Here is a 47,015-nt window from a genome sequence, read left to right as displayed (position 1 = left end):
GCACTGGCAATGGACCACCACCGTCCCCGCCGTCTGGTGATCAAGATGACAAGAGCCGGATGAATCGAGAGGTTCACGTCCGGATCTGTGGGAGCCGGAGGGTGCAATCCCCTCCGGCCACCCGACCGCCGAGTGTGCCGTCGTGGCGGGCTGCCGTCGATATTTCCGCCCTGTATACACGCTCGAAGCCGGCACCGCACACTCGATACGACGGAATTACAGCCGCCTCGGTGAGCACGTGAGACATCCCCGAACACCTGCCATTACAAGAGGTTTGAGCGGAGATGTGGCGAGTCGAAACAGACACCGAGGTACGTGGGCATCCAAGGCTGCGCAAGAGGACATCGTTGAGGCAGCAGCATCCGTAGTCACCTTGAATTCTCGAGTGAGGCGGGAAGATCTGCCCATACCGAGCCGCCGAAACTCTTGTGGCACCGATGAAGACACCACCCGGCAATGTCAGGCCACGTCGATGACCACCTTGCCCAGGACCTTGCGATCGGCCACATAGCGCAGGGCCGCGGCGGTGTCGGCCAACGGAAACCGCGCGCCGATGTGGGGCCGGATCCTGCCGGCGGCGAACAGCTGCGCCAACTCGCCGAGGTCACGGTTGGCCTCGGCGGGGTGGTCACTGGCAAAGGTGCGAATCTCCATGCCGCGCACGGTGATGCCCTTGAGCAGAACGAGATTCAGCGGAATCGCCGGGATGGCGCCGGCCGCGTAGCCGAGGGTGATGAACGTCCCGCCGCGGGCCAGGCCGCGCAATGCCGGTTCTGAGTACCGGCCGCCGACGGGGTCGATCACCACGCGCGCTCGGTCGTCGGTGAGCTCCCGGATGCGGGCTTTCAGGTCCTCGCGGTCGTAGTCGACGGTCGCCCGCGCGCCGCGTCGGGCGCACAGCTCCAGCTTTTCCGGGCTAGAGGCCGCCGCCAGCACGCGGGCGCCCATGGCGACCGCCAGATCAACGGCGGCCAGACCCACGCCCCCGGCGGCGCCCAATACCACCACCCAATCCCCTTCTGACACTTGCCCAACCGAGTGCAACGCGTGATACGCGGTTCGATAAGTGACCCCGAAGGCGGCGGCCGAAGCCAGATCGGCGTCGTCGGGAACGAGCGTTGCCGACGCCGCATCCAGGAGCGCCCGCTCGGCGAATGCCCCGACGGCCGTGGCCCCGAACACCCGCTGCCCGGCAGCAAAGGGCGCCCCCTCGCCGGCGGTCAGCACCTCGCCGGCGAACTCGCTGCCCGGCGTGAACGGCACCGGAATCCGGATCTGGTATTTGCCGGCGATCAGCAGCACGTCGGGAAAGTTCACGGCCGCGGCGTACACCTGCACCAGGAGTTCGCCGGGCCCGGGGACGGGCTCGGGAACCTCAGCGATAACCAGGTCCTCGGGCGGACCGTACGCACGGCAGACGACCGCACGCATCAACGGGCCGCGGTCACGACGAAGAGGGTAGGGCCGGAACGTGATCCACGAGGTCGCCATACTTGGCGCGGGCAGCCTCACGGCGGACGTCCAGCATTTCGCTGGGCCGCTCGGCGTCTTCGGCGTCGTAGTTCTTCAGCAGCAGTCGGGCCAGGTTGACCTTGTGTGCTTCGGTGGGCCCGTCGGCCAGGCCGAGGGCCACCCCACCGAGCAACACGTTGACCAGCGGCAGCTGATCGGTGGTGCCCAACGCGCCGTGTACCTGGATAGCGCGCAGCCCAATCGATTTGAGCACTTGCGACGCGAGGATCTTGCAGGCACCGATCTCGGCTCGCGCCGCATGCTCGCCGGCGGTGTCGATCAGCCAGGCCGCATGCAGCACCGCCAGCCGAAACGGCATCAGCTCGGTGTAAGAGTCGGCGATAAACGCCTGGACCAGTTGCTTGTCGGCCAACGAACTACCCTGTGTGAAGCGGCTTTTCGCGCGGCGTGCCATCATCTCGATGGCGCGTTGCGCCATCCCGAGCGAGCGCATCGCGTGATGCAACCGGCCACCGGCGAGCCGGGTCTGCAGGATCATGAAGCCCTGTCCGGGTTCGCCCAGCAGCGCGTCTGGTCCCACCCGCACGCCGTCGTATCGCACCAGGGAATGTCCGGGCTCGTGCGGTAACGCGCCCACCAGGTGATGGTTGGCCTCGATGGTCAGCCCTGCGGTTCCGGCCGGGACCAGGAATGTCGAGGCGCCGCGATGCACGGGCACGTCGGGATCGGTGATGGCGACTACGATGAAGAAGGACGCGACGGATGCGTTGGACGAGAAGTACTTTCGCCCGGTGATCACCCAGCCGTCACCATCGCGGACGGCACGGGTGGTGAACACCCGCGGGTCGGCGCCGCCTTGGGGTTCGGTCATGGAGAAGCAGGAGAAGATCTCACCGGAAAGCAGGCCCTGCAGGTAGCGGTCCTTCTGCTCCTGGGTGCCGAAGCGCGCGATGATTTCGGCGTTGCCGGTGTCGGGTGCCTGGGTACCGAACACTATCGGCGCCCACGGGCTGCGGCCCAGGATCTCGTTGATCAGCGTCAGCTTCACCGCGCCGAAGCCCTGCCCACCCAGTTCTGGACTCAAATGCGGCGCCCACAGGCCCTGGTCGCGAACCTGCTGCTTGAGCGGATCGACGATCCGGCGGCGTTGGTCGTCGAGTGGCAGGAACTCGCAGCCCGGGAACAGCACTTCGAGAGGTTCCACCTCGTCGCGCACGAAGCCGCGGATCCAGTCGAGCTTCTTCTCGAATTCCGGTTCGGTGGAGAAGTCCCAAGGCACGCGAATGCTCCTATCTCTCAGGGGATTCCACCGTCGGCCCGGACAATCGAGCCGGTGGTGAAACTGGACGCGTCGGACGCGAGAAACAGTGCGGCGCCGACGATCTCGGGTGGATTTCCGGCCCTACGCAACGAAAGATGCCCGAACGGATTCTGCGTTGCCTGCTCCAGATTCCAGGCCTTACTGATGTCGGTGAGAAACGGTCCGGCCATCAGTGTGTTGACCCGCACCGAAGGCCCGAACGCCCGCGCGAATCCTTCGGTCATCGCATTGAGTCCCGCCTTGGCCGCGGCGTAGGGGATGATGTCTGCGCCCGGCCGCAGCGAACCGGTGGAGCTGACGTTGATGATCGACCCGCGCCCGGCCGCCACCATTCGCTCGCCGACCAGTGCCGACAACCGGAACGGCCCTTTGAGGTTGAGATTGACGACGGCGTCGAACAGCTTCTCGGTGACATCGGTGAGCTTGTCGTACAGCGGTGACATGCCCGCATTGTTGATCAGCGTGTCGACCTTGCCGAACCGGTCGTAGGCCGCCGCGACCAGCCCGTCGAGCTGGTCCCAGCGTCCTACGTGCACTTGGTAAGCCATCGCGGTGCGACCGGTCTCGGCTTCGATCTCGGTGGCGGTGGCCACGCAGTTGTCCAGGTTGCGGCTAGCGATCACCACGTCGGCACCGCAGCGGGCGACGGCGAAGGCCATTTCGCGGCCCAATCCGCGGCTGCCGCCGGTGATCAGCACCACCTGGCCGGTGAGGTCGAAAAGCCGTTCCGCATAACCCATTTCAGCGGGCCTTGGCGAGTTCGGCCGCGGTGGCGATGAGCTGGGGGACCATCGTCGCGAAAGTTTCGGTGATCTTGGGGTCCACGGTGCGGGGTCCCGGCCGAACCGCGGCTGCGTACGTCTTCTCCAGCACGATCCCGAGTTTCCAGTTGGCCAGCACCAGGTAGTAGTCGATGTGCTCGGTGGACAGCCCGCTGATCGCCTCGTAGTGCGCCAGCAGCTCGCCGCGCCTGGGCATGCCGCGCACGTCGAGATAGAATCCGTCGGCGCGCGGTTCCTCGCCGTCATAGCCCAGTAGCGCCCAGGCCAGGTCCAGCAGCGGATCGCCCACCGTCGTCATCTCCCAGTCCACGATCGCGGCCAGCCGGGCCGGCGCCCCGTGCGCGAACATGACGTTGGCGAATTGATAGTCGCCGTGCATGATGCCCGGCGTGTAGTGCGCGGGGCGGTTGCGGCGCAGCCAGTCGGCGGCCTCCTGCAGGCCTGGTAATTCGCGCACCTGATAGGCGGCCAGGAAGCGCAGCCAGCGATCGACCTGCCGTTCATGGAAACCCTCCGGACGGCCGAACCCGTCGAGACCCTGCGCGCGCCAATCCACCCGGCCCAGCTTGGCGGCACCCTCGACGAGCTGGAACGCCAGCCCACGCCGGGCATCCAGGTCGGTGTCGAACGGCGCCTGCCACCCGCCGTCCATCGGGCTCCACCCGTCGATGGCGCGCATCACGTAGAACGGCATGCCCAGCACCGAAGCGGTCTCGTCGGCGCCGATCAACTCGGCATGCGGCACGTCGGTGCCCGACAACGCCCGCACCAGCCGGATTTCCCGCAGCAACCCGTCGACCCGGGCCGCGTCCGCCCGGGGGCCGGGCATCCGCAGCACCATGCGTTGATCGCCGCGCCGAATCAGGTACAGCGTGTTCTGGGATCCGCCGCTCAGCTGCTCGAGTTCCGGCTCCGCGCCGCCGCCCGGTGCGCCGTTCGCATCGAGCCAACGACCGATGACGCCGGCGTCCAGCTGCGTTCCGCTGGCAGTCGTCATGGGCTGCACACCCGCTCTCGGCTCGGAGAATTACATTCTCAAGCGGCATGGTAGCGCCGGGCAAGCCGCATGTAAGGCTTGGCCCATGCAACTGCTTCTGGTCCGGCATGCTTTGCCGCTGCGCAGCGAACACGGCGAAGGTTCGGATCCGGACCTGTCGGACACCGGCATAGCCCAGGTGGCGCGGCTACCCGAGGCGCTGGCCAGGTTCCCCATCTCGCGGGTGGTGAGCAGCCCGCAGCGCCGCGCCATCCAGACCGCCGTACCGGTTGCGGCGGCGCTTGACCTGTCGGTCGACGTCGACGACCGATTCGCCGAATATGACCGCGACCTTCCGGTGTACATCCCGGTCGAGCAGATCCGTGAAGAAAACCCGCAGGAATGGGCGCGGATGGCTCAGGGGCAGCTGCCCAGTGCCGTCGACGAGGATGCCTTCCGCGCGCGGGTCCGCGCGGCCGTCGACGACGTCGTCAGCTCTGCCGATCCGGACGAGACCGTCGCGGCGTTCAGCCACGGCGGGGTGATCAACGTGGTGCTGCAGGAGATCCTGGGAACGGCACGCCTGTTGTCATTCCCCATCGACTACGCCTCGGTGACTCGGCTGTTGTTCTCCAGGTCCGGTCAGGCGACGGTGGTGACGGTCAATGCGACCGAACATGTGTGGGACCTATTGCCCCGGAACCGGCGCCTGCTCGGCGACGACGCGGGCCGTCGCACAGGCTGAAAGGGAGCCGGGCCGCCGACGGTGGTAAACAAGTTCGGTGACTTCGGTTCACCGACTCGACGGCCTCGACCTGGCCGCACTGGACGGATATCTGCGTTCGCTCGGCGTCGAGCGCGACGGTGAGTTACGCGGTGAGCTGATCTCCGGCGGCCGCTCCAACCTCACCTTCCGGGTCTACGACGACGCGACGAGTTGGCTGGTGCGGCGCCCACCGCTACACGGGCTGACGCCGTCGGCCCACGATATGGCCCGCGAGTACCGGGTTGTCGCCGCACTGCAGGACACACCGGTGCCGGTGGCGCGCACCCTCGCCCTGTGCGAGGACGACTCGGTGCTGGGCGCCCCCTTCCAGATCGTCGAATTCGTTGCCGGACAGGTGGTGCGCCGTCGCGCTCAACTCGAAGCGTTCGGCAGTCGGGTCATCGACCGCTGCGTTGACGCACTGATTCGGGTGCTGGTCGACTTGCACAGCGTCGACCCGAACGCCGTCGGCCTCGGCGATTTCGGTAGACCCGACGGCTACCTGGAACGGCAGGTGCGCCGCTGGGGTTCGCAGTGGGACCTGGTGCGGCTGCCCGACGACCGCCGCGACAACGACGTCGCCAGGCTGCATTCGGCTCTGCAGCAAGCGATTCCGAAGCAAAGCCGAACCTCGATCGTGCACGGTGACTACCGGATCGACAACACCATTCTGGATGCCGACGACCCGACGACGGTGCGTGCGGTGGTGGACTGGGAGCTGTCGACGCTGGGGGACCCGCTGTCCGACGCGGCCCTGATGTGCGTCTACCGCGACCCCGCGCTGGATCTGATCGTCAACGCGCAGGCGGCCTGGACGTCGCCGCTGCTGCCGACCGCCGACGAACTGGCCGACCGGTATTCGCTGGTTTCCGGGATGTCGCTGGGGCATTGGGAGTTCTACATGGCGCTGGGCTACTTCAAGCTGGCCATCATCGCGGCCGGCATCGATTTCCGCAGGCGCATGTCCGAGCTCGCCGACGGCCCAGCCGATTCCATCGACGACGCGCCCGACGTCGTGTCGCCGCTGATCTCGCGCGGCCTGGCCGAGATCACCAAGCCGATGTCCTGACCGGTCGGGTCGAGTGTGCGGCGGTGACTTCGGCTGTGACCCGACGGAGGGAAGGTCACGCGATCGCGCCGGCAGGCATTGCACACTCAAAGCCCAGGACGCACGGTCAACGGGGCAGCGGGCCGGCGGAGCGCAATGCCTGCGTGTGGGATTTCTTGGCGACACGACGCAGCTGAATGATCCGCGCGGTGCCGACCGCCACGGTCAGCAACCCACCCCCGACGGCCGCCAACAGGATGGCCACCCCCAGCGGCAGGTTCCAGTGCCAGCCCAAGAAGGTGAACGGGGTGGAGGCGGTGTTCTGCGCGATGAAGACCAGCAACAGGATCAGGATCAAAAACCCGGCGATCAACGACGACCACAGGGCGCCGGCCCGGGTCAGTGTGGACGCCGGGTCCTTGGCGGTCACACGAGGTCTGGGAGCCGAGGGCGGCTGTTCACGCGGGCCCGAGGGGTTGCTGGTCATAATGTCATTTTGTTCCCATCCCGCCCGGAATGAAACCAAGCTACGCGGGAAACGCGCATGAGGCGGGATTGCGGCGCCCCGATCGTCGTCAAGATAGTGTCACCGGCATGGGGATGCTGCGGCGCGCGCGTCGCGCGACACTTGCCGGGGCGGTCTGCTTGGTAACGGCATGTCCGGTGGCGGCGTGTGGCAACGCCGACCCGTTCGGGTCGTCAAATGGCACCATCAAGTCGATCGTCGTCGGCTCCGGCGACTTCCCGGAGTCGGAGATCGTTGCGGAAATCTATGCGCAGGCGTTGCAGGCCAACGGTTTCAACGTCGGGCGGCGACTGGGTGTCGGCAGCCGCGAGACCTACATACCGGCGCTCAAAGACCATTCCATCGATCTGGTGCCGGAGTACATCGGCAACCTGCTGCTGTACTTTCAGCCAGACTCAACGGTGACCACGCTGGATGCGGTCGAATTGGAGCTTTACAAGCGGTTGCCCGGCGACCTGTCGATCTTGACGCCGTCACCGGCCTCCGATACCGACACCGTCACCGTCACCAAGGCGACCGCCACCAACTGGAACCTGACGACCATCGCCGATCTCGCGGCGCATTCTGCCGAGGTGAAGTTCGCGGCGCCGTCGGTATTCCAGACCCGGCCGGCCGGGCTGCCCGGCCTGCGCCAGAAGTACGGACTCGACATCGCGCCAGCCAATTTCACGACGATCAACGACGGCGGCGGCGCGGTGACCGTGCGGGCGCTGGTCGACGGGACCGTCACCGCAGCCAACATCTTCAGCACCTCGCCGGCGATCCGGCGCAACAACCTGGTGGTCCTGGCGGACCCGGAACACAACTTTTTGGTCGGCAACATTGTGCCGCTGGTCAATTCGCAGAAGAAGTCGGATCGCCTCAAGGATGTCCTGGACGCGGTCTCGGCGAAGCTGACGACCGAAGGCGTGGCCGAACTCAATGCCGCGGTGTCGGGCAACGACGGCGTAGATCCCGACCAGGCGGCTCGGAAATGGCTGCGCGACAACGGCTTCGACCATCCCATCCAGCCATGATCAGCTTCGACAAAGTCGCCAAGGTGTACGCCGACGGCACCACCGCCCTGGACCGGTTGAGCCTCGAAGCCCCTCAAGGCAGGCTTACCGTCTTCGTCGGCCCCTCCGGTTGTGGCAAGACCACCGCACTGCGGATGATCAACCGGATGGTCGAGCCGACCTCGGGCACCGTCACCGTCAACGGCACCGACGTGGCGGGCGTCAACCCGGTGCGGTTGCGGCTCGGCATCGGCTACGTCATTCAGAGTGCGGGATTGATGCCGCACCAACGGGTGATCGACAACGTCGCGACGGTGCCCGTGCTCAAAGGGCAGTCGCGCCGGGCCGCCCGCAAAGCCGCCTACCAGGTGCTCGAGCGGGTCGGGCTGAGTCCCAAGGTCGCCACCCGTTACCCGGCGCAACTCTCCGGCGGCGAGCAACAGCGCGTCGGAGTGGCCCGCGCGCTCGCGGCCGACCCGCCGATCCTGTTGATGGACGAGCCGTTCTCGGCCGTCGATCCCGTGGTCCGCCACGACCTGCAGAATGAAATCCTGCGCCTGCAAAGCGAATTACATAAGACCGTCGTCTTCGTCACGCACGACATCGACGAGGCGTTCAAACTCGGCGACACGGTGGCGGTGTTCGCGCCCGGCGGCCGGCTACAGCAATGCGACGTGCCGGCCAAGCTACTTTCGCGCCCGGCCAACGATTTCGTGTCGAAATTCATCGGGCTGGGCCGCGGCTATCGGTTGCTGCAGCTCATCGACGGCGCCGGACTTCCGTTGCACGACATTACCCGCGTGACCGCAAACACCCTGCACGACAAGCCGCTCCCGGATGGCTGGGTGCTGGTGGTCGACGACGGCCACGCGCCGTTGGGCTGGATTGACGCCGACGGCGTGCGCCGCCACCGAAACGGCGCCGCGTTGGCGGACACCGTGACCGTCGTCGGCTCGGTGTTCCGCCCCAACGGCAACCTCAGCCAGGCGCTCGATGCGGCGCTGTCGTCGCCCTCGTCGATGGGTGTCGCCGTCGACGGCGGCGGCAAAGTGATCGGCGCAGTACTGGCCGACGACGTGCTGGCCGCGGTGACACGTCGACGGCAGGGCTGAGGCGTGCGTTATCTGCTGACCCACCTCGACACCGCCTGGGTGCTGACCGTGATCCATCTGCGGCTGTCGCTGATTCCGGTGCTGATCGGGATGGCGATCGCGGTGCCGCTGGGCTTGGCGGTGCAGCACGCGCCGGTGCTGCGGCGATTGACCACGGCAACGGCCAGCATCGTGTTCACCATCCCGTCGCTGGCGCTGTTCGTGGTGTTGCCGCTGATCATCAAGACGCGCATCCTCGACGAGGCCAACGTCATTGTCGCACTGACCGCCTATACGACGGCGCTGTTGGTGCGGGCCGTGCTCGAGGCGCTGGATGCGGTGCCGGCACCGGTGCGGGACGCGGCCGTCGCGGTCGGCTACTCGCCGATCCGCCGGATGATCAAAGTCGAACTGCCGCTGTCGATCCCGGTACTGGTAGCGGGGCTGCGGGTGGTCGTCGTGACCAACATCGCGATGGTTTCGGTGGGCTCGGTGATCGGCATCGGCGGCCTGGGCACCTGGTTCACGGCGGGATACCAGACCGACAAGAGCGACCAGATCGTGGCCGGCATCATCGCGATGTTCACCCTGGCCGTTGTCATCGACATGCTGCTCAGCCTGGCCGGCCGGCTGGCCACACCCTGGGAGCGCGCGTCACCCAGCCGTCGCCGGATCAGATCCACCATCGTCGGCGGTAGCCGATGAAAGCGACGAACTTCCTCGAGCAAACCTGGTCCTACTTCTCGACGGCGGCTAATTGGACCGGACCCGCCGGGCTGGCCGCCCGCACGGTGGAGCACCTGGAATACACCGCGCTGGCCGTGGCCGCTGCGGTGGTGATCGCCGTCCCGATCGGAATGCTCATCGGGCACACCGGCCGCGGCCAAGTGCTGGTGGTCGCCGTGGTCAACGGGCTGCGTGCGTTGCCGACGCTGGGTGTGCTGCTGCTGGGCGTGCTGGTGTTCGGGCTGGGGATCGGGCCGCCGATCGGGGCCCTGATGCTGCTGGGCATTCCGTCGCTGCTGGCCGGCACGTATGCGGGCATCGCCGGTGTCGACCCGCTGGTCGTCGATGCCGCCCGGGCGATGGGGATGACGGAATCGCGGGTGCTGCTGCGGGTCGAGCTGCCCAATGCAATGCCGCTGCTGCTCGGCGGGCTGCGCGGCGCGACGCTGCAGGTGGTTGCCACCGCGACGGTGGCCGCCTACGCCAGTCTGGGCGGGCTGGGCCGCTACCTGATCGACGGGATCAAGGAGCGCCAGTTCCACATCGCCCTGGTCGGTGCGGTGATGGTGGCCGCGCTGGCGCTGATCCTGGACGCGGTGCTGGCGTTGGCGGTATGGGTGTCGGCGCCGGGCACCGGCCGCCTGAGAAAGCCCGCCAGGAGGCCAAATCGCGAAATTGACGTCACAGTTAGCTCCAATTTCGCCACGGCCGGCGGACACGTCCTACGGTAGGAGTGTGAACTCCGCTCCCTCTGATCCGGCCCGGCGCGTCTGGTCAGCAATGTTGACTTGGCGTGCACAGGACGTCTCACGCATGGAATCGGTACGAATCCAGGTGTCCGGCAAGCGAATCAGGGCCAACGGCCGCATCGTGGCGGCGGCCACCGCAACAAATCCGGCCTTCGGCGCCTACTACGACTTGCAGACCGACGAGTCCGGCGCCACCAAGCGGTTCGGGCTGACCGTCACGCTGGCCGAGCGGGAACGGCAGCTTGCTATCGCCCGTGACGAGGAGAACATGTGGCTGGTCACCGACCACCAGGGCGAGCGGCGTGCGGCCTACAACGGTGCGCTCGACGTCGACTTGGTGTTCAGTCCGTTCTTCAACGCCTTGCCGATCCGGCGCCTTGCAATCCACGAGAAGGCCGAGTCGCTGGCCTTGCCGATGGTCTATGTCAACGTCCCCGAGATGACCGTCGACGCGGCCACCGTCAGCTACACCAGCGAGGGACGTCTGGATGCGATCAAGCTCCGGTCACCGGTCGCCGACACCACCGTGACCGTCGACGCCGAGGGATTCATCGTGGACTATCCAGGATTGGCAGAGCGGATCTGATCACCCCACCCGCCCGGCCCGCGGCGGCCAGTTGCTCGCGCCATCTCTCGGCGCCGATCATCACCGTGATGATGTCGGAGCGCGGGAAGCTCTCGTAGCGGGTGCGTGCCGAGTGGCCGGCGTCGGCCAAGTCGGCGACCGAGCCGTGGCCGGCCAGCGAATCGCGGGCGCGGCCCAGCAACTCGATGACCCGGTCGGTGACCGGCACCAACTGGCCGGTGTTGGCTTCACACATCGCGCGCACCAGATCCGGGGCGGTGCCGGCGACTCGGGTGGCGTCCCGGAACGACCCCGCAGCCAGCGCGAAAGCCAGCGGCACCTCGGCGGCGGTGATCGCCAGCGCCTCGGCAAGCAGATGCGGTAAGTGGGAGATGGCGGCTGCGGCGGCATCATGCTCGTCGGATTTGGCGGGGACCACCACAGCCCCGCAGTCCAGTGCCAACGTCATCACCATCGACCACACCTGGGGATCGACGTGATCGTCCACGGCGATCACCCAGGGTGCTCGGGTGAACAGCCCCCCATGGCCGGCCGCCCAGCCCGAGTGGGCGGTGCCCGTCATCGGGTGACCGCCCACGAAGCGGGCCTGCAGACCGGCGGCGGCGACCTCGTCGAGCACCGCGCATTTGACGCTGGTGACGTCGGTCAGCGGACAGTTGGGGGCCGAGTCACGGATATGGGCGAGCATGTTGGGCAACGCCGGCATCGGAACCGCCAGCACGATCAACGCTTCGATGTCCGCGGCCCGAGTCAGCGTCTCAGAAAGATCGGTGCTGGCGTCAAATCCTTCGGCCCGGGCGCCGTGGGCACCCTCCACCGACCGGTTGTAGCCGAAAACCTCGCGGCCGGCCGCTGCCGTGGCTCGCATGATCGAGCCGCCGATCAGCCCCAGCCCGAGCACGCACACGGGTGTCGTCTGCACAGTCCCAGGTTGGCACACTTGTCCGGTCGGTGCGCGGTTCTAGGGCGCTGCCGGCCATCGGTGTCGGAACGAGCCGTCTGGTCACGGGCCTGGTCAGCGACTAGCGTAAGCGGCCATGGGAGCACAACGGGCCTCCGCGCCGGGCCCGTCCGCCGACGCGCCGGACGGTTTCGGCGTTGCCGTCGTGCGTGAAGAGGGCAAATGGCGCTGCGCGGCAATGGGTCGGAAAGCGCTGACCAGCCTGGCGGCCGCCGAGACGGAACTGCGTGAACTGCGCAGTTCCGGAGCGGTGTTCGGGCTGCTCGACATCGACGACGAGTTCTTCATCATCCTGCGCCCCGCACCCTCAGGGACGCGTCTGCTGCTGTCGGACGCGACGGCGGCGCTGGACTACGACATCGCCGCCGAGGCATTGGACAGCCTGGACGCCGAGATCGATCCCGACGACCTCGAGGATGCCGAGCCGTTCGAGGAGGGCGACCTCGGCCTGCTGGCCGACATCGGCCTGCCCGAGGCGGTGCTCGGAGTCATCCTCGATGAGACCGACCTCTACGCCGACGAGCAGCTCGGGCGCATCGCCCGGGAGATGGGCTTCGCCGAGCAACTGTCGGCGGTGATCGACCGCCTCGGCCGGTGACCGCTGGCCGCGTCGGTGACCGCTGACGAAGAGCTGATCCGTGCGGCATTGGCGGTCGCCGCGACGGCGGGTCCGCGTGACGTGCCCATCGGCGCGGTCGTCGTCGGCGCCGACGGAACAGAACTGTCCCGCGCGGTGAATGCCCGTGAGGCGCTGGGTGATCCGACCGCGCACGCCGAGATCCTCGCCTTGCGTGCGGCGGCGGCCGTGCTCGGTGACGGCTGGCGGCTGGAGGGAACGACGCTGGCGGTCACCGTGGAACCGTGCACCATGTGCGCGGGTGCGCTGGTGCTGGCGCGGGTCGCTCGCCTGGTGTTCGGCGCCTGGGAACCCAAGACGGGAGCGGTCGGGTCGTTGTGGGACGTGGTCCGCGACCGTCGGCTCAACCATCGTCCGCAGGTGCGGGGCGGTGTGCTCGCCGCGGACTGTGCCGCACCGCTGGAGGAGTTCTTCGCCCGCCAGCGATTGGGGTGACCGGCCACCCGTTCGGTAAGCTGCTCGACGGTGGCGTGTCCGAGCGGCCTAAGGAGCACGCCTCGAAAGCGTGTGACGGCTAACACCGTCCGAGGGTTCAAATCCCTCCGCCACCGCCTTCGTATCGCGGATTATCCGTTCTATTCGCGCTGCTAGCTTCATCGACCTGAAAAGTGGCCGACGGACTGCCCGGTCGCTCGACTTTTCGTTTCTTTCGTTTTAACGTGGCTCTATGACAGCTGCCGTAGCCGTTGAAGAGCGGACCCTTCTACCACCTCAAGAACCGGAAGGCCTCGCGCCGCTGCTGGAAGCGCTCGGCTCTCCGGACGTTTCCGTGTGCGGCGGCAACGGGCGGGCGATTACCCTTCCCGATTCTGTGCGCGACGCGCTCTACAACGTGGTACTGGCGCTGTCACAAGGCAAGGGCATCTCACTCATTCCGCGCCAGCGCAAGCTCACCACGCAGGAGGCAGCCGACCTGCTGAACATCTCCCGCCCGACGCTGGTGAAGCTTCTCGAAGACGGACGTATTCCGTTCGAAAAGCCTGGGCGGCACCGCAAGGTCAGCCTGGATGCTCTGCTGGAGTATCAGCGGCAGACACGGGCCAACCGGCGCGCAGCGCTAGACGAGCTGACCCAAGACTCCGCTGGCGAAATTGAGGCAATTCTGAAGGCGCAGTGAAGGATTAAACGAGCAATGTCGGCGTTCCCGGTGGTGTTGGACGCTTGCGTGCTCGTTCCCTATCCGCTGGTCGATTTTCTGCTGCGGCTGGCCGACGAAGGGATTTATCGGCCGCTGTGGTCTGAGGATATTCTCGATGAGACTCGACGCGCCCTGATCAACAAGCTCAACAGGACGCCCGAAGCGGTCGATAAGCGGCTAAAGGCGATGCGGGACAGCTTCATTGACGCCGAAGTAACCGGCTACCGCGATCTGATAAGCGCGATGCGCAACCACGAGGGGGACCGCCATGTCCTGGCCGCAGCCGTGCGAGAACGCGCCGAAGTGATAGTCACGACGAATCTCCCGCACTTCCCACCCGACGCCGTCGAGCCCTACCACATCGAAGTGCGGCACCCGGACGCCTTCCTGCTCGACCAGATCGACCTCTACGAGGACGCGACACGTAGCGCCCTCCTCGGGATCGTGGCCGCCTGGAGCAATCCTCCATATACGGCCCACCAGATCCTCGATGCGCTCGGCACGCAGGCGCCGAAGTTCGCCGCAGAGGCGCGGCGGCTGGTCCCGACCCGAGCGGCGGGCCTCGGCGATGCGATCCGCACGCGCTTTCAGCGCAGGCCGTAGTCACGTATGCGTCGTTACCGCTGCCACAGCTGCAACCGACGGGCGCGGTTTCAGGGGCGTTATGCGTGAAGCCGTGGCGCAAGCTCTCACCCATTGGACGTCGGCGTGGGGTATTCATTCGGCCACCGGCGCTGACCGCGCCAACGAGGCATCGCGACGACTGCACCACACAACATCAGCGGTACTGCACGATGCCGAGTCCATCGATGCGTCGGAATTCGGCGACGTTGGCGGTGACGATGGGGATGCCCAATTGCAAACTCGCGCAACCGATCCAGAGGTCATTGGTACCGATCAGCTCACCCCGGCGACGTAGCTCCCGCACCACCCTGGCGTAGACGAACGCGATCTGATCATCCACTGGGACCAGGGTGTGTCCCTCGCGCATGGCGGTAACCACGGGGTGGTCGGCCCGGTCGAATCCTTCGGCGAACTCGCCCAGCGCGATCGTCGAAAGGAACAATTCGGCATCCGGTGAGCGTTTGAGGAACCGGTGCGCGGCGCCGTCGTCGTCACCCGCGGACCGCTCGCGTTGCAGATCGATGAGAAACGTCGTGTCGACGCTCACCCGGAGCGCCACAAGTCCTCGGGCGGTGTGTCCGTGTGCTGTGCTTCATCGAGGCGCGTGAGAACATCGTCACGCACCGTCGGGAGTTCAGCGAGTGCATCCAGAAGCGCCGCGGCCGTGGGAGCCTCGTTGCGCCAGTGCGCACGCTTGATGACTTGAGAGAACGACTCGTTCGGCGAACGTCGGGCAGCCCGAAGACGTTCGTACGCCTCGAGATCAATCGAGATCGTCTTAGTGGCCATTATGCATGCATACATGCATGGCACTGTGTAGGCAAGGTCCGAAGGCCCTGACCGCCGCCACGGCCAGGCCACCGCGCTTAGCCGCTTACCAGCAGTGGCAGCGAGATTGCTCCGGCGCCGCCGGTTACCACGATCACCCAGCGGCCGTCGACCGGCAGCGTCACCTCGATGCCGAAGATCGCGAACCCGACCTCGGCGGCGGTGGCGGCTTCGGGCAGCTCGAAGGGCATGTGCAGCGGCTCGTCGTCGGTGGGGGGCCAGATCTCGACATCCACCCGCCGGTCCGGGTTTCCGGTCTCGGTCTGCGTCAGCACCACGAGCAGAAACTGCGCCAACCGGTCGGCGTCGAGGGTGTATCGGAACAAGACGCCGCCGGAGACGTTGAGTTTGTTGTCCACCGCCGACGCTGCTTCGGCCAGGAAGGCCCCCACGATCATCCCGCCGAACCTACCGCTATTCTCGTCAGCTCAGCCCGCGCCGTAGGGCTGGGGCTGGGGCTGCTGGGGCTGCGGCGCACCGCCGTAACCGAGCTGCGAGGCGGTGTAACGGGCGGCCTCGGTCACTGGCACGGCTTGCACCGCGGTGCCGTAGGCGCAGATCTCGGTCCACACGTCACCGAGTTCGGTGGTGTCGAATCGCATCCCGACGATCGCGTTACCGCCCTTGTTGCGCGCCTCGTTCATCAGCCGGACCATCGCCTCGTTGCGGCTCTCGGCCAGATTCTTGGTCATGCCCTGCAGCTCGCCACCGAACATCGATTTGAAGCCAGCACCTATCTGCGAGAGGGCATTTCGTGATCGCACGGTGAGCCCGAAGACTTCGCCGCAGACGCGTTGGATCTCCCAACCCGGAATGTCATTGGTAGTGACGACGAGCACCGCACAACCTTCCTGCCGAAACCAGCAATGGCCTGGCTCCCGGTGCAGGGTACCGCTCCGCCGCCGGCTGTGGCGTTGCGGCGCAGCTATTCGGCGCTAGTCGGTGGCCAAGCCGCCGGCGAACACCCGATCGAGAGGTGGTGTACCTGGCTTCACCGGGGCTTCGCACTCGCGGATACCGTCTGAGTCACATTCCGATCGACACGTGGGATGGGGGCTTCGGTGGACACTGCAGCTGGCGGCACCGGCGATATCGGTGACACCGACTTCGACGATCTGACGTCACCTACGCTGACCGACGTGCAGCGCCAGGTGTTGGACTTCACCGAGTCGCGACGCATCCGGCTCGACGTCGACCAGATGCTGGCCGAGGCGATCGACCGGGCAGGAGCCGCCGACCTGGACGACACCGACGGCTTCGGTGACCGGCTGGCCGCGCACGTGGCGGCCATCGACGGCGACACAGGGCTGACTCAGCTCACCCGCGGCACCTTGCGGCAACGCGTGGTTCGGTTGCTGCGCAACCGCTTGTCGCTGACCGACCTGGTCAAGCGGTATCCCGAGATCGAATCGATCCCGATCGAGAAGCCCTTCATCGTGGTCGGGATGCCGCGATCCGGTACCACACATCTGGTCAACCTGATCGCCGCGGATCCACGCCGGCGCGCGCTGCCCTACTGGGAAAGCCAGGAACCTATTCCGGCCCGCGGCCAAGGCCCCGACATCTTCGGAGTGGACCCTCGCTACACCCGGACCAAGCAAGAGCACGACGCGCTCATGGTGACCGCCCCGGTGGTGGCCGCCATGCACGACCGCTTCCCCGAGGCCATCGAGGAGGAGGTGGAACTCCTCGACCTGGACATGGCCTCCTATGTCCTGGAATGGCATGCGCGAGTGCCGGACTGGCGCGACTACTATCTGACGCTCGACCAACACCGCCACTACGCGTATCTGAAAAAAGTGTTGCGGGCGTTGACATTTCTGCGCGGCCCGCGCACCTGGGTCCTCAAGAGCCCACAGCATGGTGAGCAGCTCGGCCCCTTGATGGCGACCTTCCCCGATGCCACCGTGGTTTTCACCCACCGCGATCCCGTCGCGGTGATCCAGTCGGCGATCACCATGATGGCCTACTCCGACCGGCTGCGCCGCAACAGCATCGACGCCGCCTGGCTGCTGGACTACTGGAGCGATCGAGTGCAGCGGCTGCTGCGCGCCTGCGTGCGCGACCGCGCCCTGGTGCCACCCGAGCGCAGCATCGACGTCGGCTTCCACCGGCTGAACGGCAACGAAATGCCCTTGCTCGAAGAGCTCTACCGGCGCGGGGAAGTCGAATTGACCTCCGAGGTACGTGGGCGCTTTCAGCAGTATCTGGACGGCAATCCCCGCGGCAAGCACGGCCGAATCCGCTACGACCTGCAACGCCACTTCGGCATCTCGGCCGACCGACTCCGTGAACGGTTCGGCTTCTATTTCGACAGATTCGACGTCCGCGCCGAGTCCTGACCCGATGAAGGAGACTACAGCGATGTTCGAACCGGTTTATCTCAGCCGGCCCGGCGCCGATGAGATACGCCCGGCGGCCGCCGAACGGGCCGAGGAGCTCGCCCCGGGCTTGTGGTGCTCCCCGGGCCTGTCGAATGCCTACCTGCTGACCACCGGCGACGGCCGGGTGATCGTCAACACCGGCATGGGTTTCGAGGGGCCGGTGCACCGCGCCAACTTCGACGCCGTCGACAACTCGCCGGTGCGCTACATCATCCTCACCCAGGGCCACGTCGACCATGTCGGCGGTCTGGACAGCGTCCGTGATCCCGATACCGTCGTTGTCGCGCAGGAGAATTGGACCCTGTGGCGCGACGACAACGAACGCCTCATCCGGTATCGCGCCAGCCGCAGCGCTTTCGCCTTCAAGGACACCCTGAAGACCGGCATCGAAGCGATTCAACGCCGCCTGGGCACCAGCCGTCTGCCCGCTCCGAGCGTTCCGGCCGTCGATCTGGACTTCGAGGACACCCTCGCGCTGGTGGTCGGCGGCCGGCGGATCGAACTGCTGGCGGTTCCGGGCGGAGAAACCACCGACTCGCTCGTGGTGTGGCTGCCTGACGAGCGAATATGCTTGTGCGGCAACACCTTCGGCCCCGTCTTCGGGCACGTGCCCAACCTCGTCACCATTCGCGGCGATCGCTACCGAGACGCCTTGACCGCCATCTCCTCGATCGAGCGGGTCCGCGACCTGCAACCCGAGCTGCTGGTAACCGGTCACTTCGCGCCGATCACCGGCGCCGAACGCATCAACGCCGAACTGACCCGGCTGCGCAGCGCCGTCCAGTACATCCACGACCAGACCGTCGCCGGGATGAACGCCGGAAAGGACGTCGCGACGCTGATGCGTGAGATCAGCCTGCCACCGGAATACGACGTGGGCCAAGGCTACGGAAAGGTCGCCTGGGATGTGCGGGCGATCTGGGAGAACTACTCGGGCTGGTTTCATCACCGTTCGACGACCGAGCTTTACCCCGTCGGCTTCGACGCCGTCGCGGCAGACGTCGTCGAATTGGCCGGCGCCGACGCACTCCTGGATCGGGCGCGCGCGCACCTGGCCGCCGGCCGGCCGCTGCACGCCATCCACCTCGCCGAGTTGGTGCCCGACGATCAGGCGCGCGCAGTGCTCAGACAAGCCCACCAGACATTGCTGGCCGACAGTACGAACTTCTGGGAAAGCGCATGGCTCGAGCATCAGATAGCGAGCAACTCATGACCGCGCGGGTGAGTTTCGACTTCACCGGAACCACCGCCCTGGTCACCGGCGGCACCAGCGGAATCGGACACGCGATCGCGACGCTGTTCCGCGATGCCGGGGCCGAGGTCGCGGTCACCGGAACCAAGGCGGCTGCGGCCGAGTACGAGACAGACCTGTCGGGCATGACGTATCACCGCCTGCACCTGGTCGATGCCGATTCGGTGGATCAGTTGGTTCAGCGTTTCTCCAGACTGGACGTGCTCGTCAACAACGCCGGCGCGAACTTCCCCGGCGGGCTCGACGAATCCAAGCCGGATGGGTTCGACACGTCGGTGATTCTCAACCTGACCGGTCCCTACCGATTGACCGTCGGACTTCGCCGGGCATTGAAGGCGTCGATGGCGTCCGGGGGTGCCAGCGTGGTCAACATGGCATCCATGTCTGCGCTGCGAGCGGTGCCGCTGGTACCCGGCTACGGGGCCGCCAAAGCGGGGATCATCTCTATCACCAGGAATCTCGCGGTCAAGTGGGCCCCGATGGGCATCCGGGTGAACGCGGTGGCACCGGGCACCATCGATACCCCGATGACCGCACCCATGCACATTGCACCCGAGTTGGTGGCGGCGGAGCTGGCTCATATTCCGTTGCGACGTTTCGGATCGGTCGGCGAGATCGCGCCCACGGTCGCCTTCTTGTGCACCGAGCACAGCAGCTACACCACCGGCGCCGTCTTCGTGGTCGACGGCGCCTCGGACTGCGTCTGATTGTCGATGCAGCCGGCCGGCGGGCCGTGGCCGCCGGAGCGGTCGCTCGCCGACACCGCGCGGCGCTGAGCGCCCCGCGTCGGCTCAGAAGCCGAACGACGGTGGCATCTCGCTGACCAGTACCGGAAGCGAGATCGCTCCGGTTTCGGCGGTCACGACCAACACCCAACGGCCGTCGACGGGCAAGCGCAGCTGGATCTCGAAGAAGGCGAACCCGGGAAACTCGGCGACCGCCGCTTCGGGCACTTCGAACTGCAGGCGTATCGCCTCGGCATCCGCGGGAGGCCTTGCCTCGATGTTGAGCTGCCGGTCGTCGGAACTGCCCGGCTCCGACTGCGTCAGCACCACTAAGACAAACCGGGCCAACCGGTCCGGCCCGACCGCAAATCGCGACAGCACGCCGCCCTGCACGTTGAGTTTGTTGTCCACCACGGCAGCGGCGTCGGCCAGGAAGGCACCCGTAAGTATCACGCCGCTGAACCTAACACGCAGCCAGCGAACCCGAGGGGCCAATCTGGCCCTTGACGGCGATCGCCCATGTGGGCGCCGGCCCCGTTGGCCCGCGAAATTTCTTGGGGTGCAGGTGAACCGAAACGGTGCTAAGACCGTGGATTGTGCAGAGGTTGGGCGCAGACGTGCGGCACGCCGCCACGGACGTAATCCGGCCTCGCCGTTTTCGAGGGCCGCTTTCGAGGGCCGCTTTCGAGCCGCGGCGATGCCAAGGCTCACCGAAAGGTGGGCTGCGGAGCTCTTGGGCACAACCGATTTTTGAGATTTGCAGATAAAACTATTCCGTACTACTACTATCGCTACTGACATCGTTTAGGGCCCGGTTACCTCGTCGCTGACCACCACTGACTGGCGCTATACAGGAGAAACACATGCAGTCGATGTCTATCGATCCGGCAGCCGCCGACATCGGTGCGCAGGTTGCCGACAACGCCTCCCAAGGACTGCAGGCCGGTGCGACGGCATCGACCCCGCTGACCTCGCTGCTGCCCGCCGGGGCCGACGAAGTCTCGGCCCAGGCGGTGGCCGCGTTCACGGTGGAGGCCGCTCAGCTGCTGGCTCTCAATCAAGCGGCGCAAGAAGAGCTGCGACGGGCCGGAGAGGCCTTCGCCGACATCGCGCGGATGTACACCGATGTCGACACCGCTGCGGCCACCAGCCTGACCGCCGTGGGACTGCTGCCCGGCTTCCGGATGGCGGCCGGCTAGCCGCAGCACGGCATACCGGTCGCGGCTTCGCGGATCCGCGGCCGGAAAGCGCGATACTGGGCAGGTGCCTGAACGCCAGCCTGACCGCAACGTGCTGGGCGGCCCCCTGCAACCGTGCGGTACCGACCCGCTGACCGGCTTCTATCGAGACGGCTGCTGTTCCACCGGCCCAGAAGACCTGGGCCGACACACCATCTGCGCAGTCGTCACCGCCGAATTCCTCGAGCATCAGCGCTCGATCGGCAACGACCTGTCGACACCCGTTCCCGAGTACCGCTTCCCCGGGCTGCTGCCGGGCGACCGCTGGTGCGTGACCGCGATGAATTGGCTACGGGCCCACCATGATGGCCGGGCCGCTCCGGTGGTACTGGCCGCCACCCACGAGCGCACCCTCGAGGTGATCGCGCTCGAGACGCTGAAAGAGCACTCCGTCGACGTGCCCGACGACCTGACCGACTTGTAGCGCGCTTCCGGCCGCTGCGCTTGCCGGGCCGCGGCCAGATTGCCGCCAGGGTTGTGGCCGCGTGAATCCACGACCAAAACCGCAGCCGTGGCGGCAATCTCGCTGTTCCCGGCCAGCAACGTGGTTACCGTGGCCGCGAGGCTTTGTGTCGATGTGGTCCAGACCACAAATGGCTGTCCTCAAGTGTCAAAATATTGTCTTCTGCTGTCAAGACGCGACGCTGTGATGTGCGGCAAGGTGTGTTCGACGGTTCAGCCACCTCCCCTCGGACGGCGAGGTCCGCGGGGCAGATCCCATCCGAATAGGACACGCACATGGAATCCAGCAGCATCGAGCACGTCGACGTGTTGATAGTTGGTGCCGGTATCTCGGGCATCGGCGCTGCTTACTACCTGCGGACAAGGCAGCCGGCCAAGACGTTCGCCATCGTGGAGGCCCGCGGCGACATCGGCGGGACATGGGACCTGTTCCGGTATCCGGGAATTCGGTCGGACTCCGATCTGCACACGTTCAGCTACGAGTTCAAGGCGTGGGAGAACGACAAGGCGATCGCCAGCGCGGACGCCATCATGTCCTACCTTCGCCAGACGGTGGCCGAGAACGGTATCGGCACGGCGATCCGGTTCGGGCACAAGGTGATCGAGGCGGCCTGGTCCAGCCGTGACGCACGCTGGCTGGTGCAGATCGAGCGCTCGCGCGACGGTCAGGCCTGCGGCGAACGGGTGACCATGAGTTGCGGATGGTTCTTCTGCGCCAGCGGCTACTATCGCTACGACGCGGGCTATACGCCGGAATTTCCCGGCCGGCAAGGGTTTAGCGGGCAGATCGTGCACCCCCAGCACTGGCCCGAAGACCTGGACTACCACGGCAAGCGGGTGGTGATCATCGGCAGCGGCGCAACCGCGGTCACGCTGGTGCCGGCCATGGCCGAGTCTGCCGGACACGTGACCATGTTGCAGCGTTCGCCGAGCTACGTGGTCCCGGTGCCGTCGAAGGACCGCATCGCCAACACCTTGCCCACGTTGGTGGGCCGCGACCGTGCCTACGCCCTCACCCGCAAGAAGAACGTCGCCAAGCAGCGGCTCGTCTGGCGGTTCTGCCAGCAATATCCGCAGGCCGCCCGGCGGCTGATCCGTCACCTCAACGCCCGGCAACTGCCGGCCGGGTATCCGGTCGACGAGCACTTCCGGCCGGCGTACAACCCGTGGGACCAACGGCTGTGCGCAGTGCCCGACGCCGACATGTTCCGGGCCATCCGCGAGGGCCGGGCTTCGGTGGTCACCGACCGGATCGACACCTTCACCGAACGCGGGATCCGGCTGGCGTCCGGGCGGGAGCTGGAGGCCGACATCGTGGTCACCGCAACCGGTTTGAACCTGTTGGCATTCGGCGGCATCAAACTCTCGGTGGACGACACCGCCGTCGACGTCTCGGAAAAGGTGGCATTCAAGAGCTTTCTGCTCAGCGACGTCCCCAACTTCGCCTACTTGTTCGGCTACACCAACTCGTCATGGACGCTCAAGGTCGGGCTGGTATGCGAGCACTTCTGCCGGCTGCTGGCCCACATGGACGCCAACGGACACGATGTCTGCTGCCCGCAGGTGCCCGGGGCAATGTCGACCCGACCGTTCCTGGACTTGTCCGCCGGCTACGTCCGGCGAGCGGTGGCCCAGTTCCCCCACCAGGGCACCGAAGGACCATGGCAGGTCTGCATGGACTACCAGGCGGACCGAAAATTGCTGCGCGACGGCCCGGTCGACGATGACCACCTGCGCTTCACCACGTCGGCCGGCGCCGACACGTCCGAGTTGGCCTTGACGGGCTGACCGGCCGCTAACCGGCCCAGGGGGCCATGAGGGGAGTACACGTATGGAACTGATGTCACCGGTCGACGCGTTGTTCTTGGCCGCGGAGTCGCGCGAGCATCCGCTGCACGTCGGGGCGCTGCAGCTGTTCCAGCCGCCTGCGGGGGCCGGTCGGGCATTCGTACGCGAGACCCACCGGGTGATGCTCGAATGCCAAGACATAGCACCGCTTTTCCGTAAGCGGCCGAGCTCTTTGCATGGCTCGATCGCCAACGTCGGCTGGTCCACCGACAACGACGTCGACCTCGGCTACCACGTGCGACGCTCCGCCTTGCCGGCGCCGGGCCGGGTGCGCGAGCTGCTGGAGCTCACCTCGAGGCTGCACGCCAACCTCCTCGATCGCCATCGGCCATTGTGGGAAACACACGTGATCGAAGGCCTCAAGGATGGACGGTTTGCGATCTACTCGAAGATGCATCACGCGCTCATCGACGGGGTATCCGGACTCACCCTGATGCGGCAGTCACTTTCGGCCGATCACCAGGACACCGACTTCCGGGCGGCGTGGTCGCCCGCACCCGCGCGCTCCCCGCGCAGCCGACAGCGCCCCGGGCGGTTGCACCGGCTCGGTGGAATGCTGGCATCCGTTGGCGGGCTTGCCCCGTCGACGCTTCGGTTGGCGCGTTCCGCGTTGCTGGAACAGCAGCTGACATTGCCCTTCGGGACACCGCGCACCATGCTGAATGTCGCCGTGGGCGGAGCGCGGCGCTGCGCGGCCCAGTCCTGGGAGTTGGACCGGGTCAGGACGGTCAAAGACGCTGCCGGAGTGAGCCTTAACGACGTCGTGCTGGCGATGTGCGCCGGCGCGCTGCGGGCCTACCTCGACGACAACGATGCCCTGCCGGAGGCGCCGCTGGTGGCGATGGTGCCGGTAAGCCTTCGCAACGATCACGACTCGGTGGGCGGAAATATGGTCGGAGCGGTGTTGTGCAACCTGGCTACCCACCTCGACGATCCGGCCGACCGCCTGGACGTCATTCATGCGTCGATGCGCGACAACAAGAAAGTCCTGTCACAGCTGCCTCGCACGCAAGCGATGGCGCTGTCACTGCTGCTGTTGAGCCCCGCCGCGCTCAATGCCGTGCCCGGCCTGACCAAGATGACTCCGCCGCCGTTCAACGTGTGCGTCTCGAACGTGCCCGGCGTGCGCGAGCCGCGATACTGCAACGGCGCCAGGATGGTCGGCAACTACCCGATGTCCCTCGTGCTCGACGGTCAAGCGCTCAACATCACCTTGACCAGCACCGCCGACAGTCTGGACTTCGGACTCGTGGGCTGCCGCCGCAGCGTCCCGCACCTGCAGCGGGTGCTCGGACACCTGGAGACCTCGCTGAAGGAACTGGAGCGCGCAGTCGGCCTCTGACAACCTGGCCAGCCCCGAAACTTCCGTCACTGCGACACAACGAATTTCGCAAACCCACGGGCAATCGCCGTCGGGTCGGCGCTGTTCCCAAAACAACCGCGCAAGCGGGCGGCCCGTGGCCGACACCCGCCGGCCGTGCGACCGAAGAATCAATTTGACGTGCGCGAAACCTACGACACCGTAGCCTATCTCAACAGTCGACAACGGTTATAGTTCGTGAGATTTATATTCGGTCGTATGTGCGGCGCCGGTAGATCAGGCGCCTCGGAAGGAGTATCGGTAATGACGCTGCGAGTGGTGCCCGAAGGTCTGGCGGCGGCCAGCGCGGCGGTGGAGGCGTTGACGGCTCGGCTCGCGGCCGCGCAGGAAGCCGCCGCACCGTTGATCACCGCGGTAGTACCGCCAGCGGCGGATCCGGTGTCGCTGCAAACCGCGGCGGGGTTCAGCGGTCACGGCGTCGAGCACGCGGCGATCGTGGCGGAAGGGGTCGAACAACTCGGCCGGTCCGGTGTCGGTGTCGGTGAGGCCGGTGTCAGTTACGCGGTTGGTGACGCCGCGGCGGCGGCCACCTACCTGGCGTCCGGTGGTTTGCAGTGACGGCTCCAGTCTGGATCGCCTCTCCACCGGAGGTGCATTCGTCGTTGCTGAGCAGCGGTCCGGGCCCCGGTCCGCTGCTCGTGGCCGCTGCATCCTGGACGTCGATCAGCGCCGAATACGCCTCGGTGGCAGAAGAACTCACGGCATTGCTAGGCGGGGTTCAGATCGGGGCGTGGCAGGGTCCGAGCGCCAAAGTATTTGCGGCGGCACACGTCCCCTACCTGGCATGGCTTTTGCGGGCCTGCGTCGACAGCGCCGGGGTGGCCGCCCAGCACGAGGTGGCGGCGACCGCCTATACCGGCGCGCTGGCGGCGATGCCGACATTGCCGGAGTTGGCTGCCAACCACGCCCTACACGCGGTATTGCTGGCGACGAATTTCTTTGGCATCAATACGATCCCGATCGCCCTCAATGAGGGGGACTATCTGCGGATGTGGATCCAGGCTGCCACGGCGATGAGCATCTACCACGCGGCTTCGGTCGCGGCGTTGGCGTCGGTGCCGCATACCACGCCCGCCCCGCTGCTGGTCAAGCCCGGCGTCGGCAGCGCCGGCGACGCCGCTGCCACATCGGCCCAATCCGCCGTGGGGGATATCCCGTGGAACTTGATCTGGGCGCTCCTGAAGGAGGTTGCCGAGGCGTATCTGGCCTTCAATGTGTGGGTCTTGAAGGAAGACGCGTTGTTCCTGCAGGACCCGATCGGCAATTTGTGGCAGATGCTCAATGCCTTTTGGACCAATCCGTTCAACGCGCTGCTGGAATGGGGTCCGATGATCTTCGCCCTCGGCTACACCGTGGCCGAAGGCGGAGCGCCGGCAACGGCACTGGCGACGGGGGTGATCACCGGCGCTACCAGCGCGCTGCTGGCCGCGCTGCCGCCGGCGCTGGTTCCGGCTGCCACCGCGCTGATGAACGCTGCCGGACTGCCGGTGGCGGCCGCTCCGGCCGCGGTGGGCGCGGTTGCCGCCGGCTCCGTGACGCCCGAACTCGGCGCCGCTGCCGTGCCGCCGCCGGCCCGATTGGTTTCGGCCGTGGCGACCGCTCCCGCAACGGCGCCGGCCGGCCTGGGTTGCTCAGCCCGGGGCGCTGCAACGTTGGGATTTGCCGGGACCGCCGGCAAGGAGGCCGCCGGAGAGCCAGGCGGTTTGACCAGGTTGGGCGACCAGGAGTCAGGCGATGTGGCGCGGGCCCCGATGCTGCCGGCTACCTGGGACCCGAGTCGGGAGGCGATCATGGCCGACTGTGTCAGCTAACGACGCGATAGCCGGCCGCGCAACGTAACAACCCAACGTAACCGCACCCACGAAAAGGATCACCATGAGTTTGTTGGATGCCCATATTCCGCAGTTGGTGGCATCGCAGTCGGCGTTTACCGCCAAGGCGGCGTTGATGCGGCACACGATCGGGCAGGCCGAGCAGTCGGCGATGTCGGCGCAGGCGTTTCATCAGGGCGAGTCCGCCGCGGCGTTCCAGGGCGCGCACGCCCGGTTCGTGGAGGCCGCCGCCAGGGTCAACACCTTGCTGGATATCGCGCAGGCCAACCTGGGCGACGCCGCGGGCACCTACGTGGCCGCCGATGCCGCCGCCGCGTCCAGCTACACCGGCTTCTGAGTCACCGTCACCGTCAAACCTCGAAAGGACTTGTGATGGCGCAGATTATGTACAACTACCCGGCGATGCTGGCGCACGCCGGGAATATGTCCGGCTATGCCGGCACCCTGCACAGCCTGGGCGCCGATGTCGCCAACGAGCAGGCCGCGCTGTCGAATGCCTGGCAGGGCGATACCGGGATGACCTACCAGGGCTGGCAGACCCAGTGGAACCAGGCTTTGGAGGACCTGATGCGGGCCTATCAGTCGATGGCCGGTACCCATGAATCCAACACCATGGCGATGTTGGCCAGGGACCAGGCCGAGGCCGCCAAGTGGGGGTAATTTGGCTGCGCTGCAGGCTCGCTGCACACGCATCCCGTTGCAGCAGGCCACTGTGGTTGCGGCGCGCCGCCTCGCTGCCGCCTCGCTAACCAGCTGCGGGAGCTGGGTTGGGCGGCGCGCATAGCCGGACCCGACGACGTTCCGCCGCTGGCCGCCCGGGCGGCGCGCGAGACCTGGCGTGCGGTTGTCCGCGAGATGCCGTACACCACCGCGCGGCGCTGACGGCGTTGAATCCGTTGTCGACACAGCGGCTCGACGGGCACACCAGGCTGACCGGGGACCTGCTCGGCCAGCTGAATTGGCCCCACCGCGATATATCCCAGGGGCGCCAAACGATCCGCGCGTGAGCCGCTCAGGCCCGCGCGAATGCCGGCAAGCGGGTCCGGTTTCGGTAGGCTGCCGGCCCCGCCCCGAACCAGCGCTTGCAGGAGCGCGTCAACACGCTCGGCTCGGCATAGCCCAATTCCCTGGTCAGGTGCGACAAGCTGATGCCCGTCGTGCGCAGGTAGCGGTCGGCGGTGTCTTTGCGTACTTGATCGACCAGCACCGCGAAGGTAGTGCCTTCGTCGGCAAGCCTGCGCTGCAACGTTTTCGGATGCAGGTGGAATTGCTCGGCCACCAGCTCGAGGGTCGCCGCCCCGGTGGGCAGTAATTGGCGAACGATGGCGCGTACCGATTCCACGATCCCGGCGCCCAGTGGGGTGATGCTGCTCAGGTAGTCGACCACTGCGCGGTGGGCGACATCGTCTCGGTTCAACGGCCGGCTCAGGTCCGCGGTGCGCACGGTGAATCCGCTGCTGCGTTCGGCGAAGTACGGCGTGCAGCCGAAATACTGCGCGTAGTCGGCCGGTGCGGTAACCGGGTCGTGGGATAGGTGCACCGCAAGCGGGGCGTAGTCGGCGCCCATCAGCAGGCGTAACACCCCGAGCGAGACGCCCAACGCCAGCTCCAGCGTCTGCGGACAGGGAATCGCTTCGTCGAGGAGGAACTGGATTCCGATGAATGACCGCTGTGCATCGGCCGACGAGGTGATCTGTATGCGGATAACCGGGCTGTACGCCGCCATGAAGGTGTTGAAGATCGACAAGGCGTCGGCCACCGTCGCGGCGGTTCGAGCGGCCACGCCCACCGGTCCCAGGATCTCGATACTCTGTCGCCGGGCCAACCTGCGCCCGAAATCCGGTGTGGCCGTTGCCGCTGCGGCCGATTCCATTGCCCTGATCGCCGCGCGGAATGGTATGAACGCGTCGTAGTTGCCGACGTCTCGGTCCCGGATACCCACTGCCCGCAGCAGGCCGGCCGGGTCACCGCCCAACTCGGCGACCAGCTTCGGGTAGTTGGACAGCCCGGTCCCGCGCACCACGGACATGCCGTTGACCCTCAGTGGACGGTGCCGCTGTGTCAAGTACCCGAGGACCCAAGACGCTGGCGGGCCATGTGGAAGCAAACTCCGCAGGCGGCTAGCGTCGGTGCATAATGCTTCGCACCGGACTTCCGGCGGCAAGCGGCAGAGGCCAGGAGGTGTTCATCGAAAATCCGTCCACACCGGTGGTGACCGGCCCGTCGGGCGACCGTAACCCATAAGTCGAATCCAATCGCGACCAGCTGCAAGGGACCCCAGACCATGCGTGAATTCAATGTTGCCGCCGATTTCACCGTCGCCGACACCGACCACATCGTCGGCAGTGTGTACGCACACGAGCGCGACGACCCCGATCATGTGATCTTCCAGCGCCTGGTCAGCGGGGTGTGGACCGACGTGACCTGCGCAGAGGCCGCCCAGCAGATCCGTACCACGGCACTGGGTTTGATCGCCGAGAACGTGAATGCCGGTGATCGAGTCGCGATTTTGTCGGCCACCCGCTACGAGTGGGTGATCCTTGACTACGCGATCCTGTCGGTGGGCGCGGTCACCGTCCCGATCTACGACACCTCCTCGGCCGAGCAGGTGCGCTGGGTACTGGAGGATTCCGGGGCCGTGCTGGCGATCGCCGAGACCGACGCCCACGCCCAGGTGATCAAGGAGCTCAGCGACGAGCTGCCGAGCCTGCGCAAGATCTTGCTGCTCGAGTCGAGCGGCCCGACGGCCCTCGACGAGCTGGCCGAGGCCGGCAAGGCGGTGGACGTCGGTCAACTCGACCAACGGCTGGCGTCGTTGCGGGCCGCGGACCCCGCGACGCTGATCTATACCTCGGGCACGACGGGCCGCCCGAAGGGCTGCCAGCTGACCCACTCTAATCTGCTGTACGAGGCGCGCGGCGCGGCGTCGTGCTTTCCGACGCTGCTGCGCAAGGGTGAACGGCTGCTGGTCTTCCTGCCGCTGGCGCATGTGCTGGCGCGTTCACTGTCCATGTCGGCATTCGCCAACAAGGTCACGATCGGTTACACCAGCGACATCAAGAACCTGGTGTCCACGTTGGCTGTGTTCCAGCCGACGGTGGTGGTGTCGGTGCCCCGGGTATTCGAAAAGGTCTACAACACAGCCGAATTGAAGGCCCAGGATAGCGGCAGGGGCAAGATCTTCGACACCGCCGCTCGCACCGCGATCGAATGGAGCACGGCCCTGGACACCGGCGGTCCGGGTGTTCTGCTGCGGGCCAGGCACGCGCTGTTCGACCGGCTGGTATACGGCAAGCTACGCGCTGCGCTCGGCGGCAACTGCCATGCCGCGGTCTCCGGGGGAGCGCCGTTGGGCAAACGGCTGTGCCACTTCTACCGCGGCATCGGGGTGACCATCTACGAGGGCTACGGGCTCACCGAGACCAGTGCCGCGATCACCGTGAACCGGATCGGCGAAGAGCGGGTCGGCACGGTCGGCAAGTTGTTGCCCGGCAACAGCATGGCGATCGCCAATGACGGCGAGGTGCTGGTGCGCGGCGGCGTGGTGTTCACCGGCTACTGGCATAACGAGAAGGCCACTGCCGAGGCGATCGTCAACGGGTGGTTCCACACCGGCGACCTCGGGTCGGTCGACGCCGACGGATTCTTGTCGATCATCGGTCGCAAGAAGGAAATCATCGTGACCGCCGGCGGCAAGAACGTCGCGCCGGCTGTCCTCGAAGACCAGTTGCGTGCGCACCCGCTGGTCAGCCAGGCCATGGTGGTCGGGGACAACAAGCCGTACGTGGCCGCGCTGATAGCGATCGACCCGGAAGGTTTCGACGTGTGGAAGCAGCACCACGGTAAAGACGCGACGGCTTCGGTGGCCGATCTGATCGACGACCCCGATCTGGCCGGCGAGATCGACCAGGCGGTCAAGCAAGCCAATCAGGCCGTTTCCCAAGCCGAATCGATCCGGCGGTTCCGCATTCTGCCGGTCGATTTCACGGTCTTGACCGGTGAGCTGACCCCGACGCTGAAGGTGAAACGCAATGTGGTGGCGCAACGTTTCGCCGCCGAGATCGAGTCCCTGTACAGCAAGCGCTGACCGGAGCGGCTCGATTATCTGATAGCAGTCAGAGCTTGTAACCGATGGCGCGCAGTAGCTCGCGCCGCTCGGTGACGTCACGATCGGTCTCCACCCCGAGGGGTGGTTGACCGTCGACCACGGCCGCGATGCCCCGCCCGCGCTCCGTCACCGCGACCACGACTTCAACGGAATTGGCCGTGGCGCAGTGAATCGTGCAGACCTCGGGCACCGCTTTCACCGGATTGAGGACGCTGATCGGGAAGCCTTCACGCAGGAAGATCACGAAGCAGTGGCCGGCCGCGATCGCCAGGGCGGTGTTGGTTGCGAGCTCCATCAACGCGGCGTCGTTACCGCTGCGTCGAACCAATCGCGGCCCGGACGCCTCGCAGAACGCCAGCCCGAACCGTAGTGCAGAACTCACCCCCACCAGCGCCTCGTGGAGGTCATCGACTGTCTTGATGAAGTGCGCCTGGCCGATCACGACGTTGACGTCATCCGGCTTGTCGACGAGCACCACATCCCAGGACAGCGACGTTGTGGAGACAGACCCAGTCACAGACTCATGCTGCCACGTTCGCCGACCTTCCCCACCCGCCAGGCCCCACCGCCCAGCAGCGCCAACTGCTGCTCGTGATGTGGCTCGACGGTGTTGCGGTGGCTGACCGATACCACAACGGTGTCCGGTAGTTCGGTGCGGAGCAATTGGTACAGCGAATATTCGAGTCCCGGGTCGAGCGCTGACGTTGCCTCGTCGAGGAACACCGCCCTGGGCCTGGTGAGCAGGATGCGCGCGAACGCGATCCGCTGCTGTTCGCCGGGGGAGAGCACCTTGGCCCAGTCCTGAACCTGATCCAGCCGGTCGCGCAGGTGAGCCAGCGCCACTTTGGCCAACACGTCGCGCAGCCTGCGGTCGGCGATGTCGCCCTCGGCGGCCGGGTAGGACACCACGGCACGCAGATTGCCCAGGGGCACATACGGCAACTGGCTCAAGAACATCGTCGCGTTGTCTTGGCTGGGGTGTCGCAACGTCCCGGATGTGAACGGCCACAGCTGGGCGAGGCTGCGCAGCAGCGTGGTCTTGCCCGACCCGGACCGGCCGACGATCACCATGGAGTCGCCCGGAGCGAGTCTCATGCTGAGCGGTTCCACCAATTGCAGGCCGTCCGGGGTGCGCACCTCGACCTCGTCCAATTCGACCGAGCCGTCGACGCTGGGCGCGGTGTTCAGTTTCGGCAACGCACGGGTCTTGGCGTTGGACTCGACCAGGCCGTGCACCCGCAGGATGGAGGCGCGGTAGCTGGCGAACAGGTCATAGGCATTACGAAAGAACGACAGCGAATCGTGAACCGTGCCGAACGCCTGCGTGGATTGCATGACGTAGCCGAGTTTGAACGAGCCCGCGAACAAATGCGGCGCCTGAATCAAAAACGGCAGCAGCCCGATCGGCTGGCTCACCGCCACATTGAACCCGGTGAAGGCCACGCTGCGCCGCAGATAGCCGCGATAGTTCGTGATCACCCCCGCGAATCGTCCGTTCAATTCCACACTTTCGGCGCGCTCCCCGCGATAGAAGCCGACCGCCTCGCCGGCGTCGCGCAACCGCACCAGGGCGTAGCGGAAGACCGCGTTGAGCTTTTCGTTGCGGAAGCTTAACCGGATCAGCGGGCGTCCGATCCAGAAGGCGACCACCGTGGCGAACGTGATGTAAGCGATCACTATCCAGAACAGCGCCCGCGGAATCTGCAGACCTGCGACGGTGATCGGAAACGACAGGTCCCACAGGATCGCGGCGAACGACACCACCGACACCACCGCCTGCACGGCGCCGAACAACAGGGTTTTGGCAGTACCGTTCGCGGGGATGTTCGCCATGCCGCCCGAGCATGCGGTGAAAGCGTCGATGTCTTGCTGGATGCGCTGGTCGGGATTGTCGATGGGGTGGTCGATGAACTGTCCGCGATAGTAGGCGCGGTCGCCCAGCCAGTCGCCCATCAACCGGTGGGTGAGCCAGACCCGCCACCGGATGATGAACTCCTGCATCAGAAACTGGTCGACCACGGCGCGCGCGATGTAGATGACCGCCAGAACGGCAAATGTCGCGATGGCCACCCAGAAGCCGTGGACGCCGGAATTGCGGACCCGCACGTCGCCGCCGGCGGCCCCCTCGAACGCCACCTGCAGCGCGGTGTACAAGTCGTTGCTGTAGTAGCTCAGCAGAATGTTGATCCGCACCGCGACCATCACCAGCATCAGCAGCAGGCCCAGCCGGCCCCATACCGGAATACTGTCGTGTCCCTTGAAGTATCCCCCGGTCACCTCCCAGAACTGCCGGCCCCATGTGGTGTAGCGGGCGATGAGCGTCCCGACGGCCACCAGGCCCGCGCCGCTAATCGTCCAGGCTTCGGCAAGCCACCACAACGATCCGACAACCTCGTTGCTCCAGTCGATCGACGGCGTGAAGGTATCCATCGTGAACGCTCCTGTGCCATGGCGTCGTGGCGACGCTATGTCGAGAAGCTACCGCGATTTGAAAAGCGGCCCGCTCACATTGAGGCCACCGGTTCGCCGATGCGGCTCAGGCGCCACGGGCCGTTGCCCAACAATTCCAGTTCCTGGTGATGATGCGGTTCGACGGTGCTGCGGTGGCTGGCGCTGACCACGATGCAGTCGGGCAGCTCTTTTCGCAGCAAGTCATAGAGCGCGAACTCCAGTCCCTCGTCGAGAGCCGAGGTGGCTTCGTCGAGGAAGACCGCCTTGGGTCTGGTCACCAGGACGCGGGCGAACGCGATGCGTTGCTGCTCGCCGGGCGAGAGCATTTTGGCCCAGTCCTCGACGTCGTCGAGCCGGCTGATGAGATTGGGCAAGGTGACTTTGGCCAGGGCGTCGCGCAGCGTCAGGTCGTCGATCTCACCCTCCATCGCCGGGTAGCTCACGCCGGCGCGCAGATTGCCCAGCGGAAGATAGGGCAGCTGCGGGACGAACATGACCCCGTCCCGCCCGTCCGGATAGCGCAGCGTGCCCGAGGCATACGGCCAGAGCCCGGCCAGCGTGCGCAGCAGCGACGTCTTGCCGCAACCGGACTTGCCGGTGATGACCAGTGCGTCCCCGGGCACGAGCCGCACATTGAGCGGCTCGATCAATTGCGTGCCGATCGGTGAGCGGACCTCGACGTCGTCGAGTTCTATCGCGACATCGCCGGTGGCAACGGTGCGCAGCTCAGGCAGCTTGCGCGCCTTGGCATCGGCTTCCGCCAGCCCGTTGAGGCGCATGATCGCGGCCCGATAGCTGGCGAATCGGTCATAGGCGTTGCGGAAGAACGACAGTGATTCCTCGATCTGGCCGAAGGCGCCGGCGGATTGGATCACGTCTCCGAGCTTGATGCTGCCCGCGAACAGTCGCGGCGCTTGCACGATGAACGGCAGCGGGTTGATGGTCTGGCTCATCGTGACGTTCCAGCCGAGGAAGCCGATCGTGCGTCGCACGTAGCGGCGGTAGTTGGCAATCGTGTCGGCGAACCGGGTCCCGAGCTGGGAACGCTCCACGCGTTCGCCGCGGTAGAAGCCGATCGCCTCGGCGGCGTCGCGCAGCCGCACCAGCGCATACCGGAAGGCGGCGTTGAACAGCTCGTTGCGGAAGCTGAACCGGATGAGCGGGTGACCGATCCAGAAGGCAACCACCGTGGCCATCGAGACGTAGGCGAACAAGACCCAGAACAGCGCCTTCGGAATGTCGATCCCGAAGACGGTCAATGTGCCGGACAGCCGCCACAAGATCGCGGCGAACGATGCCACCGACACAACCGATCGGACCGCGCCGAACAGCAACGTGGCCGACGTGCCGACCGACGGGCTGTTGGGCGCGCCACCGACACCTGCGGTGAAGATGTCGATGTCCTGCTGGATGCGCTGGTCGGGGTTGTCGATCGTGGTGTCCAGGAACCGGCCCCGGTAGTAAGCCCGCCCGTCGAGCCAGTCCGCGGTCAGCCGGTCGGTGAGCCATACCCGCCATCGGATCAAAAACCGTTGCGTGACATACAAATCCGTCATCACCTGGATCACCTGCAGGGTGGCGATGACGCAGAAGGTCCAGATGGCCACCCAAAAGCCGTGGATGCCCGAATCCCGCACCGCGTTATTGCCGGCGGCGGCGCCCTGGAACGCGGCCTGAAGCGCCGAATACAGGTCGTTGCTGTAGTAGGTGAACAACACCGTTAGGCGCACCGAAGTGATGACCGACAGCAGCAGCGCGCCGAACAAACCCCAGACCGGGACGCTGTGCCGGCCTGTGTAGTACTCGCCGGTGATGCGCCAGAACTGGCTGCCCCAGCGGGTGAACCGGACGACCAGCACCGCGACGACGAGCAGGCATGCCCCGCTGACCGCCCAGGCCTGAAGAATCCACCGCAACGACGCGACCAGCTCGTGGCCCCAGTTGATGGAGGGGGTGAACTTTTCCACGGAGGCTCTCCTTCTTCCGCGGGCGGACGCACTTGCCGCTATGCGGGTGGGGCCGGCCAGGAGTGAGCGGGGCTGACGATGTTCGCGATCTTGGTGAAGAAGTTCCACACCCCGAGGACCTCGACATTCGAGTTGACGAACATGAGCAGTGTCGTGCCCTCGGGGGGGAGGTAGTAGACGTATGACTGGTATCCGGGGATGTTCCCGTTGTGGCCTATCCAAGCGTTTTGGTTCTCGAGTCCGAACCCGTAGAGCGTGCCGGTTCCTTCCGCCGGCGCGAGCAGGAATTCGAGGCGTTTTGCCTGTGCGGTCTTCGAGAGCAACGCGCCTTCCGCAACATTGCGCGACCAGATGCGCATGTCGTCGAGCGTCGAGACCATGGCTCCCGCTGCCCACCCCCACGAGGGGTTGAAGTCGGTGGCATCTTGGATCTGGCCACCCGGACGCTTGGTGTAACCGTGCGCGTGTGGCGAGGGAATCTCGGCGCCGACCGGCAACACGGTGTGCTGCATGTTGAGCGGTTGCGTGATGTGGTCGCGGATGAAGTCGGTCAACGATTGGCCGGCGACCTTCTGGACCACCATGCCGAGCAGCACCGTATTGGTGTTGCTGTAGTCGAATTGCGCTCCGGGCGGAAAGACCGGCGGATGGCTGGCAGCGATCTGAATCAGCTCTTCCGGCGTGCGTTGGCGCCCCTCTTCTCCCGGTTTCGGCGGCGCCGTCTCGGTCGAGTAGTCGAAAAGCCCAGAGCGCATTTGGCCCAGCAGGCGCAGCGTGATCACGTCGCCGTTGGGAATTCCCGGCACATACTTGCCGATCGGATCGTCGAGTCCGACCTTGCCTTGGTCCACCAACTGCAGAATTGCGGTGGTCGTAAAGGTCTTTGTGACGCTGCCGATGCGCATGTGCATATCGGTGGCCATCGGCGCGCCGGTAGTGGTGTCACTGCGTCCGAACGCTCGCACGTAGGGCGCCTGACCGGGCTTCCAGACGCCGATGAGCGCACCCGGTACCGACGCCTCAGCCATCCCGGCCGGAATGACCTGGTCGAGCCGCAGGGTCCAGCCCTTGGGTTGGACACCCGCGTGGCCGCAGGCAGGAAGTGCCATCAGCAGAATCGCCGCCAGCACCCGCCACCGCCTTCGGTGTGCCGGCCCGATACCCGATCCGAGTCGCGGAGTTGTTTTCGACAGCTTTCGAGTTCGTCGGCGACCGCAGGGCGTGAACTTTTCCACGGAGGCTCTCCTTCTTCCGTGGCCACATCGGCGACACTAGTTACCAGCTGTGCGTGACGGTATCGCAGTTGCAGCTCATCGGCCGGTGTCCGGCGACCACTTCGCGGGTAGTCGAATCATGAACCCCAATGCCGCGAGGAGTGCCACGATGACCGCAATTTCCGAACCGAAGACAACGAAAGTCACGCCGTTGCTGCAGGCGCTGTGCCGGCGGGTCGACGCCGCCGACGGTGACCGTCGCCGCGACGTCACCAACGCGATGACCGGACAGCCGCTCGCCGGCGTACCGCAATGCACCCCCGAGGACGTCGTCGCTGCGGCCGGCCGCGCCCGTGCTGTGCAACGTGCCTGGTCGCAGCGCCCGCTGGCCGAGCGCACCGCGGTCCTGTTGCGCTTTCACGACCTGGTGCTGCGGCGTCAGGACGAGATCCTCGACATCATCCAGTTGGAGAGCGGCAAGGCCCGCGCTCACGCCTTCGAAGAGGTCGCCGACGTATGCCTGACCGCCCGCTACTACGCCCACACCGCCCAGAAGTACCTGTGCCCCAAGCGCCGTCAAGGGGTGCTGCTGGCCATGACCGAGGTATGGGAACACCGGCCTCCGAAGGGCGTGGTCGGGATCATCTCGCCGTGGAACTATCCGCTGACCCTGGGCATCAGCGATGCGCTGCCGGCGATCGTCGCCGGTAATGCCGTATTGGCCAAGCCCGACAACCAGACGCCGTTCTCGGCCCTCTGGGCGGTGCGGCTACTCGAAGAAGCGGGCATGCCGCAGGGGCTGGTGCAGAGTGTCACGGGATCAGGATCGGAGCTGGGCTCACCGATCATCGAGCAGTCCGACTACGTGATGTTCACCGGTTCCACCGACACCGGCCGCACGGTCGCCGCCCAAGCGGGCAAGAGGCTGATCGACTGCTCGATGGAACTCGGCGGCAAGAACGCGCTGCTGGTCCTCGACGACGCCGATGTCGGCAAGGCCGCCGCCGGTGCGGTACGGGCGGCATTCTCCAACGCGGGCCAGTTGTGCATCTCGGTGGAACGCATCTACGTGCCCGGCGCCCTGTGGGACGAGTTCACCGACCGCTTCGTGGCAGCCGCTACGGCAATCAAAATGTCTGCCGCGCTTGACTATTCGGCTGACATGGGGTCGTTGATCAGCCAAACACAGCTCGACACGGTAACCCACCACGTCGACGACGCGGTGAACAAGGGCGCGACCGTGCTCGCCGGTGGCAGGCCGCGTCCCGACATCGGCCCGTACTTCTACGAGCCGACCATTCTCAGCGGCGTGCGCGAGGGCATGGCGGCGTTCGCCGACGAGACCTTCGGCCCGGTCGTCTCGCTGTATCGCGTGCACAGCGAGGAGGAGGCCGTGGAAAAGGCGAACGACAGTTTGTACGGCTTGAACTTCAGCGTGTGGACCTCCGATCCCAAGCGCGGACGTGCCGTGGCCACCCGATTGCAGGCCGGAACGGTCAACATCAACGAGGGTTACGCCGCCGCGTGGGCATCTGTCGACGCGCCGATGGGCGGCATGAAGGCCTCCGGGCTGGGTCGTCGTCACGGTGAGCAGGGGATCCTGAAATACACCGAGCCGCAAACCATCGCGATCGAACGCGGGCTGCCGGTCGGCGTGCCGTCCTGGATGCGTGCCGACCACTACGCACGCCTGATGAGCGGGGGGTTGCGGGTGCTGCGCCGGCTACCGGGCGTCAAATAGCCGGTTCCCGCCGGTTCCCGACGGTTCCGGACGGTTCCGGAGGGGACCGGACAGGGCACGGGACGCTTCAGGCAGGCATCAGCCGGAATAAATTCGGGCGCAGCAGCGATGTATAGATCAAGCGAATGGTTGCGGCGTTGACTACTCACGGTGTGTTCGGGTTTTTGAAGGCGATTTTGTTCAAATTCCCGGTACCCCTACCGGTATCAGCGGCGTACGATTCGAGTTAAGTACCCCTCATGAATGGAAAGATCATGGTTAAGTTCTCAATGCTGGCTGCTGCCGGGTTGGCTGTAGGGGCCATTGTGGCAGGTGTGGGAGTTGGCGCGGCGCCGGCATACGCCGACTCCACCGCTGATTCCACTTTCATCCAGCAGCTCGACAAGGCCGGAATCCCCTACGTGAACCCCTACTTGGCGGTCGGTCGGGCCACAGCCATGTGTCTGTACCTGAACCAGGGGCACACCGAGGCCGAGGCGTTGCTGTTCACGGCTCAGACCGACCGTGCCAACGCCACGTCATTGCAGGACGCTCAATTCGCTCAGCTCGCCGAGGCCATTTACTGCCCGAACGAGCTTTCCTCGGCCCACTAGAGAATTCTGCGACTTTGCAATAGTTACCTCGGTTTCGTATTCGCGGAACCAAGGTAACTATTGCTTGTACAGACATTGCCCGCTCGACGATTGTGGCGGGTTTCGCAGCGCGGTTGGATCCGGCATGGGACGGGTACCGAATTGATGACTTTTTGCGTCACGGCTGACCGGTCGGATGGCCGACCTTTGAGGTGCTATCCGACCGGAATGCGCGTCGTAATTCAGCGGTGCCCGGGCGCGTTCGGATTGCAGTCGATGCGGTCGGGGACGAAGCAGTCCGGAATGATCCAGTCGCTGAGCGGATCATTCGGGTTGACGCGCACCGAACCCTTCGGCAATTCCGGAGCCTTGCCCGGTTCCAGGGTGAACGAATTGGAGAAAATGGCCGGCATGTCCCTGGCCAGTCGGAGCAATGCCCCGCCCTGCCGCACGCAGATGAGCCCGACGGCGGGCGGCTGTTTGGACGGGTCCGGCATCGCCTCCGAGCTTGGCCACACCAGGTTGCACAGATCCTGGGCGCTCAGGATGTGGTAGGGCGGGTCGTCGGCTTGTGCGGGCGGACTACCCATAAACCCGGCACTGGCGAGCCCCATTCCAACCGCTGCTACTGCGAGTTCTCGACGCATTAGCGCCCCCTCACCAATCGTGGTGGTCAACTAGTGTGACACGGGCGAATAGTAACGCCGTCACGGCTCAGATTGAAGAAAAGTTTGCAAGTCGAGGACCTTCGTCACCAAGAAGATCGCCCGGGTGCCGGCCGGCAATCGATCAGCCCAGTACGGGGACCCGGCGCTGGTGGCCCAGTTCGTCGAGCGCGGCTTGCATCACCGAACGCACATGGGCGTCGACCTGCGCCGGCTCAGCGTCATTGCCGAATTGGGCGGCGACGTCGATCGGCTCCAGCACCTGGTAGATGATTTTGGCGGGCAGCGGCATATTGGCCGGGAAGAACACCGTCAGGCCGAACGGTAGGCCGATGGTGACCGGCAGGATCTCGATGCGAATTCGTTTGAGCCCCAAGTGCTTTGCCAGCCAGTTGCCGCGGGTGACGAAGAGCTGGGTTTCCTGGCCGCCGATGGAGACCGCGGGCACGATCGGTACGCCGGCCTGCATGGCTGTCCTGACGTATCCGGTGCGACCGCCGAAGTCGATGACGTTCTGCGCCAATGTCGGCCGGAATGCGTCGTAGTCACCGCCGGGAAATGCCAGCACGACCGCTCCCGAACGCAGCGCCTTGAGCGCGTTGTCCCGATTGGCGTGCATGACGCCGAGGCGGCCCAGCGCCGCGCGGAACGGGGTGAAGAAAACCCCATAGTGGGCAAGGGTGTACAGCGGACGACCGTAGCCGAACCTGCCGTAGAAGGCGGGCGCAAGCACGTTCCAGTCGGGCGTCAACACCCCGCCGGAGTGGTTGGACACCAGCAGAGCGCCACCGGTCGGGGGAAATGATTCCAGGCCGCGCACTTCGGCCCGGAACCAGCGCTTGATGAGCGGGGTGACCGCGCCGATCAACGCCTTGGTGAAGGCCGGATCCCACTTGGCCATCTCGGAGCCATCAATCCCATTGCCGCTCACGTCTTCTGCCCATCAGTAGTCGAAGTGCCGGTGACTCGATTATCCTCCCGCCCCGGCGCTTCGACCGAGGACCAATGGCTGCGGTTGCGAGGTCTAAAGTCCCCCGTCGGCAACTCCGCGAATCGGTAGCGTCTGGTCTAAACCACGACATCGCACAAGTGGGCAGGAGTGTGGCGATGACCGTATTGATGACCGGGTTCCCCGGCTTTCTCGGCAGTGCGTTACTACCGCGCATCCTCAAACGCACGGACAGCACGGCAATCTGTCTCGTGCAGTCCAAATTCGCCACCCTGGCCAAGCGCCGCGTGGCCGAACTCAGCGCTGCCGAACCGTCGGTGAGCGGGCGGATCGAGCTGGTCGAGGGCGACATCACCCAACCCGGGCTCGGCCTTGCGGCGGGCGCACTGAGCGAAGTCACCGAGGCGTGGCACCTGGCCGCCGCATACGATCTGGCGGTCGCTCGCGAGGCGGCGGTCCGGATCAACGTCGACGGCACCCGCAACGTCCTTGACGCACTTGATCAGTGTCCCAGCCTGACCCGGCTGCACTACTTCAGCACCTGCTACGTCAGCGGACGTTACGCCGGCCCGTTCGGCGAGGACGACCTGGAAGTGGGTGCGTCGTTCAACAACTATTACGAGGAGACCAAGCATCTCGCCGAGGCGGACGTGAGATGGCGGATGTCGGCCGGGATGCCGGCGACCATCTATCGGCCCTCGATCGTGGTCGGTGACAGCCGAACGGGTGAGACGCAGAAGTTCGACGGGCCCTACTTCGTCATGCAGTGGCTGTTGCGGCAGCCCCGGCACGCGATCCTGCCGGTGGCGGGAGATCCCACCATGACGCGGGTGAACGTGGTCCCGCGTGACTTCGTCGTTGACGCGGTGAGTTATTTGAGTGGGCTGGCCATTTCCGAGGGCCGCACCTATCACCTGGCCGATCCCCAACCGCTCACGGTCGAGGAGATGACCGACGTGCTGGCCCGGGTGACCGGCCGGCAACTGGTCAAGATTCCGCTACCCCGCAAGCTGGCGAAGGGCTCGTTGGCGCACGTTCCTGGGCTCTACCGGTTGATGCGGATCCCGCCGGAGGCGGTCGACTATTTCACCCATCCCACTTTCTACTTGACCGACCATTGCCGCGCCGACCTCGCCGACGGCCCGGTCGGGCCCCCGCCGTTCACCGGCTACGTCGACCGGCTCGTGGACTTCATGCGCCGCCACCCGGAAGTCGGCTCCGCGGCGATGTTCTGACGGTGCGGCGCCCCCTGCGCAGGCCTTCGAATGATCATGCGGGCAGCAAGCCACTGAGGGGACTGATGGGTTTGCGGACAGGCGTGATGTCAACGCCGATGTGGTCGAGCCAGCCACCTGTTGCGCAGAAATCGTTCTGCATATCGATCACCACAATCCCGGTTCGGGAAAGATCGATCAATAGGTAGGTTCTGCGGTTCGGCGGCAAGCCGGACGGGGCGCGGATGGGGTGTGTTGCGGACGGTGTCAACGAGATCTTCCGACACCCGCCATGCTGTCGCCGCCACCGCGCCCAGCGGCACTAGTTCTGCGCCCATCCAATCTCCTCACGTCGGGCACAGACCGTGGTGTGTAAGGTCTACCAGAACCTCGGGCGACCCGCATCCGCAAACCAGTTGCGAGGTTCAACTGGGACCATGACCACGAGCCCGTCCGCCGGATAACCGCCCGCTGCGGCCATAGGGCGATGCTGAACAGGCAACAAAGTTGTTCGACACGCTTTAATTAGTGCATGGAATTGATGATGCCCAACGACTCGATGTTCCTGTTCGCCGAATCGCGGGAGCATCCCATGCACGTGGGCGGCTTGTCGTTGTTCGAGCCGCCGCAGGGGGCGGGTCCGGAGTTCGTGCGGCAGTTCTACGACGCTCTGGTTGCCAACGAGGAATTCCAGCCCACGTTCCGTAAACACCCCGCGACGATCGGGGGTGGAATCGCCCGTTTGGCGTGGGCTTACGACGACGAGATCGACATGGACTACCACGTCCGCCGCTCCGCCCTGCCGTCCCCGGGACGGGTCCGCGACCTGCTGGAGCTGACCTCGAGGCTGCACACCAGCCTGCTGGACCGGCATCGCCCGCTGTGGGAACTGTACGTGGTGGAGGGGCTCAACGACGGCCGGTTCGCGATGTACACCAAGATGCATCATGCCCTGATCGACGGTGTGTCCGCGATGAAGCTGATGCAGCGCACCCTGTCGACCGACCCGGACGACACCGAGGTGCGGGCGATGTGGAATCTGCCCCGGCCGACGCGCCCGCCGTCCGGCGGATCGTCATCTCCGTTCAGCTCACTGGTCAAGCTGGCCGGATCGGTTGTGGGCCTTGCCCCTTCGACTTTGAAGCTGGCCCGCGCCGCCCTGTTCCAGCAGCAGTTGACGCTGCCGTTTGCGGCGCCGCACACCATGTTCAACGTCAAGATCGGCGGAGCGCGCCGGTGCGCTGCGCAATCCTGGTCGCTGGAGCGCGTCAAGGCCGTCAAGCAGGCAGCCGGGGTCACCGTCAACGATGCCGTCCTGGCGATGTGCGCCGGCGCGCTGCGGTATTACCTGATCGAACAGGGCGCGCTGCCCGGCACTCCGCTGATCGCGATGGTCCCGGTGAGCCTGCGCTCCAAAGACGATGCCGACGGCGGCGGCAACAAGGTCGGCAGCCTACTGTGCAACCTCGGCACTCACGTCGAGGACCCCGCGGAGCGGATCAAGATCATCAGCGAGTCGATGCGCGCCAACAAGAAGGTGCTCGCCGAGTTGCCGCAACTGCAGGTGCTCGCGCTGTCCGCGCTACACATGGCGCCGTTGACGTTGGCGGGCATACCGGGCTTCCTGTCGACGGTGCCGCCGCCGTTCAACATCGTCATTTCCAACGTGCCGGGCGGGACAGATCCGCTGTACTACGGCGGCGCCCGGCTCGATGGCAGCTACCCGATGTCCAACATCCCCGACGGCCAAGCGCTGAACATCACCCTGGTGAACAACGCGGGCAATCTCGACTTCGGACTGGTCGGTTGCCGTCGTAGCGTGCCGCACCTACAGCGGCTGCTGCTCCACCTGGAATCGTCGCTGAAGGATCTGGAGCAGGCCGTCGGAGTCTGAGGATCACCCGGATGCCCAGACTCAGCGCCGGTTTGCTGCTGTATCGGGCACCGGCCGGCGTCGTCGACGTCCTCATCGCGCATCCCGGTGGCCCGTTCTGGGCGCGCAAAGACGATGGGGCGTGGTCGATTCCGAAAGGGGAATACCCCGACGGCGACGACCCCTGGCGGGCGGCCCGGCGGGAGTTCACCGAGGAGCTGGGCTTGCCGGTTCCGGACGGGCCGCGAATCGACCTGGGCGTGGTGAAACAACCGAGCGGCAAAGTGGTCACCGTCTTCGCAATCGAAGCCGACCTCGACATCACCGACGTGCGCAGCAACACCTTCGAGCTGGAGTGGCCGAAGGGGTCCGGCACGGTGCGAGCGTTCCCCGAGGTCGACCGGGTCGGCTGGTTTCCGGTGGCGCAGGCGCGTACCAAGCTGCTCAAGGGGCAGCGGGCATTCCTTGACCGGCTGATGGCACAGCCGTCGGTGGCAGGCTTAAGCGAGGGTTCGTGACGGCGTATGTTCGCATGATGCAGACATTGCGCACACCCGACGAGCGGTTCGACGACCTCCCTGACTTTCCTTACGCGCCAAGGTATTGCGAGTTGCCCGACGGCGAAGGCGGGACCCTGCGGGTCGCCTGGGTGCAAGACGGGCCGGACCGCGCCGACCCCGTGCTGATGCTGCATGGCGAGCCGTCATGGTTCTATCTGTACCGCAAGATGATTCCGGTCCTGGCCGCCGCGGGCCATCGTGTCATCTGCCCGGATCTGGTCGGTTTCGGCCGTTCGGATAAGCCGACCCGTCGCGAAGACCACAGCTATGCGCGTCATGTCGAGTGGATGCGCGCGCTGGCTTTCGACGTGCTGGACCTGCGCAACGTGACCCTGGTCGGACAGGACTGGGGCGGGCTGATCGGATTGCGGCTGGCCGCCGAACATCCCGAGCGCTTCGCGCGGCTGGTCGTCGCCAACACCGGACTGCCCAACGGAGAGCAACCGATGGCCGAGATCTGGTGGCGCTTCCGGGAAGCGATCCAGACCGCGCCGAAGCTGGACATCGGCTGGTTCGTACAGGGGGGATGCCGGCGACAGATGAGTGACGCGGTGCGTGCCGGCTATGACGCTCCATTTCCCGATGACGACTACTGTGCCGGCCCGCGCGCCATGCCCGGCTTGGTGCCGACCGCCCCGGACGACCCGGCGGCAGCGGCGAACAAGACGGCCTGGACGAAACTGTGTGTGAGTCCGACGCCGATGCTGGTGGCGTTCAGCGACAGCGACCCCATCACCGGGCCGATGGCCGAGATCTTCAAGCGTGAGATGCGCGGTGCGCAGGGCGTCGATCACCCGGTGGTGCACGGCGCCGGCCATTTTCTGCAAGAGGACGCCGGCGAAGAGCTGGCCGACTACATCGTGAAATTTCTGCGCCGCTGACCAAGCCCGCGTCGCCGGAAGACCACGAACAAAACCACCTCCGCCACGATGACAGCCATCAGGAATCCGGCGAACAGGATCACCACGATCGGGATGGCGACGTTGTCGTAGGCGACGACCAGTTGCCGGTAAGCGTCGTCGTCGGGCGCGTTGCCGAACGTGAAATCCGAAGAGATTTGCGACGTTTGGTACACGTCGACCTGAGTCTTGGTCAGATAGGACCCGTGGTTGCCGGCCAGTTCCCGCAGCACCGGGTCACGAACCTGGCCGGCGGTGCTGTCAACGCGTCCAACTCCACGAAGGTTGCCTTGTCCGCCTCGGTGAGGGTCGCCGGCGTGGGGGTCGGAATCACCAGGGCGACGCTATCGGTTGTGGCGTCCAACGCGAGCCGCATCACGATGGTCTCGGTAGTCCCATCCCAATGCGCCAGTGCCACTTCATGATTCATGGTTTCGTGGGCGCCACCCGGAGCGATCGCCGCGCCGCACGCGCAGGCATGGCCAGGCCAGCACCGTGGTCGCCAGGGTCACCGATACCAGCAGACCAACGACGAACACCAACCGGCAGACGCGTAGCACCGCCATGCCGCAGATGCTACGCGCCGCCCTGGTCGCGGCCACCCACTTTGACCGGGGCGCACGCGAGGTACGGGCACAATGTCAGCATGACGACGCGGCCCCTGGCGCCCACCGAATATGCCGAACCGCAGGCATTGCTGCTGCAACTGCTGGACCCCGCGATCCGGGCCAACCCGTATCCGGTGTGTGCGCAGCTTCGTGACCATGGGCCGCTGCAGCTGCCGGAGGCCGACTTCGTCCTCTTTTCGACCTATCACGACTGCGACGAGGTGCTGCGGCACCCGTCGTCGAGCAGCGACCGGTCCAAGTCGAAGATCGGCCGGCGGCAGGCGCCGAGTGCACCGGTTCCGGACCCCGAAATCCCGCCCGGCTTCTTGTTTCTCGATCCACCCGATCACACCCGGCTGCGCAAGCTGGTCAGTAAGGCCTTCGCTCCGAAGGTGGTGAACGCATTGCGACCCGACATCGGTGCGCTGGTGGACGGATTACTGGACGGGATCGCCGAGAAGGGCCGTTTCGACGTGGTCGGCGACTTCGCCTATCCATTGCCGGTGGCGGTGATCTGCCGGCTGCTCGGGGTGCCGCTGGAAGACGAGCCGCAATTCAGCCGGGCATCGGCATTGCTGGCGCAGTCGCTGGACCCGTTTCTCACCTTCACCGGCCAGCATTCCGAGGACTTCTCCGACCGGCTGGCGGCCGGCACCTGGCTACGCGAGTATCTGCGCGGGCTGATCGCGAGGCGCCGGTCGCAGCCCGGCGACGACTTGATGTCCGGCCTTATCGCGGTAGAGGAGTCCGGCGATCAGTTGACCCAGGAGGAGATCGTGTCGACCTGCATGCTGCTGCTGGTCGCCGGACACGAGACCACGGTGAACCTGATCGGCAACGCCATCTTGGCGCTGTTGCGCGATCGCCGGCACTGGGTTGCGCTGGGCGCCGACGCTGCCGGGGCGCCGGCGGTCATCGAGGAAACCATGCGCTACGACCCGCCGGTGCAACTGGTCGGCCGAATTGCGGGCGACGACATGGCGATTGGGAACATCTCGGTGGCTAAGGGTGACACGATGATGCTGCTGCTGGCGGCGGCGCATCGCGATCCCGCCGAGTACGACCGACCAGACACCTTCGACCCGGATCGTGGGCCGTTGCGGCACTTGGGTTTTGGCTATGGGGCACACTACTGCCTGGGCGCCCCACTGGCGCGGTTGGAAGCCGGTGTGGCGTTGTCGGCGATCACCGCACGATTCCCCGGCGCCAGGTTGGCCGATGAGCCGCAGTACAAAACGAACGTCACGCTGCGCGGGCTCCAGACGTTGTCCGTCGTGATCTAGTCGGCCGCTGAGCCGTTGGGGCGGCCTGGGTCTGGTCACTTGAGTCACTTGAGTCACTTGCGTCACCAAGTGTTGGGGGTAGGCGTTGTGCCCGGCTTGTAGCGACAGATCCGTTGCGCTGCTGGGGTTGTCGCGGATAGGTGGGCACATTGGGTGTTGGTCTTTCCGGTGGCCGGTGTGGCGGGTGTGGCTCACGTTGGCGTTGGGGGTGATGAGATCGATTGTCGGAGCGGTGTGTTGGTTGCGGTGGCACCGGCGAACCCGGTGCGTTGTTCGCTGTGGGTGAAATGTGGAATCGGTTGTTGGGCAGTCGGTTTCTGCCCGGTTTTTGTCGGTGCCCGCCGATAGGTTGGGTTCATGGATTGGCAGGCGATCACGGCGGCCTTCGACGGGTTGGATGCGGCGCTGGATGCGGTGATGGGCCTGAACTTTGATGCGTTGAGCACCGCGCAGTGGTTGACGCTGCTGGGGCGCTGCGAAACCGTGCGCCGCCGCCTACCCGTGCCCGAGCATCAGCTGATCAACCACCTGGCCCGCCAAGCCAGCGCCGCAGAACTGGGCG

52 protein-coding genes, 1 tRNA gene and 1 pseudogene are annotated in these 47,015 nt (G+C 66.0%); 32 read left to right on the top strand and 22 right to left on the bottom strand.

Going from position 1 to position 47,015, the window contains the following annotated elements; all coding sequences use genetic code 11:
- Positions 1-459: 459 nt before the first annotated feature.
- Genes EET03_RS26460 through EET03_RS26445 form a run of 4 tightly spaced genes read right to left on the bottom strand, consistent with a single transcriptional unit; the run spans position 460 to position 4,573 of the window.
- The gene (locus EET03_RS26460; RefSeq protein ID WP_099193836.1) at positions 460-1,431 is read right to left on the bottom strand and encodes an NADPH:quinone oxidoreductase family protein; all 972 of its coding nucleotides are present in this window, start codon (positions 1,429-1,431) and stop codon (positions 460-462) included.
- Positions 1,432-1,444: 13 nt separating this feature from the next.
- Entirely contained in the window at positions 1,445-2,752 is a 1,308-nt protein-coding gene (locus tag EET03_RS26455) for an acyl-CoA dehydrogenase family protein (protein WP_075543293.1), read from the bottom strand.
- 17 nt (positions 2,753-2,769) lie between these two features.
- Positions 2,770-3,534 (bottom strand): SDR family NAD(P)-dependent oxidoreductase, encoded by a 765-nt coding sequence (locus EET03_RS26450; protein ID WP_063472819.1) that lies wholly within the window; start codon positions 3,532-3,534, stop codon positions 2,770-2,772.
- A gap of 1 nt (position 3,535) precedes the next feature.
- Positions 3,536-4,573, bottom strand: coding sequence for a phosphotransferase family protein (locus EET03_RS26445; RefSeq protein ID WP_075543294.1), 1,038 nt, complete (start codon positions 4,571-4,573; stop codon positions 3,536-3,538).
- An 85-nt stretch (positions 4,574-4,658) separates the two neighbouring features.
- Between EET03_RS26445 and EET03_RS26440 the strand changes: the two genes are divergently transcribed.
- Together EET03_RS26440 and EET03_RS26435 are read left to right on the top strand one after the other, a co-directional pair.
- On the top strand, positions 4,659-5,297 hold the full coding sequence (locus EET03_RS26440) for a histidine phosphatase family protein (RefSeq protein WP_063472821.1): 639 nt from the start codon (positions 4,659-4,661) through the stop codon (positions 5,295-5,297).
- A gap of 37 nt (positions 5,298-5,334) precedes the next feature.
- Positions 5,335-6,387 carry a phosphotransferase family protein gene (locus EET03_RS26435; RefSeq protein ID WP_075543295.1) on the top strand — a complete coding sequence of 351 codons (1,053 nt, stop codon included), beginning with the start codon at positions 5,335-5,337 and terminating at the stop codon, positions 6,385-6,387.
- Between the two features lie 106 nt (positions 6,388-6,493).
- On the opposite strand, the gene EET03_RS26430 is transcribed toward EET03_RS26435, so the two are convergent.
- Complete coding sequence (locus EET03_RS26430) at positions 6,494-6,853, bottom strand: LapA family protein (RefSeq protein WP_075543296.1); 360 nt, start codon at positions 6,851-6,853, stop codon at positions 6,494-6,496.
- 107 nt (positions 6,854-6,960) lie between these two features.
- Here EET03_RS26430 and EET03_RS26425 point away from each other — a divergent pair, with 107 nt between their 5' ends.
- Genes EET03_RS26425 through EET03_RS26405 form a run of 5 tightly spaced genes read left to right on the top strand, consistent with a single transcriptional unit; the run spans position 6,961 to position 11,039 of the window.
- Positions 6,961-7,908: an ABC transporter substrate-binding protein gene (locus EET03_RS26425; protein ID WP_075543297.1), complete on the top strand. Its 948-nt coding sequence runs from the start codon at positions 6,961-6,963 to the stop codon at positions 7,906-7,908.
- Complete coding sequence (locus tag EET03_RS26420) at positions 7,905-8,999, top strand: ABC transporter ATP-binding protein (RefSeq protein ID WP_075543298.1); 1,095 nt, start codon at positions 7,905-7,907, stop codon at positions 8,997-8,999. The genes EET03_RS26425 and EET03_RS26420 overlap by 4 nt, the downstream gene beginning before the upstream one ends.
- A gap of 3 nt (positions 9,000-9,002) precedes the next feature.
- On the top strand, positions 9,003-9,683 hold the full coding sequence (locus EET03_RS26415; protein WP_099193835.1) for an ABC transporter permease: 681 nt from the start codon (positions 9,003-9,005) through the stop codon (positions 9,681-9,683).
- A complete protein-coding gene (locus EET03_RS26410; protein ID WP_075543300.1) occupies positions 9,680-10,435 on the top strand; it encodes an ABC transporter permease in 756 nt (251 codons plus the stop codon). The genes EET03_RS26415 and EET03_RS26410 overlap by 4 nt, the downstream gene beginning before the upstream one ends.
- Positions 10,436-10,439: 4 nt before the next feature.
- The gene (locus EET03_RS26405; protein WP_063472828.1) at positions 10,440-11,039 is read left to right on the top strand and encodes a putative glycolipid-binding domain-containing protein; all 600 of its coding nucleotides are present in this window, start codon (positions 10,440-10,442) and stop codon (positions 11,037-11,039) included.
- On the opposite strand, the gene EET03_RS26400 is transcribed toward EET03_RS26405, so the two are convergent.
- Entirely contained in the window at positions 11,002-11,946 is a 945-nt protein-coding gene (locus EET03_RS26400) for a prephenate dehydrogenase (RefSeq protein WP_075543323.1), read from the bottom strand. The genes EET03_RS26405 and EET03_RS26400 overlap by 38 nt on opposite strands.
- Before the next feature lie 130 nt (positions 11,947-12,076).
- Here EET03_RS26400 and EET03_RS26395 point away from each other — a divergent pair, with 130 nt between their 5' ends.
- From EET03_RS26395 to EET03_RS26375, 5 genes are all read left to right on the top strand, one after another.
- Positions 12,077-12,598 carry a tRNA adenosine deaminase-associated protein gene (locus tag EET03_RS26395; RefSeq protein ID WP_036410390.1) on the top strand — a complete coding sequence of 174 codons (522 nt, stop codon included), beginning with the start codon at positions 12,077-12,079 and terminating at the stop codon, positions 12,596-12,598.
- Positions 12,599-12,613: 15 nt separating this feature from the next.
- Positions 12,614-13,072: a nucleoside deaminase gene (locus EET03_RS26390; protein WP_036395206.1), complete on the top strand. Its 459-nt coding sequence runs from the start codon at positions 12,614-12,616 to the stop codon at positions 13,070-13,072.
- A gap of 29 nt (positions 13,073-13,101) precedes the next feature.
- Positions 13,102-13,188: transfer RNA gene (locus tag EET03_RS26385), tRNA-Ser, on the top strand.
- Between the two features lie 116 nt (positions 13,189-13,304).
- The gene (locus EET03_RS26380; protein ID WP_075543301.1) at positions 13,305-13,754 is read left to right on the top strand and encodes a helix-turn-helix domain-containing protein; all 450 of its coding nucleotides are present in this window, start codon (positions 13,305-13,307) and stop codon (positions 13,752-13,754) included.
- Positions 13,755-13,769: 15 nt separating this feature from the next.
- On the top strand, positions 13,770-14,378 hold the full coding sequence (locus EET03_RS26375; RefSeq protein WP_082274715.1) for a PIN domain-containing protein: 609 nt from the start codon (positions 13,770-13,772) through the stop codon (positions 14,376-14,378).
- A gap of 175 nt (positions 14,379-14,553) precedes the next feature.
- On the opposite strand, the gene EET03_RS26370 is transcribed toward EET03_RS26375, so the two are convergent.
- The 4 genes from EET03_RS26370 to EET03_RS26355 form a co-directional block, all read right to left on the bottom strand.
- Positions 14,554-14,946, bottom strand: coding sequence for a type II toxin-antitoxin system VapC family toxin (locus EET03_RS26370; RefSeq protein ID WP_244232558.1), 393 nt, complete (start codon positions 14,944-14,946; stop codon positions 14,554-14,556).
- Positions 14,943-15,188, bottom strand: a complete 246-nt coding sequence (locus EET03_RS26365; protein WP_063472841.1) for an antitoxin VapB family protein — start codon at positions 15,186-15,188, stop codon at positions 14,943-14,945. The genes EET03_RS26370 and EET03_RS26365 overlap by 4 nt, the downstream gene beginning before the upstream one ends.
- Positions 15,189-15,265: 77 nt before the next feature.
- Positions 15,266-15,625, bottom strand: coding sequence for a hypothetical protein (locus EET03_RS26360; protein ID WP_063472830.1), 360 nt, complete (start codon positions 15,623-15,625; stop codon positions 15,266-15,268).
- 30 nt (positions 15,626-15,655) lie between these two features.
- Positions 15,656-16,066: a YbjQ family protein gene (locus EET03_RS26355; RefSeq protein ID WP_099193834.1), complete on the bottom strand. Its 411-nt coding sequence runs from the start codon at positions 16,064-16,066 to the stop codon at positions 15,656-15,658.
- Positions 16,067-16,288: 222 nt separating this feature from the next.
- On the opposite strand from EET03_RS26355, the gene EET03_RS26350 reads away from it, so the two are divergent.
- Genes EET03_RS26350 through EET03_RS26340 form a run of 3 tightly spaced genes read left to right on the top strand, consistent with a single transcriptional unit; the run spans position 16,289 to position 19,570 of the window.
- Positions 16,289-17,569, top strand: coding sequence for a sulfotransferase family protein (locus EET03_RS26350; protein WP_244232557.1), 1,281 nt, complete (start codon positions 16,289-16,291; stop codon positions 17,567-17,569).
- Between the two features lie 22 nt (positions 17,570-17,591).
- Entirely contained in the window at positions 17,592-18,824 is a 1,233-nt protein-coding gene (locus EET03_RS26345; protein WP_075543325.1) for an MBL fold metallo-hydrolase, read from the top strand.
- Positions 18,821-19,570, top strand: a complete 750-nt coding sequence (locus EET03_RS26340) for an SDR family NAD(P)-dependent oxidoreductase (protein WP_075543304.1) — start codon at positions 18,821-18,823, stop codon at positions 19,568-19,570. The genes EET03_RS26345 and EET03_RS26340 overlap by 4 nt, the downstream gene beginning before the upstream one ends.
- A gap of 84 nt (positions 19,571-19,654) precedes the next feature.
- On the opposite strand, the gene EET03_RS26335 is transcribed toward EET03_RS26340, so the two are convergent.
- Entirely contained in the window at positions 19,655-20,041 is a 387-nt protein-coding gene (locus EET03_RS26335) for a hypothetical protein (RefSeq protein WP_036410375.1), read from the bottom strand.
- Between the two features lie 410 nt (positions 20,042-20,451).
- On the opposite strand from EET03_RS26335, the gene EET03_RS26330 reads away from it, so the two are divergent.
- The 8 genes from EET03_RS26330 to EET03_RS26295 all read left to right on the top strand — a co-directional run bounded on the left by EET03_RS26330 (position 20,452) and on the right by EET03_RS26295 (position 27,009).
- Positions 20,452-20,787, top strand: a complete 336-nt coding sequence (locus tag EET03_RS26330) for a PE family protein (RefSeq protein WP_063472834.1) — start codon at positions 20,452-20,454, stop codon at positions 20,785-20,787.
- Positions 20,788-20,878: 91 nt separating this feature from the next.
- Positions 20,879-21,250, top strand: a complete 372-nt coding sequence (locus tag EET03_RS26325) for a DUF2237 family protein (protein WP_075543326.1) — start codon at positions 20,879-20,881, stop codon at positions 21,248-21,250.
- Positions 21,251-21,564: 314 nt separating this feature from the next.
- Positions 21,565-23,076, top strand: a complete 1,512-nt coding sequence (locus EET03_RS26320; protein WP_099193833.1) for a flavin-containing monooxygenase — start codon at positions 21,565-21,567, stop codon at positions 23,074-23,076.
- A gap of 52 nt (positions 23,077-23,128) precedes the next feature.
- The gene (locus tag EET03_RS26315) at positions 23,129-24,478 is read left to right on the top strand and encodes a WS/DGAT/MGAT family O-acyltransferase (protein ID WP_099194288.1); all 1,350 of its coding nucleotides are present in this window, start codon (positions 23,129-23,131) and stop codon (positions 24,476-24,478) included.
- 282 nt (positions 24,479-24,760) lie between these two features.
- A complete protein-coding gene (locus EET03_RS26310) occupies positions 24,761-25,075 on the top strand; it encodes a PE family protein (RefSeq protein WP_075543307.1) in 315 nt (104 codons plus the stop codon).
- The gene (locus tag EET03_RS26305) at positions 25,072-26,328 is read left to right on the top strand and encodes a PPE family protein (RefSeq protein WP_099193832.1); all 1,257 of its coding nucleotides are present in this window, start codon (positions 25,072-25,074) and stop codon (positions 26,326-26,328) included. Before EET03_RS26310 ends, EET03_RS26305 begins: the two co-directional genes overlap by 4 nt.
- Positions 26,329-26,392: 64 nt before the next feature.
- Positions 26,393-26,686 (top strand): type VII secretion system protein EsxG, encoded by a 294-nt coding sequence (gene esxG, locus EET03_RS26300; protein WP_075543309.1) that lies wholly within the window; start codon positions 26,393-26,395, stop codon positions 26,684-26,686.
- A gap of 35 nt (positions 26,687-26,721) precedes the next feature.
- Complete coding sequence (locus tag EET03_RS26295) at positions 26,722-27,009, top strand: WXG100 family type VII secretion target (RefSeq protein ID WP_075543310.1); 288 nt, start codon at positions 26,722-26,724, stop codon at positions 27,007-27,009.
- A gap of 352 nt (positions 27,010-27,361) precedes the next feature.
- Here EET03_RS26295 and EET03_RS26290 read toward each other — a convergent pair whose 3' ends face one another.
- Complete coding sequence (locus tag EET03_RS26290; protein WP_075543311.1) at positions 27,362-28,378, bottom strand: AraC family transcriptional regulator; 1,017 nt, start codon at positions 28,376-28,378, stop codon at positions 27,362-27,364.
- 255 nt (positions 28,379-28,633) lie between these two features.
- On the opposite strand from EET03_RS26290, the gene EET03_RS26285 reads away from it, so the two are divergent.
- On the top strand, positions 28,634-30,436 hold the full coding sequence (locus EET03_RS26285; protein WP_075543312.1) for an AMP-dependent synthetase/ligase: 1,803 nt from the start codon (positions 28,634-28,636) through the stop codon (positions 30,434-30,436).
- Positions 30,437-30,464: 28 nt separating this feature from the next.
- Here EET03_RS26285 and EET03_RS26280 read toward each other — a convergent pair whose 3' ends face one another.
- The 4 genes from EET03_RS26280 to EET03_RS26265 form a co-directional block, all read right to left on the bottom strand.
- On the bottom strand, positions 30,465-30,974 hold the full coding sequence (locus EET03_RS26280) for an adenosine-specific kinase (protein WP_075543313.1): 510 nt from the start codon (positions 30,972-30,974) through the stop codon (positions 30,465-30,467).
- Entirely contained in the window at positions 30,971-32,887 is a 1,917-nt protein-coding gene (locus EET03_RS26275) for an ABC transporter ATP-binding protein/permease (protein ID WP_075543314.1), read from the bottom strand. The genes EET03_RS26280 and EET03_RS26275 overlap by 4 nt, the downstream gene beginning before the upstream one ends.
- A 74-nt stretch (positions 32,888-32,961) precedes the next feature.
- Complete coding sequence (locus EET03_RS26270) at positions 32,962-34,875, bottom strand: ABC transporter ATP-binding protein/permease (RefSeq protein ID WP_075543315.1); 1,914 nt, start codon at positions 34,873-34,875, stop codon at positions 32,962-32,964.
- 38 nt (positions 34,876-34,913) lie between these two features.
- On the bottom strand, positions 34,914-36,005 hold the full coding sequence (locus EET03_RS26265) for a serine hydrolase domain-containing protein (RefSeq protein ID WP_244232556.1): 1,092 nt from the start codon (positions 36,003-36,005) through the stop codon (positions 34,914-34,916).
- Positions 36,006-36,258: 253 nt separating this feature from the next.
- On the opposite strand from EET03_RS26265, the gene EET03_RS26260 reads away from it, so the two are divergent.
- Positions 36,259-37,830 (top strand): succinic semialdehyde dehydrogenase, encoded by a 1,572-nt coding sequence (locus EET03_RS26260; protein ID WP_075543316.1) that lies wholly within the window; start codon positions 36,259-36,261, stop codon positions 37,828-37,830.
- Between the two features lie 254 nt (positions 37,831-38,084).
- Entirely contained in the window at positions 38,085-38,423 is a 339-nt protein-coding gene (locus tag EET03_RS26255; protein WP_167470705.1) for a DUF732 domain-containing protein, read from the top strand.
- Positions 38,424-38,644: 221 nt separating this feature from the next.
- Here EET03_RS26255 and EET03_RS26250 read toward each other — a convergent pair whose 3' ends face one another.
- Both EET03_RS26250 and EET03_RS26245 read right to left on the bottom strand, forming a co-directional pair.
- Complete coding sequence (locus EET03_RS26250; RefSeq protein WP_099193831.1) at positions 38,645-39,016, bottom strand: hypothetical protein; 372 nt, start codon at positions 39,014-39,016, stop codon at positions 38,645-38,647.
- Positions 39,017-39,191: 175 nt separating this feature from the next.
- Entirely contained in the window at positions 39,192-39,998 is an 807-nt protein-coding gene (locus tag EET03_RS26245; RefSeq protein WP_075543319.1) for a lysophospholipid acyltransferase family protein, read from the bottom strand.
- 176 nt (positions 39,999-40,174) lie between these two features.
- Here EET03_RS26245 and EET03_RS26240 point away from each other — a divergent pair, with 176 nt between their 5' ends.
- Positions 40,175-41,251 (top strand): SDR family oxidoreductase, encoded by a 1,077-nt coding sequence (locus tag EET03_RS26240; protein WP_063468989.1) that lies wholly within the window; start codon positions 40,175-40,177, stop codon positions 41,249-41,251.
- Between the two features lie 34 nt (positions 41,252-41,285).
- Here the strand turns inward: EET03_RS26240 and EET03_RS30495 are convergent, their stop codons facing one another.
- Complete coding sequence (locus tag EET03_RS30495) at positions 41,286-41,432, bottom strand: hypothetical protein (protein WP_167470704.1); 147 nt, start codon at positions 41,430-41,432, stop codon at positions 41,286-41,288.
- A gap of 330 nt (positions 41,433-41,762) precedes the next feature.
- Here EET03_RS30495 and EET03_RS26235 point away from each other — a divergent pair, with 330 nt between their 5' ends.
- The 3 genes from EET03_RS26235 to EET03_RS26225 are packed head-to-tail and all read left to right on the top strand — an operon-like array spanning position 41,763 to position 44,544.
- Positions 41,763-43,124, top strand: a complete 1,362-nt coding sequence (locus EET03_RS26235) for a WS/DGAT/MGAT family O-acyltransferase (RefSeq protein WP_099193830.1) — start codon at positions 41,763-41,765, stop codon at positions 43,122-43,124.
- 11 nt (positions 43,125-43,135) lie between these two features.
- Positions 43,136-43,621, top strand: coding sequence for an NUDIX hydrolase (locus EET03_RS26230; RefSeq protein ID WP_075543321.1), 486 nt, complete (start codon positions 43,136-43,138; stop codon positions 43,619-43,621).
- Positions 43,622-43,638: 17 nt separating this feature from the next.
- A complete protein-coding gene (locus EET03_RS26225; protein ID WP_075543328.1) occupies positions 43,639-44,544 on the top strand; it encodes a haloalkane dehalogenase in 906 nt (301 codons plus the stop codon).
- On the opposite strand, the gene EET03_RS33160 is transcribed toward EET03_RS26225, so the two are convergent.
- Genes EET03_RS33160 through EET03_RS33150 form a run of 3 tightly spaced genes read right to left on the bottom strand, consistent with a single transcriptional unit; the run spans position 44,517 to position 45,128 of the window.
- Entirely contained in the window at positions 44,517-44,795 is a 279-nt protein-coding gene (locus EET03_RS33160; RefSeq protein ID WP_244232555.1) for a hypothetical protein, read from the bottom strand. The genes EET03_RS26225 and EET03_RS33160 overlap by 28 nt on opposite strands.
- Positions 44,756-44,992: a DUF2330 domain-containing protein gene (locus EET03_RS33155; protein ID WP_244232554.1), complete on the bottom strand. Its 237-nt coding sequence runs from the start codon at positions 44,990-44,992 to the stop codon at positions 44,756-44,758. Before EET03_RS33155 ends, EET03_RS33160 begins: the two co-directional genes overlap by 40 nt.
- Positions 44,982-45,128 carry a hypothetical protein gene (locus tag EET03_RS33150; RefSeq protein ID WP_244232553.1) on the bottom strand — a complete coding sequence of 49 codons (147 nt, stop codon included), beginning with the start codon at positions 45,126-45,128 and terminating at the stop codon, positions 44,982-44,984. The genes EET03_RS33155 and EET03_RS33150 overlap by 11 nt, the downstream gene beginning before the upstream one ends.
- Before the next feature lie 80 nt (positions 45,129-45,208).
- Between EET03_RS33150 and EET03_RS26215 the strand changes: the two genes are divergently transcribed.
- Both EET03_RS26215 and EET03_RS26210 read left to right on the top strand, forming a co-directional pair.
- Entirely contained in the window at positions 45,209-46,453 is a 1,245-nt protein-coding gene (locus EET03_RS26215) for a cytochrome P450 (RefSeq protein WP_075543322.1), read from the top strand.
- A gap of 357 nt (positions 46,454-46,810) precedes the next feature.
- Positions 46,811-47,015 (top strand): annotated as a pseudogene (locus tag EET03_RS26210) (13E12 repeat family protein); the annotation flags it as partial.

This window comes from Mycobacterium innocens, from assembly GCF_900566055.1.
In the GTDB taxonomy this organism is placed as follows: Bacteria; Actinomycetota; Actinomycetes; order Mycobacteriales; family Mycobacteriaceae; genus Mycobacterium; species Mycobacterium innocens.
This window is presented reverse-complemented; position numbering and strand designations above follow the sequence as displayed.

Excerpts from the sequence above, each read along its gene's own strand:
- EET03_RS26460 (WP_099193836.1), bottom strand. The coding sequence starts at position 1,431 with ATGCGTGCGGTCGTCTGCCGTGCGTACGGTCCGCCCGAGGACCTGGTT.
- EET03_RS26450 (WP_063472819.1), bottom strand. The coding sequence starts at position 3,534 with ATGGGTTATGCGGAACGGCTTTTCGACCTCACCGGCCAGGTGGTGCTG.
- EET03_RS26445 (WP_075543294.1), bottom strand. The coding sequence starts at position 4,573 with ATGACGACTGCCAGCGGAACGCAGCTGGACGCCGGCGTCATCGGTCGT.
- EET03_RS26440 (WP_063472821.1), top strand. The coding sequence starts at position 4,659 with ATGCAACTGCTTCTGGTCCGGCATGCTTTGCCGCTGCGCAGCGAACAC.
- EET03_RS26430 (WP_075543296.1), bottom strand. The coding sequence starts at position 6,853 with ATGACCAGCAACCCCTCGGGCCCGCGTGAACAGCCGCCCTCGGCTCCC.
- EET03_RS26425 (WP_075543297.1), top strand. The coding sequence starts at position 6,961 with ATGGGGATGCTGCGGCGCGCGCGTCGCGCGACACTTGCCGGGGCGGTC.
- EET03_RS26420 (WP_075543298.1), top strand. The coding sequence starts at position 7,905 with ATGATCAGCTTCGACAAAGTCGCCAAGGTGTACGCCGACGGCACCACC.
- EET03_RS26410 (WP_075543300.1), top strand. The coding sequence starts at position 9,680 with ATGAAAGCGACGAACTTCCTCGAGCAAACCTGGTCCTACTTCTCGACG.
- EET03_RS26395 (WP_036410390.1), top strand. The coding sequence starts at position 12,077 with ATGGGAGCACAACGGGCCTCCGCGCCGGGCCCGTCCGCCGACGCGCCG.
- EET03_RS26380 (WP_075543301.1), top strand. The coding sequence starts at position 13,305 with ATGACAGCTGCCGTAGCCGTTGAAGAGCGGACCCTTCTACCACCTCAA.
- EET03_RS26375 (WP_082274715.1), top strand. The coding sequence starts at position 13,770 with ATGTCGGCGTTCCCGGTGGTGTTGGACGCTTGCGTGCTCGTTCCCTAT.
- EET03_RS26365 (WP_063472841.1), bottom strand. The coding sequence starts at position 15,188 with ATGGCCACTAAGACGATCTCGATTGATCTCGAGGCGTACGAACGTCTT.
- EET03_RS26360 (WP_063472830.1), bottom strand. The coding sequence starts at position 15,625 with ATGATCGTGGGGGCCTTCCTGGCCGAAGCAGCGTCGGCGGTGGACAAC.
- EET03_RS26345 (WP_075543325.1), top strand. The coding sequence starts at position 17,592 with ATGTTCGAACCGGTTTATCTCAGCCGGCCCGGCGCCGATGAGATACGC.
- EET03_RS26340 (WP_075543304.1), top strand. The coding sequence starts at position 18,821 with ATGACCGCGCGGGTGAGTTTCGACTTCACCGGAACCACCGCCCTGGTC.
- EET03_RS26330 (WP_063472834.1), top strand. The coding sequence starts at position 20,452 with ATGCAGTCGATGTCTATCGATCCGGCAGCCGCCGACATCGGTGCGCAG.
- EET03_RS26320 (WP_099193833.1), top strand. The coding sequence starts at position 21,565 with ATGGAATCCAGCAGCATCGAGCACGTCGACGTGTTGATAGTTGGTGCC.
- EET03_RS26315 (WP_099194288.1), top strand. The coding sequence starts at position 23,129 with ATGTCACCGGTCGACGCGTTGTTCTTGGCCGCGGAGTCGCGCGAGCAT.
- EET03_RS26310 (WP_075543307.1), top strand. The coding sequence starts at position 24,761 with ATGACGCTGCGAGTGGTGCCCGAAGGTCTGGCGGCGGCCAGCGCGGCG.
- esxG (WP_075543309.1), top strand. The coding sequence starts at position 26,393 with ATGAGTTTGTTGGATGCCCATATTCCGCAGTTGGTGGCATCGCAGTCG.
- EET03_RS26295 (WP_075543310.1), top strand. The coding sequence starts at position 26,722 with ATGGCGCAGATTATGTACAACTACCCGGCGATGCTGGCGCACGCCGGG.
- EET03_RS26290 (WP_075543311.1), bottom strand. The coding sequence starts at position 28,378 with ATGTCCGTGGTGCGCGGGACCGGGCTGTCCAACTACCCGAAGCTGGTC.
- EET03_RS26285 (WP_075543312.1), top strand. The coding sequence starts at position 28,634 with ATGCGTGAATTCAATGTTGCCGCCGATTTCACCGTCGCCGACACCGAC.
- EET03_RS26275 (WP_075543314.1), bottom strand. The coding sequence starts at position 32,887 with ATGGATACCTTCACGCCGTCGATCGACTGGAGCAACGAGGTTGTCGGA.
- EET03_RS26260 (WP_075543316.1), top strand. The coding sequence starts at position 36,259 with ATGACCGCAATTTCCGAACCGAAGACAACGAAAGTCACGCCGTTGCTG.
- EET03_RS26255 (WP_167470705.1), top strand. The coding sequence starts at position 38,085 with ATGGTTAAGTTCTCAATGCTGGCTGCTGCCGGGTTGGCTGTAGGGGCC.
- EET03_RS26250 (WP_099193831.1), bottom strand. The coding sequence starts at position 39,016 with ATGGGGCTCGCCAGTGCCGGGTTTATGGGTAGTCCGCCCGCACAAGCC.
- EET03_RS26240 (WP_063468989.1), top strand. The coding sequence starts at position 40,175 with ATGACCGTATTGATGACCGGGTTCCCCGGCTTTCTCGGCAGTGCGTTA.
- EET03_RS26235 (WP_099193830.1), top strand. The coding sequence starts at position 41,763 with ATGGAATTGATGATGCCCAACGACTCGATGTTCCTGTTCGCCGAATCG.
- EET03_RS26230 (WP_075543321.1), top strand. The coding sequence starts at position 43,136 with ATGCCCAGACTCAGCGCCGGTTTGCTGCTGTATCGGGCACCGGCCGGC.
- EET03_RS26225 (WP_075543328.1), top strand. The coding sequence starts at position 43,639 with ATGCAGACATTGCGCACACCCGACGAGCGGTTCGACGACCTCCCTGAC.
- EET03_RS33155 (WP_244232554.1), bottom strand. The coding sequence starts at position 44,992 with ATGAATCATGAAGTGGCACTGGCGCATTGGGATGGGACTACCGAGACC.
- EET03_RS33150 (WP_244232553.1), bottom strand. The coding sequence starts at position 45,128 with ATGGCGGTGCTACGCGTCTGCCGGTTGGTGTTCGTCGTTGGTCTGCTG.
- EET03_RS26215 (WP_075543322.1), top strand. The coding sequence starts at position 45,209 with ATGACGACGCGGCCCCTGGCGCCCACCGAATATGCCGAACCGCAGGCA.